This is a genomic window from Microlunatus aurantiacus, from assembly GCF_039536605.1.
Classification (GTDB): Bacteria; Actinomycetota; Actinomycetes; order Propionibacteriales; family Propionibacteriaceae; genus Microlunatus; species Microlunatus aurantiacus.
In genome coordinates this window covers 3399-60167 of record NZ_BAAAYX010000035.1, presented here as the reverse complement: position 1 = coordinate 60167, position 56769 = coordinate 3399, and the positions used below count along the sequence as shown (strand labels likewise).

General features: G+C 71.5%; 55 protein-coding genes, 2 tRNA genes and 1 other RNA gene (1 of these 58 cut by a window edge). 27 read left to right on the top strand and 31 right to left on the bottom strand.

Features of this window, described 5'->3' with window-relative positions; translation table 11 throughout:
- Together ABD714_RS22620 and ABD714_RS22615 are read left to right on the top strand one after the other, a co-directional pair.
- Window positions 1–140: the 3' portion of a phage holin family protein gene (locus tag ABD714_RS22620; RefSeq protein WP_344814725.1), read on the top strand. Its footprint begins 310 nt before the window's first position; 140 of the gene's 450 nt are visible here — the last part of the coding sequence; its start codon lies off the left edge, out of view; its stop codon occupies window positions 138–140.
- Window positions 141–173: 33 nt separating this feature from the next.
- Window positions 174–1097 carry an alpha/beta fold hydrolase gene (locus tag ABD714_RS22615; RefSeq protein ID WP_344814724.1) on the top strand — a complete coding sequence of 308 codons (924 nt, stop codon included), beginning with the start codon at window positions 174–176 and terminating at the stop codon, window positions 1095–1097.
- 43 nt (window positions 1098–1140) lie between these two features.
- Here the strand turns inward: ABD714_RS22615 and ABD714_RS22610 are convergent, their stop codons facing one another.
- Genes ABD714_RS22610 through nth form a run of 3 tightly spaced genes read right to left on the bottom strand, consistent with a single transcriptional unit; the run spans window position 1141 to window position 3453 of the window.
- The gene (locus ABD714_RS22610) at window positions 1141–1926 is read right to left on the bottom strand and encodes an HD domain-containing protein (protein ID WP_344814723.1); all 786 of its coding nucleotides are present in this window, start codon (window positions 1924–1926) and stop codon (window positions 1141–1143) included.
- The gene (locus ABD714_RS22605) at window positions 1916–2674 is read right to left on the bottom strand and encodes an NUDIX hydrolase (RefSeq protein ID WP_344814722.1); all 759 of its coding nucleotides are present in this window, start codon (window positions 2672–2674) and stop codon (window positions 1916–1918) included. The genes ABD714_RS22610 and ABD714_RS22605 overlap by 11 nt, the downstream gene beginning before the upstream one ends.
- Window positions 2671–3453 (bottom strand): endonuclease III, encoded by a 783-nt coding sequence (nth, locus tag ABD714_RS22600; protein ID WP_344814721.1) that lies wholly within the window; start codon window positions 3451–3453, stop codon window positions 2671–2673. Before nth ends, ABD714_RS22605 begins: the two co-directional genes overlap by 4 nt.
- A 170-nt stretch (window positions 3454–3623) precedes the next feature.
- On the opposite strand from nth, the gene ABD714_RS22595 reads away from it, so the two are divergent.
- Window positions 3624–4301 carry a Crp/Fnr family transcriptional regulator gene (locus tag ABD714_RS22595; RefSeq protein ID WP_344814720.1) on the top strand — a complete coding sequence of 226 codons (678 nt, stop codon included), beginning with the start codon at window positions 3624–3626 and terminating at the stop codon, window positions 4299–4301.
- Between the two features lie 100 nt (window positions 4302–4401).
- Here ABD714_RS22595 and ABD714_RS22590 read toward each other — a convergent pair whose 3' ends face one another.
- The 6 genes from ABD714_RS22590 to ABD714_RS22565 form a co-directional block, all read right to left on the bottom strand.
- Window positions 4402–5775: a S1C family serine protease gene (locus ABD714_RS22590; RefSeq protein WP_344814719.1), complete on the bottom strand. Its 1374-nt coding sequence runs from the start codon at window positions 5773–5775 to the stop codon at window positions 4402–4404.
- Between the two features lie 189 nt (window positions 5776–5964).
- A complete protein-coding gene (locus tag ABD714_RS22585; RefSeq protein WP_344814718.1) occupies window positions 5965–6747 on the bottom strand; it encodes an MBL fold metallo-hydrolase in 783 nt (260 codons plus the stop codon).
- Entirely contained in the window at window positions 6744–7421 is a 678-nt protein-coding gene (locus ABD714_RS22580; protein ID WP_344814717.1) for an NUDIX hydrolase, read from the bottom strand. The genes ABD714_RS22585 and ABD714_RS22580 overlap by 4 nt, the downstream gene beginning before the upstream one ends.
- A 2-nt stretch (window positions 7422–7423) precedes the next feature.
- A complete protein-coding gene (locus tag ABD714_RS22575; protein WP_344814716.1) occupies window positions 7424–7930 on the bottom strand; it encodes a RidA family protein in 507 nt (168 codons plus the stop codon).
- Window positions 7931–7932: 2 nt separating this feature from the next.
- Window positions 7933–8091: a Sp36 family protein gene (gene sp36, locus ABD714_RS22570; protein WP_344814715.1), complete on the bottom strand. Its 159-nt coding sequence runs from the start codon at window positions 8089–8091 to the stop codon at window positions 7933–7935.
- A 113-nt stretch (window positions 8092–8204) separates the two neighbouring features.
- On the bottom strand, window positions 8205–8615 hold the full coding sequence (locus ABD714_RS22565) for a VOC family protein (RefSeq protein ID WP_344814714.1): 411 nt from the start codon (window positions 8613–8615) through the stop codon (window positions 8205–8207).
- A 131-nt stretch (window positions 8616–8746) separates the two neighbouring features.
- Here ABD714_RS22565 and npdG point away from each other — a divergent pair, with 131 nt between their 5' ends.
- From npdG to ABD714_RS22550, 3 genes are read left to right on the top strand one after another with little or no spacing between them, the layout of a single operon-like run.
- A complete protein-coding gene (gene npdG / locus ABD714_RS22560; RefSeq protein ID WP_425562445.1) occupies window positions 8747–9391 on the top strand; it encodes an NADPH-dependent F420 reductase in 645 nt (214 codons plus the stop codon).
- Entirely contained in the window at window positions 9388–10398 is a 1011-nt protein-coding gene (locus ABD714_RS22555) for an ArsA-related P-loop ATPase (RefSeq protein ID WP_344814713.1), read from the top strand. The genes npdG and ABD714_RS22555 overlap by 4 nt, the downstream gene beginning before the upstream one ends.
- Window positions 10395–11585, top strand: a complete 1191-nt coding sequence (locus ABD714_RS22550) for an ArsA family ATPase (RefSeq protein ID WP_344814712.1) — start codon at window positions 10395–10397, stop codon at window positions 11583–11585. Before ABD714_RS22555 ends, ABD714_RS22550 begins: the two co-directional genes overlap by 4 nt.
- Here ABD714_RS22550 and ABD714_RS22545 read toward each other — a convergent pair.
- Window positions 11544–11849, bottom strand: a complete 306-nt coding sequence (locus ABD714_RS22545; protein WP_344814711.1) for a WhiB family transcriptional regulator — start codon at window positions 11847–11849, stop codon at window positions 11544–11546. The two genes, ABD714_RS22550 and ABD714_RS22545, sit on opposite strands and share 42 nt — an antisense overlap.
- 244 nt (window positions 11850–12093) lie before the next feature.
- On the opposite strand from ABD714_RS22545, the gene ABD714_RS22540 reads away from it, so the two are divergent.
- Complete coding sequence (locus tag ABD714_RS22540) at window positions 12094–14598, top strand: transglycosylase domain-containing protein (RefSeq protein WP_344814710.1); 2505 nt, start codon at window positions 12094–12096, stop codon at window positions 14596–14598.
- Between the two features lie 214 nt (window positions 14599–14812).
- On the opposite strand, the gene ABD714_RS22535 is transcribed toward ABD714_RS22540, so the two are convergent.
- Complete coding sequence (locus tag ABD714_RS22535; protein ID WP_344814709.1) at window positions 14813–15283, bottom strand: GatB/YqeY domain-containing protein; 471 nt, start codon at window positions 15281–15283, stop codon at window positions 14813–14815.
- A gap of 109 nt (window positions 15284–15392) precedes the next feature.
- On the opposite strand from ABD714_RS22535, the gene ABD714_RS22530 reads away from it, so the two are divergent.
- Entirely contained in the window at window positions 15393–16310 is a 918-nt protein-coding gene (locus tag ABD714_RS22530; RefSeq protein WP_344814708.1) for a metallophosphoesterase, read from the top strand.
- Window positions 16311–16317: 7 nt separating this feature from the next.
- On the opposite strand, the gene glpK is transcribed toward ABD714_RS22530, so the two are convergent.
- The gene (gene glpK / locus ABD714_RS22525) at window positions 16318–17838 is read right to left on the bottom strand and encodes a glycerol kinase GlpK (protein WP_344814707.1); all 1521 of its coding nucleotides are present in this window, start codon (window positions 17836–17838) and stop codon (window positions 16318–16320) included.
- Window positions 17839–17907: 69 nt separating this feature from the next.
- Window positions 17908–19656: a glycerol-3-phosphate dehydrogenase/oxidase gene (locus tag ABD714_RS22520; protein WP_344814706.1), complete on the bottom strand. Its 1749-nt coding sequence runs from the start codon at window positions 19654–19656 to the stop codon at window positions 17908–17910.
- A 112-nt stretch (window positions 19657–19768) separates the two neighbouring features.
- Here ABD714_RS22520 and ABD714_RS22515 point away from each other — a divergent pair, with 112 nt between their 5' ends.
- From ABD714_RS22515 to ABD714_RS22500, 4 genes are all read left to right on the top strand, one after another.
- Complete coding sequence (locus tag ABD714_RS22515; RefSeq protein WP_344814705.1) at window positions 19769–20755, top strand: sugar-binding transcriptional regulator; 987 nt, start codon at window positions 19769–19771, stop codon at window positions 20753–20755.
- 120 nt (window positions 20756–20875) lie between these two features.
- Window positions 20876–20952 (top strand) — tRNA-Pro (locus ABD714_RS22510).
- 178 nt (window positions 20953–21130) lie between these two features.
- Window positions 21131–22762 (top strand): CDP-alcohol phosphatidyltransferase family protein, encoded by a 1632-nt coding sequence (locus ABD714_RS22505; protein WP_344814704.1) that lies wholly within the window; start codon window positions 21131–21133, stop codon window positions 22760–22762.
- A gap of 56 nt (window positions 22763–22818) precedes the next feature.
- A complete protein-coding gene (locus tag ABD714_RS22500; RefSeq protein WP_344814703.1) occupies window positions 22819–23283 on the top strand; it encodes an OsmC family protein in 465 nt (154 codons plus the stop codon).
- Between the two features lie 35 nt (window positions 23284–23318).
- Here ABD714_RS22500 and ABD714_RS22495 read toward each other — a convergent pair whose 3' ends face one another.
- Window positions 23319–25304: a COG1470 family protein gene (locus tag ABD714_RS22495; protein ID WP_344814702.1), complete on the bottom strand. Its 1986-nt coding sequence runs from the start codon at window positions 25302–25304 to the stop codon at window positions 23319–23321.
- Between the two features lie 184 nt (window positions 25305–25488).
- Here ABD714_RS22495 and ppk2 point away from each other — a divergent pair, with 184 nt between their 5' ends.
- Window positions 25489–26325 (top strand): polyphosphate kinase 2, encoded by an 837-nt coding sequence (gene ppk2 / locus ABD714_RS22490; RefSeq protein ID WP_344814701.1) that lies wholly within the window; start codon window positions 25489–25491, stop codon window positions 26323–26325.
- 122 nt (window positions 26326–26447) lie between these two features.
- Here ppk2 and ABD714_RS22485 read toward each other — a convergent pair whose 3' ends face one another.
- Window positions 26448–27713, bottom strand: a complete 1266-nt coding sequence (locus tag ABD714_RS22485; protein WP_344814700.1) for an aspartate kinase — start codon at window positions 27711–27713, stop codon at window positions 26448–26450.
- 229 nt (window positions 27714–27942) lie between these two features.
- On the opposite strand from ABD714_RS22485, the gene ABD714_RS22480 reads away from it, so the two are divergent.
- The 6 genes from ABD714_RS22480 to ABD714_RS22455 all read left to right on the top strand — a co-directional run bounded on the left by ABD714_RS22480 (window position 27943) and on the right by ABD714_RS22455 (window position 35497).
- A complete protein-coding gene (locus ABD714_RS22480; RefSeq protein WP_344814699.1) occupies window positions 27943–28962 on the top strand; it encodes an ABC transporter substrate-binding protein in 1020 nt (339 codons plus the stop codon).
- 54 nt (window positions 28963–29016) lie between these two features.
- A complete protein-coding gene (locus tag ABD714_RS22475) occupies window positions 29017–30039 on the top strand; it encodes an ABC transporter substrate-binding protein (RefSeq protein WP_344814698.1) in 1023 nt (340 codons plus the stop codon).
- 56 nt (window positions 30040–30095) lie between these two features.
- A complete protein-coding gene (locus ABD714_RS22470) occupies window positions 30096–30611 on the top strand; it encodes a DUF1707 SHOCT-like domain-containing protein (protein ID WP_344814697.1) in 516 nt (171 codons plus the stop codon).
- 80 nt (window positions 30612–30691) lie between these two features.
- Window positions 30692–32449 (top strand): glycoside hydrolase family 3 protein, encoded by a 1758-nt coding sequence (locus ABD714_RS22465; RefSeq protein ID WP_344814696.1) that lies wholly within the window; start codon window positions 30692–30694, stop codon window positions 32447–32449.
- Window positions 32450–32459: 10 nt separating this feature from the next.
- Complete coding sequence (locus ABD714_RS22460) at window positions 32460–33743, top strand: exo-beta-N-acetylmuramidase NamZ family protein (protein ID WP_344814695.1); 1284 nt, start codon at window positions 32460–32462, stop codon at window positions 33741–33743.
- Complete coding sequence (locus tag ABD714_RS22455) at window positions 33743–35497, top strand: serine hydrolase domain-containing protein (RefSeq protein WP_344814694.1); 1755 nt, start codon at window positions 33743–33745, stop codon at window positions 35495–35497. Before ABD714_RS22460 ends, ABD714_RS22455 begins: the two co-directional genes overlap by 1 nt.
- A gap of 22 nt (window positions 35498–35519) precedes the next feature.
- Here the strand turns inward: ABD714_RS22455 and ABD714_RS22450 are convergent, their stop codons facing one another.
- From ABD714_RS22450 to ABD714_RS22440, 3 genes are all read right to left on the bottom strand, one after another.
- Window positions 35520–35915, bottom strand: coding sequence for a GntR family transcriptional regulator (locus ABD714_RS22450; protein WP_344814693.1), 396 nt, complete (start codon window positions 35913–35915; stop codon window positions 35520–35522).
- Entirely contained in the window at window positions 35912–36886 is a 975-nt protein-coding gene (locus ABD714_RS22445; protein ID WP_344814692.1) for a hypothetical protein, read from the bottom strand. Before ABD714_RS22445 ends, ABD714_RS22450 begins: the two co-directional genes overlap by 4 nt.
- A gap of 104 nt (window positions 36887–36990) precedes the next feature.
- Window positions 36991–38352, bottom strand: a complete 1362-nt coding sequence (locus ABD714_RS22440; RefSeq protein WP_344814691.1) for a M48 family metallopeptidase — start codon at window positions 38350–38352, stop codon at window positions 36991–36993.
- Window positions 38353–38519: 167 nt separating this feature from the next.
- Here ABD714_RS22440 and ABD714_RS22435 point away from each other — a divergent pair, with 167 nt between their 5' ends.
- Window positions 38520–39524 (top strand): Gfo/Idh/MocA family protein, encoded by a 1005-nt coding sequence (locus ABD714_RS22435; protein ID WP_344814690.1) that lies wholly within the window; start codon window positions 38520–38522, stop codon window positions 39522–39524.
- Window positions 39525–39642: 118 nt separating this feature from the next.
- Here the strand turns inward: ABD714_RS22435 and recR are convergent, their stop codons facing one another.
- From recR to ABD714_RS22405, 6 genes are all read right to left on the bottom strand, one after another.
- On the bottom strand, window positions 39643–40242 hold the full coding sequence (gene recR / locus ABD714_RS22430) for a recombination mediator RecR (protein WP_344814689.1): 600 nt from the start codon (window positions 40240–40242) through the stop codon (window positions 39643–39645).
- 26 nt (window positions 40243–40268) lie between these two features.
- On the bottom strand, window positions 40269–40595 hold the full coding sequence (locus ABD714_RS22425) for a YbaB/EbfC family nucleoid-associated protein (RefSeq protein ID WP_344814688.1): 327 nt from the start codon (window positions 40593–40595) through the stop codon (window positions 40269–40271).
- A gap of 134 nt (window positions 40596–40729) precedes the next feature.
- The gene (locus ABD714_RS22420; RefSeq protein WP_344814687.1) at window positions 40730–41083 is read right to left on the bottom strand and encodes a DoxX family protein; all 354 of its coding nucleotides are present in this window, start codon (window positions 41081–41083) and stop codon (window positions 40730–40732) included.
- A 95-nt stretch (window positions 41084–41178) separates the two neighbouring features.
- Window positions 41179–41736 (bottom strand): TetR/AcrR family transcriptional regulator, encoded by a 558-nt coding sequence (locus tag ABD714_RS22415; protein ID WP_344814686.1) that lies wholly within the window; start codon window positions 41734–41736, stop codon window positions 41179–41181.
- Window positions 41737–41797: 61 nt separating this feature from the next.
- Window positions 41798–44362 (bottom strand): DNA polymerase III subunit gamma and tau, encoded by a 2565-nt coding sequence (locus ABD714_RS22410; RefSeq protein ID WP_425562444.1) that lies wholly within the window; start codon window positions 44360–44362, stop codon window positions 41798–41800.
- A gap of 148 nt (window positions 44363–44510) precedes the next feature.
- Complete coding sequence (locus ABD714_RS22405; protein WP_344814685.1) at window positions 44511–45932, bottom strand: MFS transporter; 1422 nt, start codon at window positions 45930–45932, stop codon at window positions 44511–44513.
- Window positions 45933–46019: 87 nt separating this feature from the next.
- Here ABD714_RS22405 and ABD714_RS22400 point away from each other — a divergent pair, with 87 nt between their 5' ends.
- The 3 genes from ABD714_RS22400 to ABD714_RS22390 all read left to right on the top strand — a co-directional run bounded on the left by ABD714_RS22400 (window position 46020) and on the right by ABD714_RS22390 (window position 49207).
- On the top strand, window positions 46020–47201 hold the full coding sequence (locus tag ABD714_RS22400) for a PQQ-dependent sugar dehydrogenase (protein ID WP_344814684.1): 1182 nt from the start codon (window positions 46020–46022) through the stop codon (window positions 47199–47201).
- Between the two features lie 48 nt (window positions 47202–47249).
- The gene (locus ABD714_RS22395; RefSeq protein WP_344814683.1) at window positions 47250–48242 is read left to right on the top strand and encodes an NAD-dependent epimerase/dehydratase family protein; all 993 of its coding nucleotides are present in this window, start codon (window positions 47250–47252) and stop codon (window positions 48240–48242) included.
- Window positions 48243–48370: 128 nt separating this feature from the next.
- Window positions 48371–49207: a DUF72 domain-containing protein gene (locus ABD714_RS22390; protein WP_344814682.1), complete on the top strand. Its 837-nt coding sequence runs from the start codon at window positions 48371–48373 to the stop codon at window positions 49205–49207.
- Between the two features lie 17 nt (window positions 49208–49224).
- Here ABD714_RS22390 and ffs read toward each other — a convergent pair.
- The 4 genes from ffs to ABD714_RS22370 form a co-directional block, all read right to left on the bottom strand.
- Window positions 49225–49321, bottom strand: an RNA gene (gene ffs / locus ABD714_RS22385) — signal recognition particle sRNA small type.
- A 53-nt stretch (window positions 49322–49374) separates the two neighbouring features.
- Window positions 49375–49653 (bottom strand): isoamylase early set domain-containing protein, encoded by a 279-nt coding sequence (locus ABD714_RS22380; RefSeq protein ID WP_344814681.1) that lies wholly within the window; start codon window positions 49651–49653, stop codon window positions 49375–49377.
- Between the two features lie 136 nt (window positions 49654–49789).
- Window positions 49790–51052, bottom strand: coding sequence for an MFS transporter (locus tag ABD714_RS22375; RefSeq protein WP_344814680.1), 1263 nt, complete (start codon window positions 51050–51052; stop codon window positions 49790–49792).
- Window positions 51049–51657 carry a TetR/AcrR family transcriptional regulator gene (locus tag ABD714_RS22370; RefSeq protein WP_344814679.1) on the bottom strand — a complete coding sequence of 203 codons (609 nt, stop codon included), beginning with the start codon at window positions 51655–51657 and terminating at the stop codon, window positions 51049–51051. The genes ABD714_RS22375 and ABD714_RS22370 overlap by 4 nt, the downstream gene beginning before the upstream one ends.
- Before the next feature lie 105 nt (window positions 51658–51762).
- Here ABD714_RS22370 and ABD714_RS22365 point away from each other — a divergent pair.
- Window positions 51763–51847 (top strand) — tRNA-Ser (locus ABD714_RS22365).
- Window positions 51848–52194: 347 nt separating this feature from the next.
- Here ABD714_RS22365 and ABD714_RS22360 read toward each other — a convergent pair.
- The 3 genes from ABD714_RS22360 to ABD714_RS22350 form a co-directional block, all read right to left on the bottom strand.
- A complete protein-coding gene (locus tag ABD714_RS22360) occupies window positions 52195–52938 on the bottom strand; it encodes a phosphotransferase (RefSeq protein WP_344814678.1) in 744 nt (247 codons plus the stop codon).
- Window positions 52939–53128: 190 nt separating this feature from the next.
- Window positions 53129–53431 (bottom strand): mycothiol transferase, encoded by a 303-nt coding sequence (locus ABD714_RS22355; protein WP_344814677.1) that lies wholly within the window; start codon window positions 53429–53431, stop codon window positions 53129–53131.
- A 29-nt stretch (window positions 53432–53460) separates the two neighbouring features.
- On the bottom strand, window positions 53461–53640 hold the full coding sequence (locus ABD714_RS22350; RefSeq protein WP_344814676.1) for a mycothiol transferase: 180 nt from the start codon (window positions 53638–53640) through the stop codon (window positions 53461–53463).
- A gap of 204 nt (window positions 53641–53844) precedes the next feature.
- On the opposite strand from ABD714_RS22350, the gene ABD714_RS22345 reads away from it, so the two are divergent.
- The 3 genes from ABD714_RS22345 to ABD714_RS22335 form a co-directional block, all read left to right on the top strand.
- Complete coding sequence (locus tag ABD714_RS22345) at window positions 53845–54324, top strand: hypothetical protein (protein WP_344814675.1); 480 nt, start codon at window positions 53845–53847, stop codon at window positions 54322–54324.
- 228 nt (window positions 54325–54552) lie between these two features.
- Window positions 54553–55884, top strand: a complete 1332-nt coding sequence (locus ABD714_RS22340) for a tetratricopeptide repeat protein (RefSeq protein ID WP_344814674.1) — start codon at window positions 54553–54555, stop codon at window positions 55882–55884.
- A gap of 2 nt (window positions 55885–55886) precedes the next feature.
- Window positions 55887–56769, top strand: an 883-nt coding sequence (locus ABD714_RS22335) for a CHAT domain-containing protein (protein WP_344814673.1), incomplete at its 3' end; no start/stop codon positions are given.

Genomic DNA, 56769 nt, shown 5'->3' with positions numbered 1-56769 from the left:
TCAAGCCCCCGGAGAAGACGATCGCCAACGCCCAGGCGCTGGTGTCGGAGCTCAGCACGGCCGTCAACCGGGCCACCGCCGCCGCCAGCGCCCCGCAGATCGAGGGCACGGTCGTCAGCGACAAGAAGGCTCTTCGCTAGCTCGGCGGACGGACGCGACCCGATCGACCCCGGATGCGTCACCGCGGACGGTCGGCCGCCCCGGACGGCTCCGTCCGCGCGGTCCTGATCGACGGTCGGTGGCGGCACCGTGAGGTCACGGCGAACGGGATCAGGTTCCACCTGGCCACCGGCGAACGCTTCACCAGGGACCGGCCGCTGGTGGTGCTGCTGCACGGCTTCGGCGAGTTCTGGTGGGCCTGGCGACACCAGCTCCCGGCACTCGATGCCGCCGGGCTCAGTGTGGCCGCGCTGGATCTGCGCGGGTACGGCGCCACCGACAAGACCCCACGCGGCTACCGCCAGTCGGTGACAGGGCTCGACGTCTCGGCCGTCATCCGCAGCCTCGGGTTCGCCTCGGCGCACCTGGTGGGCCACGACTGGGGCGGTGTCGCGGCCTGGTCGACCCTGGCGTACGCACCGGAGCAGGTCGCCGGTCTCGCCACCGTCGCCGCACCCCACCCGCTGCGCTTCCCCTGGCGCACCATGGGGCCGGGGCTGGCCTGGTTCCAGCTGCCGATCCTGCCCGAGCGGGTGATCATGGCCCGCGACGGGGCGTACGTGGAGTGGCTGCTCAGACGCCGCACGGGTCCGGGATCGAGAACGCCGTCGGCGGTGGACGCGCGCCACTACCGGCAGGCGCTGCGGCTGTGGCCCAGCCCGCACTGCGCCCTGGAGTACCTGCGGATGTTCGGTCGCGACCAGCTCCGGTCCGACGGCCGGGACTACCGCCGGGCGCTGCAGGTTCCCGTACGCGTGCCCGTCCTGACCGTGCGGGGGACCGCCGATCGGCTGCTGCCGGCCGCGGCGATGCTGCCGCCGCCTCCGTACGCGCCGGACGACCACCGCCACCGGGAGATCGCCGGCGCGGGCCACCTGCCGCACGAGGAGGCGCCCGAGGCCGTGTCGGCTGCCCTGGTCGACTGGCTGACCGGCTGAGCCGGACCGCTCCGTCGGACCGGGTAGACCAGGACCGGGGCGATCACGACCGGGGCGCGGGCACCGTGCCGATCTCGTCGGCGGAGATCCCGGCGGCCCGCATCTCGGCCACCAGCTGGCGGCACTCCGCCACCAGGTTGAACCGGGCCCGGGCGTTCAGCGAGCGCCCCTTCGGGGTGGTGAACAGATCCCGTCCGGACAGGTCGCGGAGCACCCGGAACCGTGCGCGGACGAAGTCGAGCCGGGGCACCGCCGCGTACTCCTCGGTGACCTGGGCGACGTAGCGCGCGTACGCCTCGGGCGGGGACCCGAGCACGGCCAGGTCCGCGTCGCAGAGCAGCTCCCCGTTGGGGTCGCGGGAGCCGGGCACGTGGGTGGCGGTCAACCGGACGAGCCGGGACACCTCGTTCAGGTCCTCCACCTCCAGCCCGGTCCGGCTCAGCTCGCGCACGCTGAGGCGGGCCGACCCTTCCTCGTTGGTCAGCTCGCGGTACGGGATGTCGTAGATGGCGTCGTGGTAGAACGCGGCCAGCCGGACCAGGAACAGGTCGTGGGCGTCGGTCGCGAACTCGTCGATGCGGGCGAGCACCGAGGCCAGGTGCTCCGTGCCGTGGTAGCGGCGGTGCGGCTCGGCGTAGCGGGCGATCACCCGGGCGCCGGTCTCGGCCTGGTTCACCAGGGTGGCGTCCCAGATCGCCTGCAGATCGGCGGGGCTGGTCGGGCCCGAGCTGTCGCTCGTGGGCCCTGAGTTGTCGTTCGTGGGCCCTGCGTCGTCGCTGGTGGGCCCTGAGCTGTCGCTGGTGGGCCCTGAGTTGTCGCTAGTGGGCATCGTGTCCTCGTCCGGGTGCTCGATCGGTCAGGTAGCGGGGCGGGATGTCGAACCGGCGCTCAGCGTCCCACGGACGCTGCCAGCCGGCGAGCTCCAGCACCCCGTCCAGCAGGTGCGCCGTGAGACCCCAGATGAGGTGACCGGCGACGTCGAAGCCCGGTCCGGCGTACCCGGACGGATGGCGGACCAGTCCGCGGCGGGCGGGATCGGTCAGATCGGCCACCGGCACCACCAGCACCGACGCGACCTCGCGCGGGTCGGCGGCCCGGACCTCGCTGCGCCGGCTCCACCAGCCGACGACGGCGGTGACGTCGAAGCCGCTGACCGCTACGTGAGCGGCCGGCAACGCCCCGATCGGCCGGATGCCGGTGACGTCCACCCCGGTCTCCTCCCGGGCCTCGCGCAGCGCCGTGGCGATCAGGTCGGCGTCGTCGGGGTCGTTCGCCCCGCCGGGGAAGGCGATCTGACCCGCGTGGGTGCGCAGGGTCGACGCCCGCTCGACGAACAGGATCTCGGGTCCGGCGTGGCCCTCACCGATCAGCACCAGCACCGCCGCCGCTCGCCCACCGGCCCCGGGGCGCAGGGCGACCGCCTGCTGCAACCGCTCGTCGTCCAGCAGCGCGTCGTCGAGTGGTCGCAACCAGGCAGGAAGCTCCTGGGTGTGCTGCTCCCGGGTCTCCGGCTGCTCGGTGTCCGGCTCCGGGGTGGGCGGCTCCGCGGCGGGTGGGCTCGTCGGCTGCGAGGTCATCCCCGCGGCTCGCGGACGAGCTTGGCCGCCTTGACCGGGTCGGTCTCACCCTCGCCGAACGCGGGGCACCACCGAGCGACCGGGCAGGCCCCGCAGGCCGGGTTCCGGGCGTGGCAGCGGCGGCGGCCGTGCCAGATCACGTGGTGGCAGAGCAGGGTCCAGTCCTTGCGCGGGAACAGCGCCCCGACCTCGGCCTCGACCTGCTCCGGCTCCAGCGAGGTGGTCCACCCGAACCGGCGGGCCAGCCGGCCGAAGTGCGTGTCCACCGTGATGCCGGGCACCCCGAACGCGTTGCCCAGCACGACGTTCGCGGTCTTGCGGCCGACCCCGGGGAGGGTGACCAGCTGGGCCAGCCGGCCGGGCACCTCACCGCCGAAGTCCTCGACCAGGGCGGCACCGAGCTTGAGCAGCGTGTCGGACTTCGCCCGGAAGAAGCCGACCGGTGTGAGCAGCTCCTCCAGCTCCATCCGGTCGGCCGCTGCGTACGCCGCCGCCGTCGGGTAGCGGGCGAACAGGATCGGGGTGATCGTGTTGACCCGTTTGTCGGTGGTCTGCGCGGACAGGATGGTGGCCACCAGCAGCTCCAGCGGACTGGTGAAGTCGAGCTCGCAGTGGGCGTCGGGGTAGGTCTCGTGCAGCGTCCGGTTGATCGTCCGCGCCCGCCGGACCAGGCCGGTCCGCGACACGTCGACCGCGTTGGGCAGGATGTCCACCGCGGGAGTCGCCCCGACACCGAACGCCGGCTCCGCCTGGACGGGAGGACGTGCAGCGCGGACCATGGTCGCCAGCCTAGGGCTCGGCGCCGACGGTCGCAGCGCGGTCGACCTGGGGGCGGCCGAACGTGGACCTGCAGTGTGATCCGTGACACAGACGGTAGGTTCGGCGGTAGCGTACGCACCGTCACGAAGAAACGACGTCACACCGAACATCGCCGACAGCAGGAGGACGTGTGGATCCGGAGGTCTTGAAGAAGGCTCCGCTCTTTGCCGGACTCGAGGACGAAGCCGCCTCGGCGCTTGCTGCTGCCATGGGCACCATCAAGCTCAACCGTGGTGAGGTGCTGTTCCACGAGGGCGACAAGGAGGACCGCCTCTACGTGGTGGTGAGCGGCAAGATCAAGCTCGGCCGGAGCGGGTCCGCCGGCCGGGAGAACCTGCTGGCCATCCTGGGGCCCGGTCAGATGTTCGGGGAGCTCTCGCTGTTCGACCCGGGGCCCCGCTCCTCGACCGCCACGGCGGTCACGGCCTGCGAGATCAGGACGCTCGAGCACGACGAGCTGATGGGCTGGCTGTCGGGTCGACCGGAGGTGGCCCTGGGCCTGCTCGGTCAGCTCGCGGCCCGGCTTCGCCGAGCCAACGACGTGGTCGCCGACCTGGTCTTCTCCGATGTCCCGGGCCGGGTGGCCAAGCAGCTGCTCGAGCTGGCCCGCCGCTTCGGTGATCGTCGTGAGGACGGCATCCACGTCCACCACGACCTGACCCAGGAAGAGCTGGCCCAGCTGGTCGGCGCCTCCCGCGAGACGGTCAACAAGGCGCTGGCCGACTTCGCCGCCCGGGGCTGGATCCGGTTGGAACCGCGGTCGGTGACGATCCTGGACACCGAGCGGGTGGAGCGCCGGGCGCGCTGACCCCTGTTGCCGGACCTCCGCCCCGGACGCGACGACCGCGACGCCCCGGGGGAGGGGTGCGTCGCGGCCGTGGTTCGGTGCCGTCCGATCGGGCGGCTCCTCAGGCGCTGCCGAGGGTGACGGCCTGCGTCGCGGTCCGGCCATCCCGGCTGTAGGTGACCTGGACGCTGGTGCCGGGAGCGTAGAAGCGGGTGGCCGCGATCAGCCCGTCGGCGGTGGTGGTGGCGAAGTCGTTGATCCTGGTCACCTGGTCACCGGCCTTCAGACCGGCCTTCGCGGCGGCACCGTCGGAGGTCACGCTCTGCAGCGTCACCCCGTCGGTGGAGACCGACTGCGAGTCCTGCCCGCCGACGGTGACCCCGAGGGCGGCGTTCGCGTAGCTGCCCTTCTCGATCAGCTGCCCGGCCACCCGGACGGCCACGTCGGAGGGGATGGCGAAGCCGATGCCGATGTTGCCGGACTGACCGCCGGAGCTCTCCGACCCGGTCCCCGCGATCGAGGAGTTGATGCCGACGACGTCACCGTTGAGGTTGACCAGCGGTCCGCCGGAGTTGCCCGGGTTGATGGCCGCGTCGGTCTGGACCGCGAGGTACACCGCGTCGTTCGTGGTGCCGGACCGGACCGGGCGCGCGGTGTTGGAGACGATGCCGCTGGTCACGGTGTCGGACAGCCCGAGGGGTGCGCCGACGGCGACCACCGCCTGCCCGACCTGCAGGGACTCCGACTTCGCGAAGGTGGCCGGGACCAGCTTGTCGCTGGCCGCCACCTTGATCACGGCCAGGTCGTTGGTCGCCGAGGTGCCCACCACGGTGGCCGCCTCGGTCGTGCCGTCGTCGAACGTCACCCGGATGGTCGGCGTGCCGCCCTGGGACTGGTCCTGGCCCTGGTCGCCGGAGCCCTGCCCCTGGCTCGCGGCCTCGGAGACGACGTGGTCGTTGGTGAGGATGTGACCCTGCGTGTCGAGGACCTCCCCGGTCCCCAGCGACTCGCTCTGACCGGAGGTGACCGTGATGGTGACCACCGAGGGTTCGATCGCCGTGGCCGCGGCGGAGACGGTGCCGTCCAGCACCGGCGTGTTCGCGGCCGGCTGGGTCGTCACGCTGATCGGTGAGCCGGCACCGCCGACGGTGCCACCGCCCCCCAGGTAGGCGTACGAGCCGATACCGGCGCCGGCACCGATGATCGCCGACAGCGCTGCGGCCGCGATCACCACGCCCGTGCGCCGCGGGGTCCGGGTCGCCGGCGGGGTGAGGACGGCCGTCGCGCCGGGGTGACCTGCGCCGCCGCGCACCTGGTCGCCGTAGCCGCCCGGAGCCGGCGGGTGACCCACCGTCGGGCGGAGCGGCGGGACGCCCGCGGGCGCGGGGAAGTCCTCGGCCCGGTAGGAACCGACGGACTGGGGATGGAACTCGGGGCCGGTGGGCTGACCGAAGGGCGGGGTGGTGATGCCGGAGGGCTCGTGCGGAGTGGTCACGCTGTCGAAGATCCGCCGCGAACCTGTGCGCAGACTGTGCGATCGCGATGACTCGGCTACGCGTCGGAGCACTGTCTGAGAGGGGCCCGAACGGACCCTGAGCAGGCGGAGCCCGACCCAGTGCTCCGGAGCCCCAGCGACCTCAGCCGTCGCGATCGGCGCACCGGCTGAGACGCCGACGGCAACCGGTCAGTGGTCGCGCAGGTAGTCCAGCTGGGCCCGCACGGACTGCTCGGCGGCCGGCCAGACCGAGCGGTCGACGTCGGCGTAGACCCGGGCCACGACCTCGGTCGGGGTCCGGTCGCCCTGCCGCACCGCGGCGCGCACCTGGTCCAGCCGCTGCCGGCGGTGCTCGCGGTAGTGCCGCAGGACCCGCTGCGGAGCGTCGACGACCGGCCCGTGTCCGGGCAGGAGGGCGAGCACGGCGTGCTCCCCGACGACGTCCAGCAGGACGTCCAGCGAGTCCAGGTACGCGCCCAGGTCACCGTCCGGGTGGGTGATGACCGTCGTCCCCCGGCCCAGCACCGTGTCCCCGGTGAGCAGCCGGCACCCCTCGGGACCGGCGACCAGCAGGCAGACGGAGTCGCTGGTGTGACCGGGGGTGGCGATCACCCGGAGCGCCAGGTCACCGACCTGCAGCTGCGTGCCGTCCTCGAGTCCCTCGGGGTCGGACCCGTCGCCCGACGGGAGGGCGTACGCCGGGTCGGCCGCCCGGACCCCGCTGCCGGTCAGCGCCGCCAACCGGGCCGCCCCCTCGGTGTGGTCCAGGTGCCGGTGCGTCACGACGATGTCGACGACCTCCCCCGCCCGGGCCCGGACCCGCTGGAGGTGCTCCTCGTCGGCCGGGCCGGGGTCGACCACGATGCTGGGCCCACCCGGCCGCCCGAGGATCCAGGTGTTGGTGCCGTCGAGTGTCATCGGCCCCGGGTTCGGCGCCAGCAGCACCGCGATGCCGGGGGCGACCGCGGTCACCGCCGGGCCTCCGCCCGCGGGCCCGGGTAGCGGTAGACCCAGCCGGCGCCGGCCCGCACCACCTCGGGCAGCGCCGTCTCCACCACCCGGTCCCGCCCGACCTCCAGCGCCGCGGTCACGCTCGGCAGGTCGGCCAGCTCGGTCAGGATCGAGAGCGTCGGTGGCATCAGGGCGAGCTCCCCCGCCCCGTACGCGGTGAGGGCGTCGGCCGGTGAGGTCCACCCGGCGCCCTCGGTCTCGGTGGACAGGTCCTCGGCCGTCTGACCCGGCGGCAGGGCCGCCAGGAAGAAGTGGGTGTCGTAGCGCAGCGGCTGGACCACCGGGGTGATCCAGTGCGCCCACCGGACGACGTCGGCGGCGGCCAGCCGGACACCGGTCTCCTCGTGGGTCTCGCGCAGACCGGAGGCCAGGAGCGGGTCCGGAGCGGACGCGTCGACGGGCTCGAGCCCACCGCCCGGGAAGACCGCCACGGACGCCGCGAAGGCCATCCGCGCGTGCCGGTGCAGCAGGTACGTCTCGACTCCTCCGTCGCCGTCCCGGCAGAGCACCACGCTCGCTGCCGCCCGCGGGTGGCTCGGCGGCGCGGCTGGGTCCCAGCCCTCCGCCAGCTGGGCCAGCGTCGACGGCACCGCAGGGGCCAACGACGCCAGCACGCTCAGGGAGTGGCTGGGCACGGTCAGGCGGGGAGGACGACCGGCCGGCTGCGGACCTGGACGACCAGCTCCACCTCGACCGGGGCGTCCAGCGGCAGCACCGCCACCCCGACCGCACTGCGCACGTGCCTGCCGGCGTCGCCGAAGATCTCGCCGAGCACCTCGCTGGCTCCGTTGCCGACCGCCGGCTGGCCGGTGAAGTCCGGGGCACTGGCCACGAAGATCACCACCCGGACGATGCGCTCGATCTCGTCCACCCCGCCGATCTGGTCGCTCACCGCGGCCAGCGCGTTGAGCACCGCGGTGCGCGCACAGTCCGCCCCCGTCGCGGCCGACACCTCCGCACCCACCTTGCCGGTGGCCACGAGCGACCCGGCCACGCTGGGCAGCTGGCCCGAGGAGTAGACGAGGTCGTGCATCCGGACGGCCGGGACGTACGCCGCGAGGGGGGCGGCCACCGACGGCAGCTCGATCCCCAGCTCGGCGAGCCGGGCCGACGCGGACCCCGAGCCGGACTGAGCGGGGGTCACGGTCAGGCCTGGATCGGACGCTTCAGGTACGCGACCAGGTTCTCCGGGTTCAGTCCCGGCACCACCTGGACCAGCTCCCACCCGTCCTGGCCCCAGTTGTCGAGGATCTGCTTCGTCGCGTGGACGAGCAGCGGAACGGTGACGTACTCCCACTTGGTCATGGGCGGAGCCTCTCGTGAGTGCGGGAACGACGCGGGACGACCCGCTCTTCGTCATCCACCATCGTGACGAACGAGCGAGAACAGCGCTCATCCTAGGGACCCTGCGGCCGCGCTCAGACCGCGCAGAGGCAGAACGGGTGGCCGCTGGGGTCCAGCAGCACCACGAACGTCTCCGTCGACCGGGTGTTGTCGGCCATCGTGGCGCCGAGCGACTGCGCGTACGCCGTCGCCGCCGCCAGCTCGTCCGTCGGGACATCCAGATCGAGGTGGTACTGCTGAGGCACCTGGTTGTCCGGCCACGACGGCGGACGGTGGTCCAGTGCCAGCTGGAAGGACAGCCGCGGCAGCCGGTGGTCCTCCCGCTCGACGGTCCACCAGTCCTCTTCCCGCCGCTCGATCCGCCAGCCGAGGAGACGGCTGTAGAACTCCGCCAGCCGGGGCGGGTCGTCGGTGTCCAGCACCACGTCGCCGAAGGTGATGCTCGGTCGCGGCCCCTCGGCCGTCTGGGGCGCGTTCTCGCTCATGGTCGTCATGGTGGCCGCCCCCGGTGACAGTGGTGAGAGACGAGCCACACCCGGTCCGTTCCCGCGGTCCCCGGACCTAAGATCGAGCGCATGCCCGAGACCGACGCCGCCGCCCCGACCGCCGAGCACCCGTGCTGACGGTCGGCATCCTGGGCGGCACCGGCCCGCAGGGCCGAGGCCTGGCCCGTCGGCTCGCCCTCGCCGGTCACCCGGTGGTGCTGGGCAGCCGTTCCGCCGACCGTGCCACCGAGTCCGCGGCGTCCCTCGGGGTCGACGGCGTCACCGGCGCCGACAACGAGACCGCGGCCGCCGCCGACCTGGTCATCGTCACGGTGCCCTACGACGGTCACGCCACCCTGCTCGGGTCCCTGGCCGGATCACTGGCCGGCAAGATCGTGGTCGACTGCGTCAACCCGCTGGGCTTCGACAAGCAGGGGGCGTACGCCCTCGACGTCCCGGACGGGTCGGCCGCCCAGGAGGCGCAGCGGATCCTGGCGGACTCCACCGTGGTCGCCGCCTTCCACCACCTCAGCGCGGTCCGCCTCGAGGACCCCGAGGTGCACGAGTTCGACGAGGACGTGCTGGTCCTGGGGGAGGACCGGGACGCGGTCGGGGTGGTCATCGAGCTCGCCGCGGCGGCCCTGCCCGGCGGTCGCGGGGTGTACGCCGGCCGGCTCCGCAACGCGCACCAGGTGGAGGCGCTGACCGCCAACCTGATCGCTGTCAACCGTCGCTACAAGACCCACGCCGGGCTGCGTGTGACGGAGCTGGCGTGAGTCGCACCCGGTCGACCCGGACCGATCGCCGCCCCGTCAGCACCACCCGCCCGGCCCACACCCTGCACATCGTCAGCGGCAAGGGCGGCACCGGCAAGACCACCGTCGCCGTCGCCCTGGCCTGCGCCCTCGCCACCGCCGGTCGCCGGGTGCTGGTCTGCGAGGTGGAGGGTCGGCACGGCATCACGGACCTGTTCGGCCGACCGCCGCTGGTGGGCGCCGAGGAGCCCCGGCTGACCCGGACCCCGAGCGGCGGCGCGGTGCACGGCCTCGCGATCGACGCCGAGGACGCGCTGCTGGAGTACCTCGAGTCTTTCTACCACCTGGGCTTCGCGGCCAAGGCCCTGGACAAGTTCGGGGCCACCGACTTCGCCACCTCGATCGCACCGGGGCTGCGGGACGTGCTGCTGACCGGCAAGGTCTACGAGGCGGTGCGGCGGCAGACCAAGGGCCTCGACAACGCCTACGACGCGGTCGTGCTGGACGCCCCGCCGACCGGCCGGATCGCGCAGTTCCTCAACATCCACGAGGCCGTCTCCGGGCTGGCCAAGGTGGGACCGATCCGCAACCAGGCCGACTCGATCAACACGATGCTGCGCGCGTCGACCACCGTCGTGCACCTGGTCACCCTGCTGGAGGACATGCCGGTGACCGAGACCGAGGAGGCGATCGAGCAGCTGAAGCCGACCCAGATCGCCGTGGGAGCGGTGATCGCCAACATGGTGCGCTCGATGCCGCTCGACGACGGCGAGCTGCAGACGTACGCCGACGGTCGGGGCACCCTGTCCGTCCCCGGCTTCAGCACGACCGACAACGCCGCCCTGGCCGAGGAGTTCGCCATCGAGTCCACCCGGACCCTGGACCACCGCCGTCGCCGCGTCACCCTGGACGGCTTCGGCACCACCGTCGCCGAAGTCGCCTTCGACCCCGGCGGCATCGACGAGAACGCCGTCTTCGCCATCGCCGACCAGCTGCGCGACCAGATCACCTTGGAGCCGACGCGATGAGTCGTACGAAGCGGGCGGCCGCCACCCCGGCAGCCGCGGCACCGGCACCCGCGCCGACGCACTCTCCCCGGTTCCTCGACGTCGACGCCCTGATCGCCGACCAGCGGGTCCGGATCGCCGTGGTCTGCGGGGCGGGCGGCGTGGGCAAGACCACGAGTGCCGCCGCGCTGGCGCTGCGGGCGGCCGAGGCGGGGCGCAAGGTCGTCGTGCTGACCATCGACCCGGCCCGCCGGCTGGCCCAGTCACTCGGGGTCGACGAGCTCGACAACACCCCCCGACCGGTGCGCGGCCTCGATGTCGCCAACGGCGGCAGCCTGGACGCGATGATGCTCGACATGAAGCGGACCTTCGACGAGGTCGTGCTGGCGCACTCGACCCCGGAGACGGCCGGTTCGATCCTGGAGAACCCGTTCTACGTCGCCCTGTCCTCCCAGTTCGCCGGGACCCAGGAGTACATGGCGATGGAGAAGCTCGGGCAGCTGCACGCGGAGGCGGTGGAGACCGGCTCGTGGGACCTGATCGTGGTCGACACCCCGCCGGCCCGGTCAGCACTCGACTTCCTGGACGCGCCCGAGCACCTCAGCTCGCTGCTCGACGGTCGCTTCCTGAAGGTCCTGCTGGCCGGCGCCCGCGGACCGTTCCGCCTGGTCAGCGTCGGGTTCAACCTGGTGGCGGGCGCGCTGAACAAGATCCTCGGCGGCCGCCTGCTCACCGACCTGCAGACCTTCATCGCCGCGTTCGAGGCGATCTTCGGCGGGTTCCGCCAGCGCGCGAACCAGACGTTCCAGCTGCTGGCCTCGCCGCAGACGACGTTCCTGGTCGTGGCCACCCCGCAACGCGACGCGCTCCGGGAGGCGGCCTACTTCGTGGACCGGCTGAGTGAGGAGAGCATGCCGCTGGCCGGCGTGGTGGTGAACCGGGTCAACCGGGGCACCCTGGACGTGTCGGCCGAGCGGTCGCTGGCGCTGGCCGAAGATCTCGATCCGGACACCTTCTCCGTCGAGATCGCCGCCCTCCGCCAGCACGCCGATCTCGTCCGCGTGATCGAGAACGAGCAGCTGCTGCTCGAACGGTTCGCCGCCCGACGCACGTCGGTGGCCCTCACGTTGGTGACGGCGCTCCCCGGCGACGTCACCGACGTCGGCTCACTTCGACGCGTGGGCGCCCTGCTGGCCACCGAGGACTGAAGGCTGGCTGACCAGCACCGACCGCCAGCTGCGGACGTCCGGGCGCTGCCGCAGCAGCTGCCGGCGCTCACGCTCGGTCATGCCGCCCCAGACACCCCACTCGATCCGGTTGTCCAGCGCCTCGGCCAGGCAGTCGAACCGCACCGGGCAGCCCAGGCAGACGCTCCGAGCCCGCTTCTGGTCGACGGCTTCCGGGAACAGTGCGTCGCCCATGCCTCGGCACTTGGCGGCCGTAGCCCAGTCTTCTGATTGAACAGCAGTCATGCTGTGATTCCCCCTTGTGTCACAGGGCACTCCCCAGCACCCGTGTGTGTCGCCCCCGGGCACTCCCCAGTACCCCCCGCGGACGCGACGAGTCATATGGTACGAATGGACGCACCAGTTGGCCAGTCGGTGGCCGATGATTCGTTCATTCGTAATAGATTCGATACGCGCGTCCCCGCGGATTGGACCCGACACCCGAATCAGCGATTCGGCCGGGTCATCTTCCTCACGTACCCTGTTCGGCATGCCCTTTACCCCTAGACGTGTGGGCGGTGTCGCGTACTCGCTGGTGATGTTCGTCGTCGTCAGCGTGCTGTCGGGCGTGTTGATCGCCGGTCTGTTCGTCCCCCTCGCGGGACTCGCCGGAGTCAGCAGCAAGGCAGCCGCCGATGAGCTCGACAACCTGCCGGCCGAGCTCGCCACCCCGGTCCCGCCCACCCGGTCGAAGGTGTTGATGGGCGACGGCAAGATCCTCGCCTACTTCTACGACGAGAACCGCATCTACGTGAAGCTCGACAAGATCGCGCCGGTGATGCGTCAGGCCCAGCTGGCCATCGAGGACCACCGCTTCTACGAGCACGGCGCTCTCGACCTGCGCGGCACCATGCGGGCCCTGGTCCGGAACTCCTCCGGCTCGGAGACCCAGGGCGGGTCCTCGATCAGCCAGCAGTACGTCAAGATGGTCCAGGTCGAGGCCTGCCAGGGCGACAAGCAGTGCATCAACGACGCGACCCGGTCCTCCGGCGCGGAGGGCTACCAGCGCAAGATCCGCGAGCTGCGTTACGCGATCGCGCTGGAGAAGCGGTTCACCAAGGACCAGATCCTGGAGCGCTACCTCAACATCGCCTACTACGGCGAGGGTGCGTACGGCGTCGAGGCCGCCGCCCGGCACTACTACAGCAAGAGCGCGAAGGACCTGGACCTGAGCGAGGCGGCGATGCTCGCCGGTCTCGTGCAGAACCCCGACGCCAACAACCCGGTGGACAACCCCGGGGCCGCGGCCGACCGTCGCGACGTCGTCCTCAACCGGATGGCCTCCCCCGAGCTGAAGCTGATCACGGTCGCCCAGGCCACGGCGGCCAAGAAGGAGAAGTTCGACCCCGCCGAGGTCAAGCCGACCCGGAACGGTTGCGTGGGCACGAAGTACCCGTTCCTGTGCGACTACGTCTACCGGACCCTGCTGACGATGCCGAGTCTCGGCAAGACGGTCAAGGAGCGCGAGAACAACGTCAAGCGCGGCGGTCTGACCATCCAGACGGCGATCGACCCCAAGACCCAGGACACCGCCCAGAAGGCGGTCAGCAAGGTCGTCGGTGCCAAGGACCCGCTCATCTCCACCATGAACATGATCCAGCCCGGCACCGGACTGATCCTGGCCATGGCGCAGAGCCGTCCGGTGATGGGCAGCGACGCCAAGAAGGGCCAGACGTACTGGAACCTGGCGGTCGACCCGGCGATGGGTGGCATCCAGGGCTACCAGGCCGGCTCCACGTTCAAGGCGTTCACCGCGGCGGCGGCGCTGGAGAAGGGCATCCCGCTGTCGAAGAAGTACAACGCCAAGGCGAGCATGAACTTCGGCGGCAAGTCCTTCGAGTCGTGTGACGGGCGCGAGCAGGTGTACGGCAAGTGGCAGGTCAAGAACTCCACCGGCGCCAACGGCAACATGAACATGTACCGGGGCGCCGCGATGTCGGTGAACACCTACTTCGTGCAGCTGGAGATGAACACCGGCATGTGCCGGGTGACCAAGATGGCCAAGAAGCTCGGGGTCAAGCTCGGCACGCCCAACCGCGACATCGTCGACTACTACCAGCACACGCCGTCGTTCACCCTCGGCTCGGTCGAGGTCAGCCCGCTGTCCATGGCCGAGGCGTACGCGACCTTCGCCGCCCGGGGCATCCACTGCAGCCCGATCATCATCGAGTCGGTCACCACCCGGACCAAGAAGAAGCTCGAGGTGCCGAACGGCAACTGCCAGCGGGTGATGAGCAAGGACGTCGCCGACGGCATGAACAAGCTGCTGGCCGGGGTGATGAAGAACGGCACCGGCACCCGGGCCCGGACCTCCGACGGTCGTCCGCAGGCGGGCAAGACCGGCACCATCGACTCCAACGAGGCCGTCTGGTTCGCCGGGTACACCCCCGACGTGGCCGGCGTCGCGATGATCTCCATCGACAACACCAAGAAGCCGTTCATCAAGAGCAGGGCGGCCCGGAACGCCGGCGAGTTCCGCCGGCAGGGTGTGAAGGGCTACCGGATCCCGTCCACGAACACGTACCTGGAGGGTTCGGGTAGCGGCGACTCGGGGATGAAGATCTGGAAGCCGACCATGGAGAAGTACCTGGCCGACGTTCCGCGCACCAACTTCAAGAGCCCGCCCAGCCGGATCGAGAAGGGCAAGATGGTCGACGTCCCGAGCCGCTTCGGGCTCGGCATCAAGGCGTACACCAAGAAGCTGGAGAAGGCGGGCTTCACCGTCGACACCAACTACGTCTACAGCGACGGCGTCCCGCGGGGCGGCTTCGTCGGCTGGTCGGTGTCCAGCGGGTCGAAGGCCCCGCAGTACAGCACCGTCTACAAGCTCTACTCCCAGGGCCGCGACCCGGAGAAGGTCGCCGCCGAGAAGGCAGCGAAGAAGGCAGCGGCCGACAAGAAGAAGAAGGCGGCGGCCAAGAAGAAGAAGGCCGCCTCCGAAGCGGCCAAGGAGGCCCGCGAGAAGGCCCGCAAGGAGGCCGAGGGCGGGGGCTAGTCACCCGCCGTACGAGCAGCAGAACCGGGTCGGTCCTCAGGGACCGGCCCGGTTCTCGTCTGGGGCCGCCGCAGCGGTGGACGGCAGCGGCCGCGTCCCGGTGTGTTGTCGGGCGTTCCGAGCGCCGCGGAGCCTGCGGAGCAGAGCGAGGTGGGCGGGACGTGGCCGCCGCCGTCCACCCCGGTGCCGCCCCACCGCGGTGCGGCCCCCGGTCTCAGCCGGCGAGCTGCCTGCGCACCTCGGCGGCCACGGCCCCGCCGTCGGCCTTGCCCTTGGTCTGCGGGGTCACGACGCCCATCACCTTGCCCATCCCCTTCGGACCCAGCTCGGCGGCGCCGGTGCTCGCGATCGCCTCGGCGACCAGCGCGGTGATCTGCTCGGCGGTCAGCGGCTGCGGCAGGTAGTCGGCCAGCACCGCGGCCTCGGCCCGCTCCTTCTCCGCGAGCTCGGGACGGTCCGCCTGGGCGAACGCCTCCTCCGCCTCGCGCCGCTTCTTGGCTTCCTTGATCACCACGTCGAGGACCTGCTGGTCGGACAGCTCGTGCGACGCCGTGCCCGACACCTCGGCCTCGCTGATCGCGGTGAGGACCATCCGCAGCGTGCCGGAGCGCACCTTGTCGCGGGCCTTCATCGCGGTGGTGAGGTCGGTGCGCAGCTGCTGCTTGAGTCCAGTCGAGTCGGTCATGGGCCCAGTCTCCCAGTCCCGACCGGACGCCCTCACCCGAGTTTTGTGCCGTCAGCCGAAACTGACACGGTTTTCGGCACAGAAGTCGGGGGTGGGTAGCCTGCTCCGCATGTCTGCTGCCGGGGTGCTCGCCAGGACCGTGCTCGGGGTCGGGGCTGTCGGGGCGGGGACGCTGGCGTACGCGAGCCTGTACGAGGTCGACGCCTACGTGCTGCGCCGGGTCGAGGTGCCGATCCTTCCCGCGGGAGCACGGCCCATCCGGGTGCTGCAGATCGCCGACCTGCACCTCACCCCCGGCAACCACCAGCGGGTCGCCTGGGTGTCGCGACTGGCCGGACTCGAGCCGGACCTGGTCATCGACACCGGCGACAACCTGTCCCACCCCGACGCCGTGCCGGTGGTCACCCGCGCCCTGGGACGGCTGCTCGACAGGCCGGGCGTCTTCGTCTGGGGCTCCAACGACTACTACGCGCCCACCTTCAAGAACCCGCTCACCTACCTGACCCGGCCCAGCCGGATGGGCCGTGAGCACCCGAGCGAGCTGCCCTGGCGCGACCTCGGAGCCGCCTTCGAGCGCTCGGGCTGGGTCGATCTGACCCACCGCCGGCTGACCCTGGAGATCAACGGCACCCGGCTCGGCTTCCGCGGGGTGGACGACGCCCACCTGGGCCGGGACGAGTACGCCCGGGTGGCCGGCGCCGTCGACCACGCGACCGAGGGCGACGTGGTGCTCGGGGTGACGCACGCCCCCTACCGGACCGTCATCGACGCGATGACCTACGACGGGTGCGACCTGGTGATCGCCGGCCACACCCACGGCGGTCAGGTCTGCGTGCCCTTCTACGGCGCGCTGGTCACCAACTGCGACCTGGATGCGCGCCGGGTGAAGGGGCTGTCGACCAACAGGGCCGGCGACCGCACGTCGTTCCTGCACGTCTCGGCCGGACTGGGCACGTCACCGTACGCGCCCTTCCGCCTGGCCTGCCGTCCCGAGGCCACCCTGCTGACCCTGGTGCCCCGGGCCTGACCGTTGGCTACCGGGTGTCCTCGTCCACCCAGTCGAGGGTCCGCTCGACGGCCTTCTTCCAGCTCCGGTACTGCCGACCGACCTCGTCCCGCTCGTCGGTGGGGCTCCAGCGCTTGTCCTCGGCCCAGTTGTCGATCACGTCCTGCTCACCGTTCCAGAAGCCGACGGCGATGCCCGCGGCGTACGCGGCCCCCAGCGCGGTGGTCTCGGTGACCTTGGGTCGGACCACGTCGACGCCGAGCTGATCGGCCTGGAACTGCATCAGCAGCTCGTTGCCCACCATGCCGCCGTCCACCTTGAGCTCGGTCATCTCGGTCTCCGCGTCGGCGTTCATGGCCTCGACCACGTCCCGGGTCTGGTAGGCCACCGACTCCAGGACCGCCCGGCACAGGTGCGCCTTGCGGACGTAGCGGGTCAGACCGACGATCGCGCCCCGGGCGTCGGAGCGCCAGTAGGGCGCGAAGAGACCGGAGAAGGCCGGCACCACGTACGCGCCGCCGTTGTCCTCCACCTCCGCGGCCAGCGTCTCGATCTCGCTCGCCTCGGAGATCAGCTCGAGGTTGTCCCGGACCCACTGGACCAGCGAGCCGGTGACCGCGATCGAGCCCTCCAGGGCGTAGACCGGGGCCTGGTCGCCGATCTTGTAGCAGACGGTGGTCAGCAGACCGTTCTGGCTGCGGATCGGGGTGGTGCCGGTGTTCAGCAGCAGGAAGCTACCCGTGCCGTACGTGTTCTTGGCCATGCCCTTCTCGAAGCAGGCCTGACCGAAGGTCGCCGCCTGCTGGTCACCGAGGATGCCGGCGATCGGGATGTCGTGCAGGAAACCCTGTCGGCGGCCCGTGCCGTACACCTCCGAGGAGGAACGGATCTCCGGCAGCATGGACAGCGGGATGCCCATCGCCGCGCAGATGTCGGGGTTCCAGTCCAGGGTGTCGATGTTCATCAGCATGGTCCGCGACGCGTTGGTGACGTCCGTGGCGTGCACACCGCCGTTCGGTCCCCCGGTCATGTTCCACAGCACCCAGCTGTCGGTGGTGCCCAGCAGCAGGTCACCGGCCTCGGCCCGTTCGCGCGCGCCCTCGACGTTGTCCAGGATCCACGTCACCTTCGGTCCGGTGAAGTAGGTGGCCAGCGGCAGACCGACAGCGTCCTTGAACCGGTCCGCACCCTCGTCGCCGCCCAGCTCCTCGATGATCGGCTTGGTGCGGGTGTCCTGCCAGACGATCGCGTTGTAGACGGGCTTGCCGGTGTGCCGGTCCCACACCACAGCCGTCTCCCGCTGGTTGGTGATGCCGACCGCGGCGATGTCGAGGGCGGACACGTCGCCGTGGGACAGGGCCAACCCGACGACGTCGCGCACGTTGGTCCAGATCTCCACCGGGTCGTGCTCGACCCATCCGGCGCGCGGGAAGATCTGCTCGTGCTCCAGCTGTCCGCTGGAGACGATCTGGCCGTCGTGGTCGAACACGATCGCCCGACTGCTGGTGGTGCCCTGGTCGATGGCCATGACGAACTTCGGGTCACTCATCGTCGAGTCCTCTCGCTGCGGGGTGGTGGTGACGATTGTGGTGGGCGCCGCGATCGGCAGACACCAGGGTCAGGCCAGGCCGGTGGCGCTGGCGAGGTCGAGTGCCTCCAGGACGTCGCCGTCCCGACCGCGGGCCCGCTGGGCGGTGTCGTCGTCGGGCGCCGCAGCAGCCCGGTCCTCGGCCTCGCACCGCCGGCGGTAGGCCGCTATCTCTATCTCGCGCCGCGAGTCGTCCCAGCCGAGCTCCGCCGCCATCAGCGCCGCGATCTCCTCGGCGGCGCCCAGTCCGTGGTCGGCGACCTCGTAGGTCAGCCGGGTCCGGGTGATCATCACGTCCTCCAGGTGCAGCGCCCCCTCGTGGGTGACGCCGTAGACGATCTCGGCCCGCAGGTAGGCCTCCGCCTGCCCGACCGGTCGGGCCAGCTCGGGACGCTCGTCGATCATGGTCAGCAGCTCGGGCAGGGCCGAGCCGTAGCGGTGCAGCAGGTGGGCCACCATCGCCGACGACCAGCCGTAGCGCTCCGCGATCTCGGGGGCCCGGCGGGCGTACGCGTGGTAGCCGGCGGCACCGACCAGCGGGGTGGTGGCGGTCTCCGAGGGCAGCTCCGCCGCCCGCTCGGTGCCGAGGGCGAAGTCGACCGCGTCCTCGGCCATCACCCGGTACGTGGTCAGCTTCCCCCCGGCGATCGAGACCAGACCGGGAGCGACCTGGGTGACGGTGTGCTCGCGCGAGACCTTGCTGGTGCCCTTGCCCCGGGATCCCGTCTTGACCTGCGGCTGCAGCAGCGGCCGCAGCCCGGCCCACGTCCCGATCACGTCCGCCCGGGTCAGCGGCTCGGCCAGGACCGTGTTGGCGTGGTCCAGCACGTAGTCGATGTCGGCCGCCGTCGCGACCGGGTTGGTGAGGTCGCCGCGGTAGTCGGTGTCGGTCGTCCCGATCACCCAGTAGCGGGACCAGGGGATGATGAACAGCACCGACTTCTCGGTCTGCAGGATCACCCCCGACTCCCCCGCGAGGCGTTCGCGGGGGACGACGACGTGGATGCCCTTCGACGCCAGCACCTGCAACCCGTTGTCCTGCCCGGACAGTCGCTGGACCTCCTCGGTCCAGACGCCCGTCGCACTGATCACGGTGCCCGCCCGCACGACGTGCTCGGTGGAGGTCTCCAGGTCCCGCAGCCGCGCTCCGCCGACCCGGCCGGTGTCGTCGGTGGTCAGCTCGACCAGCTCGGTCCGGGAGGCGGCGTGGGCACCGAGCTGCACAGCGGTCCGGACCAGGTCGATGACCAGGCGCGCGTCGTCGACCTGACCGTCGAAGTAGCGGATGGCGCCCCGACAGGCGTCCGCCCTCATCGCCGGGAACGTCTGCAGCACCCCCTGGCGGCTGACGTGACGGTGGACCGGCACGGCGCGGTTCCGGGTGCCGACGGTGGCCAGGGCGTCGTAGAGGGCGATCCCCGCCCCGACGTACGGCCGCTCGTACCAGTGGTTCAGGGGGTAGAGGAACGGCACCGCCCGCACCAGGTGCGGGGCCAGCCGGTCGATCAGCAGACCGCGCTCGGACAGGGCCTCCGAGACCAGCTTGAAGTCGAGCATCTGCAGGTAGCGCAGACCCCCGTGCACCAGCTTGCTGGACCGGCTCGAGGTGCCCGCGCCCCAGTCCTGGGCGTCGACCACACCGACCCGGAGACCCCGGGTGGCCGCGTCCAGCGCGATGCCTGCGCCGGTCACCCCGCCGCCCACCACCAGGACATCGAGCTCGGTGGCGCTCATCGCGGTCAGGGAGGTACGGCGCTGCGGCTCGGTCAGCTTGGTCATGGGGACTCCTCGTCATCGGCGTGCACCACCACTCTGATCCCCCGAGCACGTTGTTGCAATCTGCTGCACGAACGTTCAGGCTCGGGCGAGGACACCGCACAGATGGGACCCCATGCGCCGAGACACCGCCGACGACTCCTGGTCCGAGCACGAGCTCCGCCGCGTGGCCACGCTCTACTACCTGGGCGACGAGACGATGGAGTCGATCGCCCAACGGCAGCAGGTGTCGCGCAGCACCGTGTCGCGTCAGCTCAAGCTCGCGCGGGAGCGGGGCATCGTGCGGATCAGCGTCGACACCGGCGCTCCCGACGGCGGCCTCGGCGGACAGCTCGCGCAGCGTTACGGCGTGACCGCGCACGTCGTCCCGGTCCGGGACTCCGCCGGCGACAGCCGCCTGCTGCACCAGGTGTGCCGGTACGCCGGCCGGCTGCTGAGTGACTGGTTCGCGGACAACATGGTCCTCGGCGTCGCCTGGGGCGCCACCATGTCGACCCTGATGGATCACCTGGTGCCGAAGCCGACCCGGGGCGCGACCATCGTCCAGCTCAACGGAGCCGTGCACGCCTCGAGCACCGAGATCCGGTCGATGAGCGACCTGCTGGGCCGGGCCTGCGACGCGTTCGACGCCCGCCCGCAGTTCTTCCCGGTGCCGGCCTTCTTCGACGATCCCGCCACCCGGGACGCGCTGTGGCGGGAGCGGTCCATCGCGGCGGTGGTGGAGCTGCAGCAACGCTGCGACATCGCGGTCTTCGGGGTCGGGTCGTGGACCGGCGAGGTGTCCCAGGTGTACGCCGGCGGCTACCTCGACCCGGCCGATCTCGAGGCTCTGCGCCGGGCCGGGGCGGTGGGCGACATCTGCACGACCTTCCTGCGGCTGGACGGCAGCTGGGCCGACCTGACCATCAACGCGCGGGGCAGCGGTCCCGACCTGACCACACTGGCCGGCCTCCCCCGTCGGGTCTGCGTGGTGGCCGGTCAGGGCCGCGTCCCCGGCACCATCGGCGCCCTGAACGCCGGGGTGGTCACGGACCTGGTCATCGACGAGCAGACGGCGGCGACGCTGCTCGGGTTCGACCCGCGGCAGGTCTCGCGCCGGTGACCGTCTGTTTCCGCCCCCGACCCGAGCTGGGGACAGCGCCGTCGGCGGGAACGATGTGAGGTCTTGGGCGCTTTCGGCTAGAGTGTGCGAGGCCTCGGCGGCATCATCCGCACAGGCCAGCGGGGTGTGGCGCAGCTTGGTAGCGCGCGTCGTTCGGGACGACGAGGTCGCAGGTTCAAATCCTGTCACCCCGACCACGGGATGTCGGTCGACATCGCAACGGGCTGGATCCACCGAGGGTGGGTTCAGCCCTTCGTCGTCTCAGGGTCCTCCTGGCCCCTGTCCTCCACCGGTTCCCCGCGCGAGGCGGTCCGTCGACGGGGCCCGAGGCGTCCTCGACCGCTCGGACCGGGCGAGCCGCCGTACGCTCGTGAGATGGCGGCGGGGCGAGGGACACGGAGGGTGCTCGGCGACCTGCTCGCCGCCGTTCTCCTGGTCGCGCTGCTGCTGCTGCCCGACCGACTGACCCGCACCGACCTCGGATCGTTCGCCGCCGTGCCGATCGAGCCGGTGCTGGGCGGGGTGCTGCTGGTGGTGCTCCCCGCCGGCGTACGCCAACCGGTGGCCGCCGCGTTCGGCGGGCTGGTCGGACTGTTGACCGCCCTCAAGCTCGTCGACGTCGGCTTCTACGCCGCGCTCGCCCGACCGTTCGACCTGGTCCTGGACTGGACGCTGCTGCCCGGCGTCTGGGTCCTGCTGCAGGGATCGCTCGGCGGCGTCACCGCGGTGCTCGTCCTGGCCGGGCTCGCCGTGGTGGTTGCCACCCTCCTGGCCGCGGCCGTCTGGGCGACCCTCCGGCTGAGCCGGCTGCTCACCGCGCACCACGAGCCGGCCGTCCGCGTGCTCGCCGCGATCGGTGCCTGCTGGCTGGCCTGCGCCGCCGTCGGGGTGCGCGCCGTGCCGCCCTACCCGGTGGCCTCGGCGTCGAGCACGACCAAGATCATCGGCGAGGTGCGGGCCGTCCGGGAGGGGCTGGCCGACCGGGAGCGGTTCGCCGCCGAGCTGGCCGCCGACCGGTTCTCCAGCGTGCCGGCGGACGACCTGGTCACCGGGCTGCGGGGCACTCAGGTGCTGGTGATCTTCGTCGAGAGCTACGGCCGGGTGGCACTGGCCGATCCCGCGATCGCCGCCGCCGTGACCCCGGTGCTGGACGAGGGCACCCGGCGGCTCGCCCGGACCGGCTGGCAGGCCCGCAGCGGCTACCTCACCTCCCCCACCGCCGGCGGGGGGAGCTGGCTGGCCCACGCCACGCTCCTGTCGGGGCTCTGGATCGACGATCAGCAGCGGTACCGCCAGCTCGTGGCCAGTGACCGCCGCACCCTCACCGGTGTCTTCGCCGAGGCCGGGTGGCGGACCGTGGGGATCATGCCGGGCAACACGTCCGCCTGGCCGGACGGCGCCGTCTACCGCTACGACGAGATCCGCGACTCGCGCTCACTGGGCTACGCCGGTCCTCCGTACGGGTGGGCTCGGGTCCCCGACCAGTACACCCTGGCCGAGGCGGGGCGGGTGCTCGAGACCGGCTCGCCCGCGGCTCCGACGATGGTGGTGACGCCCCTGATCACCAGCCACGCGCCCTGGACCCCGGTGCCGACCCTCGTCGACCCCGCCGCGGTGGGCGACGGCTCGGGACTGACCCCGGCCACCGGCACCGCCGAGCCACCGGAGGCGATCCTCACCCGTGACCCGTCGCGGGTGCGTGCCGACTACGGGCGGTCCCTCGCCTACACCCTGAGCGGCGTGGTCGCCCAGCTCGCCCGGACACCGGCCGACGACCTCGTGGTGATCATGGTCGGGGACCACCAGCCGGCGCCGGTGGTCACCGGACCCGACGCGGGCCGCGACGTCCCGATCACCCTCCTGGCCGGCGATCCCGCGGTCCTCGAGCGCGTTCGGACCTGGGGCTGGACCACCGGTCTCCGCCCCAAAGGCGACGCGCCGGTCTGGCGGATGGACGCGGTCCGCGACCGGTTCCTGACCGACGTCGCCGGGGCGACGCCTCGCTGAGCGCGGACTACCGACGGGTCGCCGGCGGGCCCCGCATCCGCGGCTAGGGTGCCCGGATGACCCGCACGCACGCGTACGCGATCACCACCACCTGGACCGGGAACCGCGGTGAGGGCACGTCCGGCTATCGCGCGTACGGGCGCGACCACGACCTGGACGCCGCGGGTCGACCCACCCTGGCGGCGTCGTCGGACCCCGCCTTCCGCGGCGACCCGGATCGGTGGAACCCCGAGCTGCTGCTGGTGGCGGCGCTCTCGGACTGCCACCTGCTGGCCTACCTGCACCTGTGCGCGGTGAACGGCGTGGTCGTGACCGCCTACACCGACGAGGCGAGCGGCACCATGGAGACCGACGGCGACGGCGGTCGGTTCACCGAGGTCGTGCTGCGGCCGGTGGTGACGGTGGCCGAGGAGTCCATGATCACCACGGCGAACGCGCTGCACCACGACGCGCACCGGAACTGCTTCATCGCCGCCTCGGTGAGCTTCCCGGTGCGGACGGAGCCGACCGCCACCAGCTGAGGCCCCACCCGATCACCGACGGCGTGGGACGAGCCTCAACGGCGGGTGAGCAAACCGCCGATGTAGCCGAGCACGCAACCCGCGAGGATGGCCAGCACGCCACCACCGCCGTTGACGTCCACCCCGTCGATCATCGACGGGACGACGATCAGGGCCACTGCCACCAGGGCGCCCAGCACCGCGGTGAAGCGGCTCAACCGACCCGATCGACCGGTCAGTCCGAACACCATCAGACCGGCGAACACGACCAGCGCCAGGCCGAGCGGCAGATCGCCGAGACCGTCACCGGCCACGTCGATGGTCAGCCCCAGGGCGCCCATGATCATCAGCAGGCCGCCGGCGACGGTCAGCAGGACCCGGAGCCACGGCCGACGGTCGCCGGCGGACTGGATGATCGTGCCGGCGTCGCCGACCGTCGACCGGCCGTCGGTGGCCGCCACGGTGAACGAGCGGGTGATCTCCCGCCCACCCGGAGCCCGCGGGCCACGGAACGTCAGCCGGCTGGTGACGGCCTGCCCGGCCGGGACGTCCAGGTGGGCGGGCGCGAAGGCGAAGGCGAGGACGTTCTCGGGATCGTCCCCGTGCAGCCACACCCGGATCGGTGCGCGCCCCTGCCGGTTGTCCACGATCACCGCCGCGTCGCCCCGCCGCCGGTTGGCCAACCGCACGATGCTGGGATCCAGCCGCACGGCCAGGGTCGTCATCGGGGAGACGCTCGCGGACTGGCGCAGCGTCACCGGTGTCCGCGCCGTCCGGGCTCCGTCCGAGGCGACCAGGGTCACCTCCCGCGTCACCTCGGTCCCCGGCTCGAGGGCGGGACAGGTCAGCCGGACGTCGACCTCGGCCGAGCCGCCCGGCGCGACCCGCACCTCGGTGGCGCTCCAACCGGCGTGCACCAGCCGCTCGGGGTCGACAGCGTCCAGCCGCACCGTCGCCCACCGCCGGCCGGCGCGGTTGTCGACGGTCAGCCGGACCACCGTGCTGTCGTCGTCCTGCAGTCGCACCCGGGACGGGGTGGCCGTCAGCTCCACCACCGGGTCCTCCACCACCGCCGACGTGGACTGCACCAGCACGGCCACGGCGTCGACCCGTCGGCGCCCCTCCGTCGCGCTCACGGTCAGCGACCGGGTGATCTCGCGACCGGCTTCCGGGCGGGGGGCCGTGGTCACCAGACGCACCCGGGCCGAGTCACCGGGCCCGACGATGATCTCGGCCGGGTCGAAGAAGAAGCCGACGGCCAGCTCGGCGTCGCTGCCGGTCAGCCGCACCGTCGCCGGTCGGTTGCCGGCCGCGTTGTCCACGACGACCGTGAGCCGCGCGGTGTCCACGTCCGTGGTTCGTGCGACGCTCGGCTCGACCCGCAGCGCCACCGGCGCGTCGACGACCGGCACCGCCACCGTGACCTCGACCACCTCGTGAGCCGGGGGGCGGGTCAGCGACCGGACGCGGAGACGCAGCCGGCTCTCCCCGGCGGGCGCCAGGATGTCGCCGGCGATCCGGAAGCGGACCCGGACCCGGTCCTCGGTGTCGGGCAGCAGCCGGAGCTGATCGGACGCGACCACCAGCCACGGCGGGGCGCCGCCGACGTCCACGGCGTAGCCGTCGACGATGTCGGACAGGTTGCGGACGGTCAGAGCCAGCTCCGTGACGGACCCGTCCACCGGGACGACCACCGGGTGGGTCGGCGGCTCGAGCCGCAGCACCGGCTGCACCGCAGCGACAGGCTCCACCGCCGTCATCGGGGGCACCGCCGACGGCTGGCGCGACTGGGCCCCCGGTCGCCACTCCGTCGCAGCCACGGGAGCGGTTGGAGGGAGCGGTCCGGTGGTGGGTGGCGGTCCGGTCGGGTCGAGGCGCGGCCTCACCCGGGTCTCGATCAGCTCCTCGGCGGGCGGGGGTGCCGGAGCCGGGCGGGGCGCCTCGGTGCGGTCCTCCCAGGCGAGGAAGCTGTTGCAGCGCAGACAGAACTGGGTCCCGGTCGGGTTCTGCTCCCCGCAGCTCTCGCAGGCTGACGTGGACATCGTCGTCGGACCTCCTCTCGCGTGGGTCGTCACCGGGCTCTCCTTCGTGCGATCGGCCATACGGGCTGTCGGCGGCGCGGCGGAAACGCCGCCGGCGCCATCACCTGGGAGGACGGTGGTGCCCGCCGTGATACGCGGTGGCTCGCCGGACCTGTCCACGACGACCGTGGGCTACCGTGCGCAGATGACCAAGCACGGCTCGCGGCCGGGGAAGATCGCCAACGACGTCTACGAGGCCGAGCTGTTCCGGCTGCAGTCGGAGCTGGTCAAGCTGCAGGAGTGGGTGCGCCACACCGGGGCCCGGGTGGTGGTGATCTTCGAGGGCCGGGACGCGGCCGGCAAGGGCGGCACCATCAAGCGGGTCACGGAGTACCTGAGTCCGCGCGTCGCCCGGATCGCCGCGCTCCCCACGCCGACCGAGCGGGACAAGAGCCAGTGGTACTTCCAGCGCTACATCGCGCACCTGCCCGCCGCCGGCGAGATCGTCCTCTTCGACCGCTCCTGGTACAACCGGGCCGGCGTCGAGAAGGTGATGGGGTTCTGCACGCCGCAGCAGTACGCCCTGTTCATGCGCCAGGCGCCGCTCTTCGAGCAGATGCTGATCGACGACGGGATCCTGCTGCGCAAGTACTGGTTCTCGGTGTCGGACTCCGAGCAGCTGAAGCGGTTCCGGTCGCGGATGAACGACCCGGTCCGGAAGTGGAAGCTCTCACCGATGGACCTGGAGTCGATCAACCGGTGGGAGGACTACTCCCGGGCCAAGGACGAGATGATGGTGCACACCGACGTGCCCGGCAGCCCGTGGTTCGTGGTGGAGTCCGACATCAAGAAGCACGCCCGGTTGAACATGATCTCCCACCTGCTGTCGACCATCCCGTACGCCGACGTCCCGGCCGTGAAGGTGAAGCTGCCCAAGCGTCTGCCGGCCGGCGAGAACTACCACCGCCCGCCGCGGGAGCTGTCGACCTACGTGCCCGATCACGTCCGTCAGCTGATGGGCGACCCCGAGGCGACCGCCTGACTCCGGGACGGACACGGGGCTCAACCGCCCGTGCCCGGCGTGTCGCCCCCGGCCACGCCACTGAGCCGCGCGTTCGTCCCGGACGCCACGGGTGAGCCGGGGCCCTCAGCCCCGGCGGTGGTTCAGCGCCCCGTGCCGGCGTAGACCACTGCCTGCTCGCTGGAGTCCAGCCCGAAGGCCGTGTGCGCGGCGACCACGGCACGGTCCACGTCGTCCTGGTTGACGACCACCGAGATGCGGATCTCCGAGGTGGAGATCATCTCGATGTTGACCTCGGCGGCAGCGAGCGCGGAGAAGAACTTCGCGGTGACCCCGGGGTGCGAGCGCATCCCGACCCCGACGACGGAGACCTTGCCGATCTGGTCGTCGTAGAGGATGTCGGTGAATCCGACGCCGGCCTGCAGCGCCTGCAGGGTGGCGATCGCGGCCGTGCCGTCGGCCTTCGGCAGGGTGAAGGAGATGTCGGTGCGTCCGGTCTCCACCGCCGACACGTTCTGCACGATCATGTCGATGTTGATCTCGGTGGCCGCCACGGCCTCGAAGATGCGGGCCGCCTCACCCACCCGGTCGGGCACCCCGACGATGGTGATCTTGGCCTCGCCGCGATCGTGCGCGACTCCCGAGATGATCGCCTGCTCCATCTGGCTTCCTTCCTCCAGCTCCTCGACCCAGGTGCCGTCCTTGTCCGAGAACGACGACCGCACGTGCACCTTGACGTTCTCGCGCCGCGCGTACTCCACGCACCGCAGGTGCAGGATCTTCGCCCCGCACGCCGCCATCTCCAGCATCTCCTCGTAGGAGATGCGCGGGATCCGCCGGGCACTCGGCACGATCCGCGGGTCGGCGGTGAACACGCCGTCGACGTCGGTGTAGATCTCGCAGTGGTCCGCGCCCAGCGAGGCGGCCAGGGCGACGGCCGTGGTGTCGGAGGCCCCCCGACCCAGGGTGGTCACGTCCTTCGTGTCCTGGGCCACGCCCTGGAAGCCGGCCACGATGACGACGTCGCCGAGGTCCAGCGCGGAGGTGATCCGGCCCGGTGTGATGTCGATGATCCGCGCGTTGCCGTGGGTGCCGGTGGTGATGATGCCGGCCTGCGACCCGGTCAGCGACCGGGCGTGCAGGCCCTGGTCCGCGATGGCCATGGCCAGCAGCGCCGCACTCATCCGCTCGCCGGCGGTCAGCAGCATGTCCAGCTCGCGCGGCGGCGGCACCGGGGAGACCTCCAGCGCCAGGTCCATCAGGTTGTCGGTGGTGTCGCCCATGGCGGAGATCACGACGACCACGTCGTTGCCCTGCTGCTTGGTCGCCACGATCCGCTTCGCGACCCGCTTGATGCTCTCCGCATCCGCGACCGAAGAACCGCCGTACTTCTGGACTACGCGTCCCACGCCACCCTCCTCGTTCGCTCCGGCACCTCGTGGCCGGGAAAGCCTCGGCAACTCTATGCCCTGCCCGCGGCGACCCTCAGGTCCTGCGGCCGGCCGAGACGCCTCGCCCAGGGATTGCCGCGCCGGACCCGGTACGGGCGAGGATCTGGCGTCCGCACCGCCACCGAGGGCCGACCGACAGCGGCCGCGACGACACGGAGTCGCCGCCTTCCTGGCTACCCTCGATGTCGTGACCAGCCCCTTCTCCGCCCCGGTCAGCCGTCGCCTCTTCCTCGCCGGCTCGCTGTCGGCGGCGCTGCTCGCAGCCGCCGCGTGCAGCAGCGACGAGTCCGCCCCGCAGCCCAGCCCCACCCCGGTCTTCCCGGTCACTGTCGATCACATGTACGGGTCGACGACGATCCCGGCGGAGCCGAAGCGGATCGTGGTCATCGGCACCACCGAGCAGGACGCCCTGCTGGCGCTCGGGGTGGTTCCGATCGCGGTCACCCAGTGGGTCGGCGACGAGCCGTACGCCGTCTTCCCCTGGGCTATCGACAAGCTGGGTGACGCCAAGCCCACCGTGCTGGAGTCGGCGGAGGACCTGTCGGCCGCCACGATCACCGGCCTGAAGCCGGATCTGATCATCGGGACCAACGCCGGGATGGACAAGGCCACGTACACCGCCCTCAGCACGATCGCCCCCACGATCGCCAACAGCGGCGTCTACGCCAACACGTCCTACGAACCCTGGCCCACCCAGACGGTGCTGGTGGGCAAGGCCGTCGGGCGGGAGGCTCAGGCGCAGAAGCTGGTCGACGACCTCACCCAGCGGTTCGCCGAGGTCGCGGCCGCCCATCCCAAGTGGGCCGGCGTCTCCGCGGGTTTCGTCCAGGCCCCCTACGACGACGGCAGTGTGATCGCCTGGCCGAACGGGCTCGGCACCAACTTCCTGACCGACCTCGGCTTCACCATCCCGAAGTCCTTCGACCGGTTCGTGAACGACAAGGTGGCGCAGGCCCAGATCCCGGCCAAGGACACCGGGGTCCTCAACGAGGCCGAGGTGCTGGTCTGGGGCACCGACGTGGCGGGCGACGGGGCGGACATCCGCGCCGACAAGGTGCTCGGTGGGATCGACGCGGTGAAGGGCGGGCGCTCGGTCTACACCGGCGACCTGCTCGCCTCGGCCATCTACTTCAACACCATCCTCAGCCTTCCGTACGTGATCGACCAGCTCGTGCCGGAGCTGGAGAAGGTGCTGCCCGGCGGCTGACCGCGGGCTGGGCACCCGGCCCGCTCGACGTCCTAGTGAGGTTAGGCTCACCTCATGTCCTCCGTCACTCTGACCCGCCGGATGCTCCTGGCCGGCTCGCTCTCGGCCGCCGCGCTCGCCGGGCTCACCGCCTGCAACTCCTCCGCCGCCCCCGGAACGGGCACCGAGGCCGCCGGCCCGGCGGCCTCGGTCTTCCCGGTCACGGTCACCCACAAGTACGGGGACACGGTCATCCCGGCCGAACCCCAGCGGGTCGTCGTGGTCGGCTTCACCGAGCAGGACATCCTGCTCGCGCTGGGCGTCACCCCGGTGGCCACCACCGAGTGGTACGGCGACCAGCCGTACGCCGTCTGGCCCTGGGCCACGGGGAAGCTCGGGGACGCGAAGCCGGTCGTGATCAAGGCGCCGGACAAGCTCCCGCTGGAGCAGATCGCGGCCCTCACCCCCGATCTGATCATCGGCACCAACGCCGGACTCGACCGGGCCGTCTACGACTCGTTGACCAAGATCGCCCCGACCATCGCCAACAGCGGGAAGCACGACAGCGACTGGTTCGAGCCGTGGCCGGACCAGACCCTGCTGGTGGGCAAGGCACTGGGCAAGGAAGCGGCGGCGCAGCAGCTGGTCGACGACCTGAGCAGGCGCTTCGCCGACGAGGCCGCGGCCCATCCGCAGTTCGCCCGGGTGCCCGCGATCTTCCTGCAGGCGCCCTACTACGAGGGCTGCGCCATCGCCTACCGGGACGGGCTGAGCACCGAGTTCCTCACCGATCTGGGTTTCGTGATCCCCGCGGAGCTGACTCCGTTCGCCCGGGACGAGGCGCAGGCCTACATCCCGGTGGAGAAGATGGACGTCCTGAACGCCGGTCAGGTGCTGATCTGGGCGACCGAGGACGACAAGGCCAAGGCCGAGCTGGAGAAGAACAAGCTGTTCGGGCAGCTGGAGGCGGTCAAGGCCGGCCGCTCGCTCTACACCGGCGGCGAGCTCGCCGGGGCGATCTACTTCTCCACCGTGCTCAGCCTGCCGTACGTGCTGGACCGGCTGGTGCCGCAGCTGGCCGAGGCCCTCCCCGCCTGACCGGGGACCTCCCCGCCTGACCCGGGCGCAGCCCCACCGGGTGGGATACTGGCGCGGTGACTGACCTCCCACCGCAGCGGATCGGGGACGTGGAGCGCGACCGCGCCGCCGACTACCTGCGTGAGCACATGAGCGTGGGGCGCCTCACCCAGGACGAGTTCGACGAGCGGGTGGGCGCGGCCCTGTCGGCCCGCACGGCCGCCGACCTGGAACCGCTGTTCAGTGACCTGCCCGCCCCGAAGCCGGGCCAGGACCTGGCCGTGCCCGGGAGCACGCCGTGGCCGGCCTACCAGCCGCCGGGAACTCCGACGGCGGCCCCGGCGGCCCTGGCGCCGATGCCGGACAACAAGCTGGCCAACGCCCTGGCCGCCGCCTCCGCGGTCGCCTGGGTCCTCTTCATCCTGAACTGGGCGGTCGGACCGGGACTCTGGTGGCTCGTCTTCCTCCCCATCCTCCTGTCCAGCCTCGCCGGGAAGCAGCGCCAGGAGCTGAACCGGCGCGAGGTCCTGTGGCGCAGGCAGCAGCACCCGACGTTGCCGCCCGGGTCACGTCCCGACGAGTCCCCGTCCTGATCGTCGGGTAAGGACTTTCCTCAGTTCTCCGTTTCAGGTGAACTCTTGACACGCCCGGGAACCGTTCGTAGGTTCGAGCAATGCCCTTCTCCCCCCGGCGGGCTCTGTCCGTCTCCGTCCTGTGCGCCGCGCTCTGCGCCTCAGCGCTTCCCGCGGCGACGGCCGCGCCCCGCCCGGCGCCCGACGCGATCGGCGACACCCTCGCGGCGATGACCCTGGAGCAGAAGGTCGGGCAGCTCTTCGTGCCGTACGTCACCGGTGGCACGGCCGACACCGTCTCGGCCGAGAACCGCGCCCGATTCGGGGTCGACACCCCTGCCCAGGCGGTGGCCAGGTTCCACCTCGGCGGGGTCATCTACTTCGCCTGGTCCGGCAACACCGACAACCCGGCCCAGATCGCCCGCCTCAGCAACGGCCTGCAGCGCGCGAACACCGCGGCAGGCAACCCCGTACCGCTCAGCGTGGCCACGGACCAGGAGACCGGCCTGGTCGCGCGGGTCGGCCCGCCGGCCACCGTCTTCCCCGGCGCGATGGCTCTGGGCGCGGCACGCGATCCCAAGCTGACCTACGACACGTACGAGATCACCGGCCGCGAGCTGCGGGCGATCGGCATCAACACCGACTACGCCCCGGACGCCGACGTGAACGTCAACCCGGCCAACCCCGTGATCGGTGTCCGGTCGTTCTCCTCGGATCCGAAGCTGGTGGCCAGGAACGTCTCCGCCGCGGTCAGCGGCCTGCAGGACCAGCAGGTCACCGCCACCGCGAAGCACTTCCCCGGGCACGGCGACACCGGCACCGACTCGCACTACGCGCTGCCCCTGATCGACCACACCCGGGCGGAGTGGGAGAAGATCGACGCCCCGCCCTTCCGTGCCGCGATCAAGGCCGGGGTGGACGCGATCATGACCGCCCACATCGTCTTCCCGGCGTTCGACGACTCCGGCGACCCCTCGACGCTCAGCCACAAGGTCCTCACCGGGGTGCTGCGCGACGAGCTGAAGTTCACCGGGGTGATCGCCACCGACTCGCTGCGGATGGAGGGCGTCCGGCAGAAGTACGACGACGCCGAGATCGCCATCCGCGCCGTCGAGGCCGGGGCCGACGTGCTGCTCGACCCGCAGCAGCCGGCGCTGCAGATCCAGGCGGTGATCGACGCCGTCCGCTCCGGGCGCCTGTCCGAGGACCGGATCGACACCAGCATCCGCCGGATCCTGATCATGAAGAGCAACCGCGGCGTGCTGGCGGACCCGCTGGTCGACGAGACCCGCGTCAGCTCGGTGGTCGGCAACCCACAGCACAGGTCGTGGGCGCAGGCGATCACCGACCGGACGACCACCCTGGTCACCGACGACGCGGACCTAGTGCCGCTGCCGGCCGAGAAGACGTTCGTCACCGGCTGGGGCACGACCCAGGTGCCGCAGCTGGCGGCCGGGCTGAAGCAACGCGGCTGGACGACGGACTCCCTGGTCACCGGCGCCACCCCGACGGCCACCACGATCGCATCCGCCGTGGCCAGAGCCGAGGCCTCCGACCAGGTCGTGGTCACCACCTCGGCCGCCTGGAACAGCACCGCCCAGCAACAGCTCGTGGCCGCCCTGCGGGCGACCGGCAAGCCGGTGCTGGTGGTCGCGCTGCGGGACGCGTACGACATCGGTCACCTGGACGGCGTGCAGAGCTACCTGGTCACGTACTCCTCGACCACGGTGGCCGTCGAGTCCGCGCTGCGGGTGATCACCGGGGAGAACAGGGCGCGCGGCAGGCTGCCGGTCGACATCCCCGATCCCGATCGGCCCGGCACCGTCCTGTTCCCGTTCGGCACCGGTCTGAAGAAGTGAGGCGATGATCATGAGCGGAACGATCGGACGCCGCGGTCTGCTGATCGGCGGCGGCGCTCTGGCCGCCACCCCGGTGATCGGTCACGCAGCAGCGGCGCAAGGGCGCCGACGACGGGTGCGCACCGGTGCCGACGTGGTGGCGGCGAAGGGATGGCGAGAGCTCCGCGGCCAACGGGTCGGCGTGATCACCAACCCCACCGGGGTCCTCAGCGATTCCTTGAACAGCATCGTCGACGCCATGGTCGCCGCCGGGGTCACGGTCGGTGGCGTGTTCGGACCCGAGCACGGGTTCCGCGGGGCGGCCCAGGCGGGCTCCTCGGAGGACACCTACGTCGACGAGCGGACCGGCGTCACGGTCTACGACGCGTACGGGGCCGACGCGACGACGTTCGCCCGCTTCTTCGCCGAGGCGAAGGTGCAGACCGTGGTCTTCGACATCCAGGACGTCGGCGCGCGGTTCTACACCTACATCTGGACCATGTACGACGCGCTGATCGCCGCCGGCCAGCTCGGGCTCCGGTTCGTGATCTTGGACCGGCCCAACCCGGTCGGCGGCCGGGCCCGGGGTCCGCTGCTGATCGACGGCTTCACCTCCGGCGTGGGCAAGGACAGGATCGTCCAGCAGCACGGGCTGACAGCTGGTGAGTTCGCCCGGTACGCCAACGGCGTGCTGCTGCCGGCGGCCGGGAAGAAGGCGGTGGCCGACCTCGATGTGATCAGGGTGGAGGGGTGGAAGACCGACGAGCTCTACGCCGACACCGGTCTGCCCTGGATCCTGCCCAGCCCCAACATGCCGACCCCGACGACGGCTCTCCTCTACCCCGGCACCTGCCTGTTCGAGGCGACCAACCTGTCGGAGGGCCGCGGCACCACCAAGCCGTTCGAGCTGGTCGGAGCACCGTACGTCGATCACCGCTGGGCCACGGACCTGGCCAAGGCGAAGCTGAAGGGAGTGGAGTTCCGCGAGGCCTACTTCACCCCGACCTTCTCCAAGCACGTCGGCGTGGTCTGCGGCGGCGTCCAGGTGCACGTCACCGACCCGTCCGCGGTCGACGCGATCGCCGTGGCCACGCAGATGATGGTCGCGCTGCGGGACCGTTACGACGACTTCGCCTGGCGCAGCGGGGACAACACGCCCGGACGGTGGATCGACCTGCTCACCGGCTCGAGCCGGTTCCGCACCCAGCTCGACGGTGGTGCCTCCGCGGCCAGCATCACCGCGGCCTGGAGAGCCGAGCTGGCCGCCTTCGACCGCCGTCGGCAGCCCTACCTGCTGTACCGGCGGGGTCGCTGATGCCGGGCAGCCGGCTCCTCGTCGTCGGACTGGCGGCGGCGATGGTGCTGGGGGCACCGACGACGGCGATGGCCGACAGTGGTTCCGGGGGAGCCACGGAAGGGCGGTTCGACCGTCCGCAGCCCGGGTTCGCCTCTCCGCGCACCGAGCTGCGGACGTCGACGCCGTCGCGGGTGGGCCTGGACCCAGCCCCGCTGGAGGCCGCCTGGCGGGCCATCGAGGGCTACACCGAGCCGCAGGCCACCGGACGCCCCCTCTACCCCGGCGCCGTGCTCAGCTACGGCCACCACGGCCGGGTGGTGCTGACCCGGGCCACCGGCTATTCCCGGCTGTACGCCGACGGTTCGGGCTCGGCGCTGCCCGAGGCCGACCGGATCCGGACCCGGACCGACGCGATCTACGACCTGGCGTCGGTGTCGAAGCTCTTCACGTCCATCGTGGTGATGCAGCAGGTCGAGGCCGGTCGGGTCGATTTGGACGCCCCGGTGACCCGCTACCTGCCCGAGTTCCGCGAGCACGGTGCGACGTCGCCGTACGACAAGAGCGGCGTGACCGTCCGCCAGCTGCTCACCCACACCTCTGGGCTCCCGGCCTTCCTGCCGCTGTGGCGCGACCATCCGGATCCGGCCTCCCGGCTGCGGGCGGCGGTGACCGCGGACCTGACCGCCGAGGCCGGAACTCGCTACCTGTACAGCGATCTGAACCTGATCACGCTCGGCGCGCTGGTCACCGCGGTGACCGGAAAGCCGCTCGACCGGCTGGTCGCCGACGGCATCACCCGGCCGCTGAGGATGCGGGACACCGGCTACAACCCGACGACGCGGGCCCCCCGGGAACGCATCGCCGCCACCGAGTTCCAAGCCGTCCCCGACCGGGGGATGGTGTGGGGCAAGGTGCACGACGAGAACGCCTGGTCGTTCGGCGGCGTGGCCGGTCACGCCGGGGTGTTCTCCACCGCCCGTGACCTCGGGGTGCTGGCCCAGACCATGCTCAACGGCGGCGCGTACGACGGGCACCGGATCCTGCGCTCCACGAGCGTGCAGCAGATGATCACCAACGAGAACACCGAGTTCGGCACCAACGCCCACGGTCTGGGCTTCGAGCTGGACCAGCGCTGGTACATGGGTGGTCTCAGCTCCCTGCGCACCGCGGGACACACCGGCTACACCGGCACGTCGCTGGTGATCGACTTCGCGTCACGGTCCTTCGTGATCCTGCTGACCAACCGGGTGCACCCCTCGCGGTCGTGGGGATCAGTCAACCCCGGCCGGGTGGCGGCGGCCCAGGGTCTGGCCGAGGCGTTGGCGGTGCGGCCGCGGGCCGGCCGGACCGCCTGGTTCTCCGGCACCGCGAACGCCCGGACGGCCACCGTGACCGTCCCGCTGCCCTCCTCCGCTCGGGCCCAGCGGCTGAGCTGGCAGCAGCTCACCGACACCGAGGCCAGCGATCCGCTCACCCTGCAGGTGTCAGCCGACGGCGGGACGACGTGGACCACCCTCCCGTACCGGCTGGGCGGCCAGGTCGTCGACGGACCGTACGCGGTCTCCGGCGTCCGCCGCTGGGAGCGCGCGGTCGCGGACGTCCCGGCGGGCAGCGCGGCCGTGCGCTGGACCTACGTCCAGGATGCCGCCCTGTCCGGCCGCGGGATCTACCTGGACGGCATCACCGTGCGGGACGGGCGTCGGGTCGTGGTCGACACGGAGCGGCACCCGACCCTGGTGCGGACCGACGGGTGGACACCCGCCACCCGCTGACCGGGGCATCACCGGTACCGGCTCAGGACTGCCGGTTCCACTCGGTGCGGACGAGACCGAGGACGTCGGCCAGCTCGGTCGAGGTCAGACGGGCGGCGGCCACGAACAGCTCCACCGCGCGCCGGACCTCCGGATCCGCCTGCTGCCCGGGCCGGACCCGTGTCCCGCGGGTGCGGCTGGAATCGAGGAGCCCCCCGGCCTCGAGCTCGGCGTAGGCGCGGGCGACGGTTCCCGGCGCCACCCCCAGGTCCCCGGCCAGCTGCCGGATGGAGGGCAGCCGGGTCCCGGGCGCGAGCGTCCCGGCTCGGATCTGGTCACGGACCTGGGCCTTGATCTGGTCGTAGGGCGGGACGGCGCTCTCGGGGTCGATCCGGATCGTCGCGTCCGGCGACTCGTCGCCGGGATGGTGTGCCGTCATCGGCGTGGCGGGGTCACCACGACCCCCGGCGCGCCGAGCACCGCCCGGGTCCGTAGCGACAGCAGGGCGGCGACCGCCGAGCCGGCGACGACGGCGGCCGCCAGCAGCCCGACCGCCCCGACCAGCGTCGTGGTCCAGCCGACACCGACCCACGGGGTCGGGGCCATGCCGTTGTCGGGCCCGGAGGTGCGCAAGATCGCGGAGCCGCCGATGACCAGGGTGGCGGCCGCGTAGCCGAGCAGCGAGGCGGTCGCGGTCCGGACGATCACGCTCGTGCTGATCCCGCGCCACCGTCGGTCGACCTCGCGCGAGGCCGGTGTCACCGAGCCCTGCACGATCGCCGGCGAGCTGGCCATCCGCCAGAGAGCGGCGTAGGTGGCAACGGCCAGCAGCACCGTGACACCGGCGAGCGGCAGGCCGTAGAAGCTGCCGGGGAACGGTGAGGACCGACTGGTCAGGTCGCCCTGGGTCAGACCGAACGCGCGCAGCCGGCCGGCGTCGTCCGGCTGCGCCAGCACCGCCCCGGCGAGGAGCACCAACAGGTAGGCCACGGCGACGACCAGCGGCAGCAGCAGGGTGCCTCGCCGGGCGAAGCTCCACGGCTCGCGACGCCGCAGTGAGGCGGACGCAGGTCCGGGCCGGGCGTCGCGCGGCTGCGTGACCGGCCAGGTCGCGTACGCCAGCAGGGCGACCGAGGTCGCCAGCCCGGGTGCCACCGCCACCGGCACGCCCAGGAGAGACGGCCAGAGACCGTTGGCCCAGAAGCCGGCGACCAGGGCGGCGCCCGTGCCGGCGAGGCAGGCGGCGAGGCGCCACCGGTTCAGCCGAAGGCTGCGGGCCACCGCATCCCGATCGACGTCGGCGTGGTCGACGGGCGTCGCCGGGTGGCTGAAGGCATCGAGCAGCAAGATCAGCGGGACCGCGCAGATGCCGAGCAGCACCAGCACAGCGACGACGGGAACTCCGAACACGTCCACCTCCAGGATCGCTTGTATCGAGTCATTGATACAGCCAGGTGCGGTTGTGTGTCAATCAGTCGATACAGGTGGTGGGAGCCGCCGGTCGCGACGAAGCGCTACCGGCTCGGTGGTGGGGGCGGCGGAGGCCCGGGCGGGGGTTCCTGCCGGCCGTCGGGGGCCTGCCCCTCGGCCGGCTGGTTCGGCGGAGCTGTCTGACCCTGCGGGGCGGGCTGACCCTGCGGGGTCGGCTGACTCGGTGGAACCGGCTGACTCGGTGCTACCGGCGGAGCCGCCGGCAGCCAGACACGAGACAGCAGGGGTGCCGACAGCTGCATCTCGCGCAGGGTCGGGCGGGAGCCGTAGTCGACGCCGGGGAAGCGACCGAACTGCTGGTCGAAGCCCGGCGGACGCTCTGCCGCAGCCCGGTCCAGCAGGATGAGGGCGTCCGCCGGAGTCGGGTACTGCAGCGAGTCGTCGCTGCCGGGGGGCAACGGACCGATGTAGCTCGCGCCCGGCGTGCCTCGCAGACCCGGCCGGAACCACAGGTGACCGGGCCGGCGGCGATCCCGCAGGGCGTGCGACCGCCAGGTCGTCACGGGGTGGCTCGACTGCCAGTTCGCGATGTGGACCCACAGTCCCTTCTCGTGGGCAGCGCGGTCGGCGAGCTCGTTGACGTTGACGTTCGCGTTGAGGTACTTGCCGGCGGCCAGCGTCGCCATCACACCGGGCGCCCCCGCGGGTGCGTGCAGGTAGCCGAAGTTGTCGGCGGTGTACTCCTGGCTCCGGGAGTACGCCGTGCCGAGCAGCGGCACCTGGGCCAGCAGGTTGGTGAACACCAGGCGGAGGTACGAGACGTGACCGGCGGCGATGTGGCCGACCTCGTGGCCGATCACGAAACGCAGCGCGTCGGGGTCGCGGACCGCGCCGCCCACCTCGAAGAGGTCGGAGTTGATGGCGACGAACCGGCGGAACCCGTGACCGGCGGCGAAGGCGTTGATCACCCCGTTGCCCAGCACCACGTACGCGTCCGGCACCCGGCGCAGCCCGAACTGGTGGGCGGACTCGGCGACCATCCGGTAGCCCTCGGGGAACTGGGTCGGGCTCATCCGCACGGACTGGACCCGGAGCTGGGCGTACATCAGGGCGCGGGCGATCCAGATCAGGAACGGCAGCGCCATCAGCAACGCAACCAGCTGGGCCACGACGGAGGCCTCCCCGATCGCGTTCTCGATCGAGGCGCCGCGGCCCGTGGTCACCAGCACGATCGCGTAGACCAGCAGCCCCGCCCAGGTCAGGTAGGCCAGGGTGGTGAACGACGCCCCGACGATCAGCAGCGGCAGCTCCCACGGGTGCCGCATCCGCATGTCGCCGCCGAAGCCGTGCACGGTGGCGCCGTTGGTCAGGGTGGGAGGGGCCGGCCGGTGCGGGTCGCCAGGGGTCGGCAGCCCTCCCGTGGGCAACGGGGTGGGGAGAGTCATGGTGGTGCGGGGACCTCGTGTCGTCGGCTCGCCGCCCGGGCTCCCCGGTGCGGTTCGACGAGCGTACGTCCCCGCCGGCGGGTCGCTGGTCGGTCCGCGCCGGCCGGACGTCAGGACGGCGCGGACAGCCTCCCGGTCGACGCGGGCGTCGTCCTAGGGTGAGCGACATGAACTCCGACGCGGACGTCAGATGGGGCATCGTCGGACCGGGGAGGATCGCCGCCAAGGTCGTCCAGGACTTCCCGTACGCGCCCGGAGCCGTGGCCGTGGCCGCCGCCTCCCGGTCGCCCGAGCGGGCGCAGGCGTTCTGCGACGACCACGACCTGGCGACCGCCTACGGGTCGTACCGCGAGATCATCGACGCCCCGGACGTCGACGCCCTCTACATCGCCACCCCGCACCCGCAGCACCACCGGATCGCCCTGGCCGCCCTGCGCGCCGGCAAGGCCGTCCTGGTGGAGAAGACCTTCACCGCCACGGTCGCCGGGGCCGAGGAGGTGGTGGCCACCGCCCAAGCCACCGGTGTCTTCGCCATGGAGGCGATGTGGACCCGTTTCCAGCCCGCGATCGTCGCCGCCCGCGCCCTGATCGAGAGCGGGGCGATCGGGGAGGTCCGTCAGCTCCAGGCCGACCTCGGGGTCGACCGCCCGTACGACGAGTCCGACCGCGCCTTCGACCCGGCGCAGGGTGGCGGCGCCCTGCTCGATCTCGGGGTCTACGTGGTCTCGCTCGCGCAGTACGTCCTGGGCACCCCGGACCACCTGGAGGTGACCGGCTCACTGGCGCCCTCCGGGGTGGACCGGGAGGTCGGGCTGCTGCTCGGCTACGACGACGGCCGCGCCGCGACGCTGCTCTGCACCCTGCGCCAGGCCACCCCGGGCGCGGCCCGGATCTTCGGCACCGAGGGCTTCATCGACATCCCGCCGCGCTTCCACCACCCCGACCGGATCGTCCTGCACCGCAACGGGGCGGAGCCCGAGGAGCTGGTCCGGCCGCCCCAGGGCGCCGGCTACTCCCACGAGCTCGTCGAGGTCAGCGCCTGCCTGCGGGAGGGCCGGACGGAGTCGAGCGTGATGCCGCTCGCCGACACCCTGGCCGTCCAGCGGATCCTCAACGAGGCCTCCGAGCGACTCGGGGTGTTCCACCGCGAGGACGCCGGGGTCGAGGTCTGACCACGACTGACGCCCCCTTTCGCACGCCGACGCCCCCTCTGCAGTGGGGGCGTCAGACAGCGAAAGGGGGCGTCAGCACAGGTAGGGCGGCGCCGGCGGGCGGGGTGGGGCGGGAGCGTCAGGTGGTGACGTAGCGGCGGCCCTCGAAGGCCCGCCCGAGGGTCACCTCGTCGGCGTACTCCAGGTCGCCGCCGACCGGCAGACCGCTGGCCAGCCGGCTGACCTTGACCCCCAACGGGATCAGCAGTCGGCTGAGGTAGGTGGCCGTGGCCTCGCCCTCGAGGTTGGGGTCGGTGGCCAGGATGACCTCGGTGACCACGCCGTCGGCCAACCGCTGGCAGAGCTCGCGGATGTTGAGGTCACCGGGTCCGATGCCGTCGATCGGGCTGATGGCGCCGCCGAGCACGTGGTAGCGGCCGCGGAACTCCCGGGTGCGTTCGACCGCGACGACGTCCTTGGACTCCTCGACCACGCAGATGATGGCGGGGTCGCGGCGGGGGTCCCGACAGACCCGGCACTGCGTCTCCTCGGAGACGTTGAAGCAGATCTCGCAGAACCTGACCGTGTCCTTGACCAGCTTCAAGGTGGCGGCCAGCCGGAGGACGTCCTCGGCGTCCGCCGCGAGGATGTGGAACGCCAGCCGCTGCGCGCTCTTGGGACCGATCCCGGGCAGCCGCCCGAGCTCGTCGATCAGGTCCTGGACCGGGCCCTCGTACACCTAGCTGTGCTCCTCGACCGGATTCGTCAGAACGGCAGTCCGCCGCCGCCGAGCCCACCGGCCAGCGGCCCGAGCTTGGCGGCCGTGACGGCCTGCACCTTGTTGTTGGCATCGCGGACCGCGGCGAGGACCAGATCGGCCAACGTCTCGGTGTCCTCGGGATCGACGGCCTCGGGCTTGATCAGCAGGCCGACCAGCTCGCCGGTCCCCAGCACCCGGGCCTCGACCAGATCGCCGCCGGCGGTTCCGGTGACCTCGGTCTCCGCGAGCTCCTGCTGAGCCTGCAGCAGCTGCTGCTGCATCGCCTGAGCCTGGGCCAGGAAACCGGACATGTCGCCATCGGACGGAAGCATCGCGCTCTCTTCGGGTGTAGGGCCGCTCGCGGAAAGGGGGTGGTGCCTGCCCAGCCTATGCGGCAGCGACGACGATGGCGGCGTCCGCGCGGGCAGGTGTCCCGGGGAAAGCGGTCAGCCGATCGGGGCGGGGCTCAGCGGAGGAACGAGAAGACCAGCACGGCGAGGCAGATCAGCAGCATCCCGGTGGCGTTCACGAACAGGTCGCGACCGAGGTCGCGGGCCCGCACGTGCATCGACACCGCGACCACGAAGTAGGCCACCAGCGCGATCGTGGTCGTCAGACCCAGGTACGGGATCCAGAGACCGGCGAGCAGCCCGAGGGCCGCCGCGAGCTTGAGCGGGCTCAGCCACCGCCAGAACCGGGGCGCGAAGTGCACGTTCCTGAGGCACTGGGCGATGAAGCCGACCGGCTCGAGGCACAGCCCGGCGTCGACCAGCTGGATGACGGCCAGCACGACGACCGGCCAGATCGGTTCGGGCAGCACAGCGACCTCCTCGCAAACGTCGATCGGATTCGTACCATACCGTATCGTATGTTCCGGGCTCTCGGGTGCCCGGAGACGCCCAGTCCCCCCACCGCTCAGTCGGTCGGAACGAGGGGCAGCAGCATCTCGTAGAGCCGGCGCAGGTCGTCGGCCGCCACCGGGGGCACCACGACGGCCGCACCGACCGCGAGCAGGTAGGGCAGCAGGGCCGACAGCCGCGCATCCGCGGCGGACGGCACCGCCCGCCCCCAGACCCGTTGCAGGGCGTCGATCCGCGCTGTGTCGATCCGTTGCTGGACCTCGCGGACCTCGGGTTCGGACGTCGACCAGGCACGGACGGCCACATCCAGCTCGGGGCGGTACAGGCCGGGGCCGTCGGAACGGATCAGCCCGGTCAGCGTCTCCAGCACGGCCGGCACCGTGGCGTCGTCGCCGACGCGGGCGATGGCGGAGTCCAGCGCGTCGACGCAGGAGGACTCGTAGTGCGCGAGCAGCTCCCGCTTGTAGCCGTCCGCGCCGGCGAAGTGATGATGGAACGACCCCTTGGACAGGCCGAGCCGGGCCGCGATCCGATCGATCCGTACGCCCGCGGCGCCCTCGCTCGCCAGCACCCGGAGGCCCTCGTCCAACCAACGGTCCCGGGTCGTGCTCACGGCGCGACCGTACCAGTCCGTATGGTCGAGACCGTTCCGGTCGAGCGGTCGACGGCGACGCTCAGAAGCCGTGCTTCTCCTCGCCGATGATCTCCGCGCCCAGCTGCCGGGCGAGCAGCTCGGTGTGGGACTCCTCCAGGTCCTCCACGTCGGAGTCGGTGATCGAGGCCGCCTCGTCGCGCAGGTCCTCGGCGCCGCCGCCCTGCGCTCCCCCGCCCTTCCGGGTCGGCCGGATGTGCTGCCGTGCCTGCTCGCGCCAGCGGGGATCCACCGCCGGCTTGGCCGCCTGAGGAGTCGCGTCCGGTGGCGTCCCGTCGCCCGGTCCGGGAGCGCCTGGACCCTCGGCGGACCCCACCGACCCGCCGGCCATCGAGGAGCCGGGCGACCCGGCGACTGCCGGCACCTCGGTCCACGCCGCCGACCGATCGAGCGGCGCGTTCTCGTACGGGTCGTCCGGCGGCTCGGAAGCCGAGGGCGGTGCACCCGGGCCGCTCCCCCGGTCCGCGGCGGCCGGACCGCTGCCGCCGCGCCCTCCCCCGGCGCGTCCGCCGGAGGTCACGCTCGGGTCGACGATGGCCTCGATCCGGAAGTCAACGCCCAGGGCCTCGGTCAGCGCCTCCCGGAGGATGTCCTCGCTGCCACCCTTGGCGAAGCTGTCGCGCGGTCCCACGCCGGCCATGGCCAGCACGAGCACGCCGTCGCGGACATCGGCGACCTGCGCGTTCTGGCTGAGCAGGATCCAGGTGAAACGGCGCCGGCCCTTCACCTCCTCCAGCACCTCCGGCCAGAGGCGACGGACGTCGGTCACAGTCAGACTCTGACGCCCGGCGGTCGGCGCTGTCGGTGGTTGGCGGTGCGGGCCGAGAGCCGTGTCGTCGGACTGGCCGCCGGCCGGCCCGTCCTGGGCGGCCCTGTTCGGAGTGACCTCGTCCGCGGCTGCCCTGTCCTGCGTGGCCCCGCTGCGCCCGGGCTCGGGCGTCGACGGCCGACTGTCCGGGTCGCCAGCGGTCTCGGGGTCGGGCGTCGGCTCACGCTGTGAGCTCGCCTCCACCTGGTCCGGCGCTGCCCCCTCCCGCGTCCCGCCGGTAGAGGTCCCGGCGGTCGCCGTACCGGCGGTCGGGATCACCGCGTCCGGGGTCGGGCGGGCCGCAGCCGTCTCGGCCGGGGCGGCGTTCTCTCCCCCGCGCGACGGCGGCGCCGCCGGCGCCGCCGGTCGCGAGGCCGGCCGGGCGGTCGGCAGCGACTCCGGAGCCGCCGTGGCGCCGACCGCTCCGGTCATGTCCAGGCGGCGCTCGATCCGGTCCAGGCGCGCGTGGATCCCGCGGTCGTCGACGTCGGCGCCGGGCAGCAGCACCCGGGCGCACATCAGCTCCAGGTGCAGCCGGGGAGCGGTGGTGCCGCGCATGTCGGTCAGTCCCTGGGCGATCACCTCGGCCGCCCGGGTCAGCTCCCCCGCCCCCAGGGCGGCGGCCTGGGAGGACAGCCGCTCGGCCTGGTCGGCGGCCACGTCCACCAGACCGGAGGTCAGGGCATCCGGCACGGCGGCCACGATGACGAGATCCCGCAGCCGGCGCAGCAGGTCCTCGGCGAACCGCTTGGGGTCCTGCCCGACCTCGATCACCTTGTCGACGCAGGCGAAGACGCCGCCCGCGTCACCGGCGGCGAAGGCATCGGCGAACTCGTCCAGGAGCGAGTCCGGTGTGTAGCCGAGCAGCGCCGCCGCCTGCCGGTAGCCGACCCCGTGCTCGTCGGCCCCGCCCAACAGCTGATCGAGCACCGAGAGGGAGTCGCGCACCGATCCCGCTCCGGCCCGGACGACCAGCGGCAGCACCGCCGGCTCGACGCTGATGCCCTCGGCGTCGCACAGGTGGGCGAGGTAGTCACCGAGCACCTTGGGCGGCACCAACCGGAACGGGTAGTGGTGGGTCCGCGACCGGATGGTGCCGATCACCTTGTCCGGCTCCGTGGTGGCGAAGACGAACTTCACGTGCGGCGGCGGCTCCTCGACCAGCTTGAGCAGGGCGTTGAAGCCCTGCGTGGTCACCATGTGCGCCTCGTCGACGATGTAGATCTTGTAGCGGCTCGACACCGGTGCGAAGAAGGCCCGCTCCCGCAGGTCGCGGGCGTCCTCGACGCCGCCGTGGCTGGCGGCGTCGATCTCGATCACGTCGATGCTGCCGGGACCGCCGCGAGCCAGCTCGACGCAGGACAGGCACTCCCCGCACGGCTCCGGTCGCGGACCGCGCTCGCAGTTGAGCGCCCGGGCCAGGATCCGGGCCGAGGTCGTCTTGCCGCAGCCGCGCGGACCGGAGAAGAGGTAGGCGTGGTTCACCCGGTTGTTGGCCAGCGCCCGCTGCAGGGGCTCGGTGACGTGCTCCTGGCCGATCACGGCGGCGAAGGTGTCCGGTCGGTAGCGACGGTAGAGGGCCAGCGGGGCGGCGGGTCCGCTCGGCGGCGGTGTGCCGGCCCGCGAGGCGGGAGCGGGCGGTCCGGACGCGTCGTCGGGCTCACCGAACAGGGCCTCGTCCTGGCTGAACTCGGGCAGGTCCGGTGGCGCGTCGCCGTCGTCGGGCACGTCCCAGCCGCCGGTCTCGGCCGTCTGCGACCCCGTCATGCCCTCACCCACGCCACGCACCCTATGCCCCACCGCCGACAGGCGGTTCCGGATCGGCCGGGGGCTCCCTGACCGCCGTACGACCGGTGGCGACGACCGCGGCCCGGTCCGACGCTCAGGCCGGCACCGCCGACCGGCGCCCGGTCCGGTGACCCCCGAGTCAGCTGCCGCGGGTCAGGTCCCAGATCGCCGCGGCCAGGGCGACGAGCAGGATGCCCAGCGACGTCAGCAGGGTGACCTCCAGACCGATCACCGGGTCGCCGTCCCCACGACCGAGCTGGTACGCCGTCACCAGCACCGCGGCCCCCAGCGCGCTGCCGATCCGCTGGCCGGTCTGGATCACCGCCCCGGCCGCCCCGCCCATCTGCGGTGGCACGGCGCTGAGCGAGAGGGTCTGGTTGGGCGAGATGACCGCGCCCCCGCCCAGGCCGGCGAGCAGCAGCGGGAAGGCCAGCATCCACCAGCGGAACTGGTCGGCGGCGTCGGGCAGCACCAGCCACAAGATGGCGAGACCGGACATCATCACGGCGATGGCGATCACGGTGATCCGCCGGTTCAGGCGGGCCACCAGCCGCCCCGCGATCGGCGACATGACCGCCGTGCCCACGGCGAAGGGCGTCACCAGCAGGCCGGCCTGGAGCGGGGAGTAGCCCAGACCCTCCTGCAGGAAGACCGACACCACCAGCAGCACCCCGGTGAAGCCGGTGAAGTAGAGCGTCCCGATCAGCACCCCGTTGGCGAACCCGCGGGTCCGGCGCAGCAGACCCAGATCCAGCAGCGGCGCCAGACCGGCCACCTGCTCCCGGCGCTCCCACCAGAAGAACAGCCCGAGGAACACCGGCACGGCCAGCAGCAGGTACAGCCACGGCCCCGCCCCGTCCTCCGACTCCACCACCGGCAGCAGGAGGCTGAACACCGCCGCTCCGAGCAGCACCGCCCCGACCACGTCGATGTGACGCTCGCCGGCCGTGCGCCCCCTGTCCGCCGGCCGGCCCGGGACCCAGCGCCAGATGAAGATCATCGCGACCAGACCGATCGGCACGTTGATGCCGAAGATGTAGCGCCAGCCGTTCTCCTGGCCGAACACCGCGATCAGCGCCCCGCCGAGGATCGGCCCGATGGCGCTCGCCACCCCCACGGTGGTGCCGAAGTAGCCGAAGGCGACCCCGCGCTCCTTGCCGCTGAACAGCTGCTGGATCAACCCGGAGCTCTGCGGGGTCAGCAGCCCGGCCGACATCCCCTGCAGCACCCGGGCGGCGATCACCAGGTTGGCGTCGGCGGCGAGCCCGGAGGCGGCGCTGCCGAGGATGAAGCCGGTCAGGCCGATCATCATCAGCGCCCGCCGCCCGTACACGTCACCCAAGCGGCCGCCCGCGACAAGCGTCAGGCCGAACGCGAGGGCGTAGCCGGACACCACCCACTGGATCGTCGAGGTCGTGGTCCCCAGTCCCGACTGCATCGAGGGGATGGCGACGTTGACGATGGTCACGTCCAGCAACGCCATGAACCCGACGGCCAGCGTCACTCCCAGGATGCGCCAGCGGACCGGGCTGGGCTGCGTGGAGGTCTCGTCGGTGGGCACGGCGCGATTCTGCCCCGCGGGTCGCTCCAGATGCTCCCCGTCCCAGCCGACAGGGAGGACACAGCATCGGTGGCGACAATGGGGTGGGTGGTGACGAGACGACAGTTCCTGTACGGCTCCTCCGGTCTCGCCCTGGCCACGGTGGCCGGCTGCGCCGCCGACCAGACGGACCCGACCACGGCTCCGCGTCCGTCGCCGACCGGCGCGTCCGGCGGCACCGCATCCCCCAGCACCGGCAGCGCGTCCCCCAGCCCGAGCGCCCGCCGTACGCCGACCCCCTCCCCGAGCCCGACGGGCGCCCCGACACCCGAGCTGGCCGGCACCGTGGCCACCGACCTCGACGTGCCGTGGGGGCTGGTCTTCCTGGCCGGCGGCGACGCCCTGGTCTCCGAGCGCAACTCCGCGAAGATCATCCGAGTCACCGGGAGGGGGAAGAAGACCACCCTGGGCGAGGTGTCCGGGGTGGTCCCGCCGACCGGCATCGGCGAGGGCGGACTGCTCGGCCTCGCCACCGCCCCCGGCGACGAGGAGACGCTCTTCGTCTACTACACGACCGGGTCCGACAACCGGGTCGGGCGGGTCAGCCTGGCCGGCGGCAAGGTCGGCAGGCCGAAGACGGTGCTGACCGACATCCCGACCAGCACCCACCACCACGGTGGTCGGCTGCTGTTCGACGACGACGGGATGCTGCTGGTGTCCACCGGCGACGCCGAGCAGTCCTCGCTGGCCCAGGACAGGCGGTCGCTGGCCGGGAAGATCCTGCGGATCCGTCCCGACGGTCGCGCCGCGCCGGGCAACCCGTACGACAACCGCACCTGGTCGTACGGGCACCGCAACGTGGAGGGTCTCGCGTTCGACGCCGCCGGCCGGCTGTGGGCGACCGAGTTCGGCGACAAGGAGGCCGACGAGCTGAACCTGATCCGCAGGGGCAGGAACTACGGCTGGCCCGAGGTCGAGGGGACGTCGGACCGCGATGGTCTGACCGACCCGAAGGCGACCTGGTCGCCGACCAGCAGCTGCTCGCCCGCCGGCCTGGCCATCGCCCGGTCGACGGCCTTCGTCGGCGCTCTGCAGGGTCGGTGCCTGTTCGCGGTGCCTCTGGACGGCACCGGGGCCGGCAAGCCGAAGGCGTACTTCGCCGGTGACCACGGCCGGATCCGCAACGCGGTCGCCGCACCCGACGGCTCGCTGTGGATCACCACGTCGAACACCGACGGCCGGATCGACCCGGGTGCCGACGACGACAAGATCCTCCGCGTGACCGTCTGACCAGCCGGCGGTTCCTTTCGCCGCGTCCGCCGGTGACAGGATGACGGCATGACCTCTCAGCGGATCCTGTTCATCGGCGGCAGCGGCGTCATCAGCGCCTCCAGCGTGCAGCTGGCGGTGGCGCAGGGACACCACGTGACCGTGATGAACCGGGGCCAGAGCAGCTCCCGCGACCTGCCCGAGGAGGTCGAGACCCTGGTCGCCGACGCCACCGACGCCGCCGCGGTGGCAGCCGCGATCGGTGACCGGGAGTTCGACACCGTGGCCCAGTTCCGCGCGTTCCTGCCCGACCACGTCGCCTCCGACATCGAGCTGTTCTCCGGCCGGGTCGGTCAGTACGTGTTCATCAGCTCCGCGTCGGCGTACCAGAAGCCGCCGACCCGGGTGCCGGTGACGGAGTCGACGCCGCTGCGCAACCCGTTCTGGCAGTACTCCCGGGACAAGATCGCCGGTGAGGACCTGCTGGTCGCGGCCTACCGGGACTCCGGCTTCCCGGCCACGATCGTGCGGCCCTCGCACACGTACGACAAGACGCTGCTGCCCACCATGGGGCACTGGACCGACGTGGCGCGGATGCGGGCCGGCAAGCCGGTGGTGGTGCACGGCGACGGCACGACCCAGTGGACCCTGACCCACGCCGACGACTTCGCGGTGGCGTTCGTCGGGCTGTTCGGCCACCCCGCCGCGATCGGTGAGGACTTCACCATCACCGGCACCCACGCCCCGACCTGGAACCAGATCTACACCTGGCTCGGGAAGGCGGCTGGGGTCGAGCCGGAGCTCGTGCACGTGGCCAGCGAGACCATCGCCCGGGTCGCCCCGGACCTGGGTCCCGGCCTGGTCGGCGACAAGGCGCACTCGATGGTGTTCGACTGCAGCAAGGTGTCCGCCCTGGTCCCGGCGTTCCGGACCACGATCGAGTACCACGACGCCGCGCACGAGCAGATCGCCTGGTTCGACGCCAATCCCTCAGCCCAGCAGATCGACGAGGAGCAGGACGCGCTCTTCGACCGGCTGGTGAAGGGCGCGCGGGCGTTCTGAGGCGCCGGGTGCGATGACCGCCTCGACGAAGGTGACGGAAAGGTGCCTCTCACGGGCGACACGCCGAGCCACGAGCCGCTCGTCGGCCCGTGAGTGGCAGGTTTCCGTCAATCTCCCCGGTAGCCCCGGTGGCTGAGATCCGGATCGGCATCTCGGGTTGGACCTATCCGCCGTGGCGCGGCACGTTCTACCCACCGAAGCTGCCGCAGAAGCGCGAGCTGGCGTACGCGGCCTCCCGCCTCGGCTCGATCGAGGTCAACGGGACCTTCTACGGCCTGCTCAAGCCGGACGCGTTCCGGACCTGGGTCGCCGAGACCCCTGACGACTTCGTCTTCGCCGTCAAGGGCAGCCGGTTCATCACGCACATGAAGAAGCTGGCCGACGCGGACACCACGCTGGCCAACTTCTTCGCCTCGGGTGTGCTGGCGCTCGGGAATCGGCTCGGGCCCTTCCTGTGGCAGCTGCCACCGACCATGGCCTTCGACGCCGACCGGCTGACGGACTTCTTCCGCCACCTGCCGCGCACGCACGGCGAGGTCGCCGAGCTGGCGGCCCGGCACGACCACCGGATCACGGCCGACCGGGCCCTGCTGACCACCGACCACCCGGACCACCCGGTTCGGCACGCCCTCGAGGTGCGACACGACAGCTTCCGTACGCCCGCGTTGACCGACCTCCTCCGGACACACGACATCGCCCTGGTCTGGGCCGACAACCCCGGCACCTGGCCGGTGCTGGACGCGAGCACGACCGACTTCCGCTACGTGCGGCTGCACGGCGACACCGAGCTGTACGCCAGCGGCTACAGCGGCGAGGCGCTCGATCAGTGGGCGACGAGGATCAGCGGCTGGGCCGCCACCGGCCAGGACGTGAACGTCTACTGCGACAACGACGCGAAGGTGCGGGCGCCGTACGACGCCATGGGTCTGATGGACCGGCTCGGCCTGGCCAAACCGGCTCCCTGAACAGGCCGCCACCGGAACGTAAGAGTCCCCCGCGCACCCGACAGAGCTCACTTACCCTTGCTGTCTTCCGACCCTGGGGGAGTTGGGTGAGGTATCGCCACGCGGGGGACCGGCGACCAGTGTACAGATCGGCCGAGGTGCTCCCGGCCGCCCGCAGCGGGCGAGACTCAGGCGATGACCCTGGACCCTTGGTCGGTGATCGCGTGCGCGTCCTCGTCGTCGAACCAGACGCCACCGTCGGCCAGGTAGCGGAAGGCGATCTCCTCGCCCGCCGGCACGGCGACGGTGACGCTGCGGGTGCCGTTGCTGCGCTTGACCAGCTTGTGCTTGCCGGGCGTCCAGTCGTTGAAGGTGCCGACCGCGGAGACGGGGCCGGTGTGCGCGTCGTCCGGCAGGACGAACTGGATCTTGGTGGTGCTGCCCTTGGTGGTGATCTTCAAAGCCATGTCGGTAACTCCGTGTGTGCGATCTCGGTCGATCTGTCGGGGCGCTCCCGCAGGAACGCACCGCAGAGGCTAGGGAGCCGTTGCTACGGGCGTGTGACGAAACGCGGCTTCGTGGCGGATCTCACGCCGCTCCTGGTCAGGCCCGATCGGTCTCGTACGAGGGCTCGGCCGGCTCCGCGGCCGGAGCCTCGACCACATCCGTCGGACGGGAGACGATCGGGGCCACGATCACCGCCACGACGCAGAAGATCAGCGGGAGGGCGAAGGCCAGGTTCAGACCGACCCAGCCGGCCACCACCCCGACCAGGGCCGGTCCGGCCAGCTGGCCGACGTAGCCGGCCCCCACCACCCGGGACAAGATGATGCTCTGGTGGGTCGCGCTGATGTTGCCGGCGGCGGTGAACAGCTGCGGCACCACACCCGCCAGGCCAAGGCCGAAGACGGCCCAGCCGACCAGGGTCAGACCGAAGGCCGGCGAGACCATCACGACCCCGATGCCGACCGCGGCGGCCAGCGACCCGTACCGCACCACGAACGCGGGCCCGAACCGACCGGCGATCCGGTCGACGGTGAGCCGACCCACGGTCATGGCCACGGCGAACGTCGCGTACGCCAACGCGGCGGCCGACGTGGGCTGGTCGAGGTGCTCGACGGCGTGCAGCGCGCTCCAGTCGTTGGCCACCCCCTCGGCCAGCATCAGCAGGAAGGCGAGGACCCCGAAGCCGATCACCCGGCGTCGGACGCTGCCGTCGCGAGCCGGCCCGGCGGACTCGGCCGACCGGCCGGAGGCGACCTCCAGCGGCGCCGGCTCCGGCGCCAGCAGCAGCCGTACGCAGACCACCCCACCGATCGCGGCAGCGATCGAGGCGATCAGCACGGCCGCACTCACGGGGTAGCCGAGTCCGAGGGCGGCGGCACCGATCAGGGCACCGGTGGCCCCGCCGACCGACCAGAAGGCGTGGAAGGCGGACATGATCGGCCGGCCGTAGCCGCGCTCCACGATCACCGCCTGGTCGTTCATGGACACGTCGACCGCGCCGTTGGCCAGGCCGAAGATCAACAGCGCCAGACCGAGGGTGACGGTGCCGGTCGTGTGCACGGGCAAGTTGACCGCGAGCACGTAGAGCGCCAGGGCGGCGCCGGTGACGACCTTGCTGCCCCACCGGGTGATCGCGTACCCGGCGATCTGCATGCCGATCACCCCACCGGCGCCGAGCACCAGGAGCAGTAGACCGAGGGTGGCGTGCGAGACACCGGTGCGCTGCTGGACGGCGGGGATGCTGACCAGCCAGGCGGCCATCCCGAGGCCGACGACGAAGAAGATCCCGAAGACGCCGAACCGCGCCCGGCGCAGTCGTGCCGAGACCGGGGCGGCGGTGGCGGGTGCTGACGGGCTCACGGGGTCTCTCCTGCGGTGTCGGTGTCGGTGTCGGTGTCGCTGTCGGTGGTGACGAGGCGGGCGATGGCTGTGGTGACCACGTGACCGCCCTGCGACTCCGTGTCCAGGGCGCGATGCAGCGTGAGGCCCTCGATCAGGGCGTCGAGCATCCGAGCCGTGGCCGGGTCGAAGTGCCGTTCGAGCGCCGCGCGGCTGCGACCCATCCAGGCGTTGGTGATGTCGCGGTAGGAGGCGTCTCGGGCGGCCAGGGTGTAGAGCTCCTGGGTGAGCACCAGCTCGCGCTGGTCACTGAGGATGTCGCCCTCGACCGCCTCGGTGATCGCGGCGACGGCCGCGTCGCGATCGGCCGCCGCCGCCATCCGCACCGCGAACCGGTCACTGAAGGCGTTCGCGAACCGGTTGAAGGCCTCGTGCAGCAGCTCGCTCATGCCGCTGAAGTGGTAGGTCATCGAGCCGAGCGGCACGTCGGCGGCCTCGGCCACCCTCCGGTGCGACACCCCGGCCACCCCCACATCGGCGATGACGTCGAGGCAGGCGTCGATGATCCGGTCGCGCCGGTGGGGGTCGTACCGCCGAGCCGGGTGCTCGACTGCCTCTGTCGTCATGCGTACGATCGTACGCTCAGTGTACGACTGTACGCAACGTGGCCCAGGTCATACGGGCCACCGACGGTTTCGCGCCTCCGTGCCGATCCGGGTAAGGTTCCGCGCGGAGGATTCGCCTAGAGGCCTATGGCGCTCGCTTGGAAAGCGGGTTGGGTTTACGCCCTCACGAGTTCGAATCTCGTATCCTCCGCGGTTGTAGGCAAGGAAGAACGCCGCGCGCCCGATTCGGGCTGCGCGGCGTTTCTCGGCTCTGGGTCTCAATCTGGGTCTCAACTCGGCTGATTCTGCGCCCGGATCAGTCCGTCGACGAGCTGGGGGACGGAGCGTCAGGACGGTCGCGGCGGTTCATGCTGAGTTATGGACGGACCAGCTTTGGAGCAAGTTCATGGTTCGCGGCATTCAGGGGCACCTCACGGTCGAGCGAGGGTCTGCAGGGTCGCACGTTGAGCGACCGGCTAGCGGTCAGGCAGAAGCGCACGCCAGCCGTCTCACACCCTGCGCTCAACCACCGGTCGCTGCGACGTGCGCCCCAGATACTCAGACGGGGTGTTCGAGGTTCCACAAGGCCCGGTAGTAGGTGGTTCGTTTCGGGTCGGGTGCGATGCCGTAGGCGTTGAGGAACGGTAGTTCCCAGCCCGGTCCGTAGTTCCATTCCGTGCTCCAGGTCGCGACCGCGAGATCTGCCCATCGGTCGGCCAGTCCCAGGTTGCCCAAATCGACGTGGCCCACGAAGTCGCCGTTGGCTTCGATCAGGGTGTTGGGTACGCAGGCGTCACCTTGACACACGACGAGCCGGTCGACGGGCGGCACGGACGGCAGCTGGTCGCCGTCGCGGCCAGGAATTGCCGCCAAGCGGGTAGCCGCGGACCAGTCGAAGGGACAGGTGCGAACGGGTAAGGAGTCGTGGAGGGATCGCAGGCCGGAGCCGGCCGCCCGCACCGCCTGAGCTGGCCGTGACTTCCATCGGTCGGTGATCGCGGTTTCGCCGCGGAGTTCGGCTGTGAGCAGGTAGGTGCCGTCGGTGGTCTCGGCGTAGTCAAGAACGTGGGGAACAGCAGCGAAGTCGGCGGCCCATCGCAGCCGTTCCCTTTCAGCAGTCAGGCTGTTGGGCGATCCGGTGGGAGCCCACTTCGCGAACTGTCTCAGTCCGGGAACCTCGATGCGAAAGGTCACCCCGCCATCGCCGTTGACCCATATGGGCACGACTGGGTGTCCGGCGCTGATCTGCCGTATGACTGCCGGGACTGGCACGTCATCACCTGCGAAGCTGCTGATCGTCACGACTCAATCCTCCTTCGAGAGCCGCAGAGCCGGAGTCGCCGATGGCGGACCGGCATCCGTACACCATGGGTTAGCCGACCGTCGTCTCATAAGCAGCGCTCAACCACCCTCAATCGGGCGCATCGAGTGTTGCGATCAGAGCGCCAGCTGCAAGGCGGTTCTCCTGTGGCGCCGTGCCCTTGCGCCAGAATCACTGCGCTGAGCGGGCGGCTTCCTCCACGCGCTGGTGATGTGTCTGCCAAAAGGCGGGATCGCTCGCAGGCAGGCTCGCGTCGTCCTTCTCCATGCCGACGGCGCCGTCGATCAGCTCGCGGACGATGTCGGCGTGACCGGCGTGGCGCTGGGTATCGGAAACCACGCGGACGAGCGCGTGGTGCAGGCTCACAGCGTTGTCATCGGCTGGCCACCATGGCACGGCGCCGACACTGTCGAGCGGGAGCTCGTCCAACGTGGCGTCAGCGAGAGTCCAGGCCTGGCGGTAGCCGTCGATCACACTGGCCCGCGACTGGCGTGACCCACAGATCACTGCTGGGCTCGACGCCGCCAAGCCAGGGGAGTTTGAGGCCTGACGGGCGCCCGAAGGAGTCGGCGAGGTAGCCGGACTCGACGTACGTGGCGTGCTCCAGCCAGCAGGTTGGTCCCGGTCGGTGTCATGGGCCGACGGGCGTCGTACTCGGAGAGTCCATCGAGCTTCCACAGCATGGCGTCGCGCGCTGACTGGAGTACCAGCGCAACTCGGTCTTGTGATCGGTCATGGCGCAGAGTCTTCTCGCTCGCATTCTCGCCACCTCCGAATTTCAAGCTGGTGAGACGTCGGACTCTCGATTGAGGTATTTGCCTATGTAGGTCCCGTAGGCCGACCGTTCTACGGAGACGTTGAGGCGGGCGGCTCGATAGGGTCACCGGGTGGACGACCGATCAGCTGGCTGGCGCGCGGACCGCATCGGGTCAGCCTTGCGCGGGACGAACCCGACGGTGATGGCAAAGCTGCCGGGTGCCTTCGCAGTCATAGGCGACGTGCAGTGGCTACCGGGTTACTGGGTGCTGTTGGTCGATCGGCCAGGCGTCGGCGGCCTCACCGACCTCGACCCTGACGAGCGTCAGCAGTACCTGGTCAGCATGGACATCCTCGGTGAAGCTGTCGAGTCCGCTTGTCGCGGCGTAGACGACAGGTTCCGACGCCTCAACCTCGACATCTTGGGCAACACAGACGAGTTGCGGGAGGCGGCGCTCCACTCGGCGGCCGCCGCCGATGCCGTCACTGGGTCGTCGGGCCAGCCGGCGTGCTCTCTAAGCCGGCTCAGTCCAAGGTCGCGGGCAAGCCGTCCGCCGCCGTACCAGACCGGCCGCTCACCCCTGACTGTCGGTCGTTCGGCGACGAAGTAGCCGGTGATGACGTCGTGGGTGCCTTCGGCGTACCGGGGCCGGACGAGCAAGCCCGACTTCACACGCTTCTGATACGCAAAGTGTGGATTTTGTCGCGCCCCGGACACGAATGATGTAGATGTGCGTCATGCACAACGCTGAGGTCGAGCGCCGCGATGCTACCGACGGTCCAGTGAGCCGCACCGACTTCACCAGCTTCTTGCTTGGAAACATGGTGGAGCGGTGCTGATGGCGAGTGAGGCTGAGCTCGAAGAAGTATTTCGGCTAGCTGAAGCCGCCAGCATCAGCGGGATCGTCGCCGACGTCGGCGACCGCCTAGCCAGCAGCTGGCTGGCGGTGTCCAGGTTCCGGGAAGTCCAGGCCCTGACAGACCGCTCCTTACAGGTTCAGACAAGCCCCTCGACGCTGCTCTACGCCGGCCGAGCGTTCAGTGCCACCGGTAACCCGACCGCCGCCCTCACCTACCACCAGCAGGCCCTCACCCTCTCCCAGAAGGTTGGCGACCGCGCCAGCGAAGCCGCCGCCTTTAACAACATCGGCGGCATCCACGGCAACCGCGGCGAGCTGCCGGCCGCCCTCACCCACCACCAGCAGGCCCTCACCCTCTGCCGCGAGGTCGGCGACCGCGCCGGCGAAGCTGCCACCTTGAACAACATCGGCGGCATCCACTACTACCGCGGGGAGCTGCCGGCCGCCCTCACCCACTACCAGCGAACCCTCACCATCCGCCAAGAGGTCGGCGACCGCGCCGGCGAAGCCACCACCTTGAACAACATCGGCGGCGTCCACCACAGCCGCGGCGACCTCCCGGCCGCCCTCACCCATTACCAGCAGGCCCTCACGATCCGCCAAGAGGTCGGTGACCGCGCCGGCGAAGCCACCACCTTGAGCAACATCGGCAGCGTCCACCACGACCGCGGCGACCTCCCGGCCGCCCTCACCCACTATCAACAGGCCCTCCCCTTCTTCCGCGAGACCGGCGACCGCGCCGGCGAAGCCACCACCTTGAACAACATCGGCGGCATCCACCAGGGCCGCGGCGACCTCCCGGCCGCCCTCACCCACTACCGGCAGGCCCTCACCCTTCACCGCGAGGTCGGCGACCGCGCCGGCGAAGCCACCACCTTGAACAACATCGGCAGCATCCACCACGACCGCGGCGACCTCCCGGCCGCCCTCACCCACCTTCAGCAGGCCCTCACCCTTCACCGCGAGGTCGGCGACCGCGCCGGCGAAGCCACCACCTTGAACAACATCGGCAGCATCCACCGCCGGCGCGGCGAGTTGCCCGCCGCCCTTACCCACTACCGGCAGGCCCTCACTCTCCACCAGAGGACCGGCAACCGCGCCGGCGAGGCCACCACCCGCTACAACATCGCCATGGTCAACCGGGCAGACGGGAACCTCACCGCAGCCGTCACCGAGCTCGAACACGTCGTCACCATCGACCAAGCCATCCAGCACCCCGACCTCGCCAACGACACCGCCACACTGAACCAAGTCCAAGCCGAGCTACGGGCTCAACTACCGTCCGCCACCAGCAACGAGACCGAGGACTGACTATGGACATCTGCCGCTGCGAGGTCTTCGACGCCAACGGCACGAACCCTCGGCTGCGCTGGTGGTCGGCGACCGACGCGCCAGTGCAGGAACGTCGCCTGGACCGAGCCGAGATGGAAGCATGGGCCGCGAGAGTCGAGAGCGACTACCAGACACTCGCACCAGACCTAACGGGTCTCGGCGACAGTCTCTACCAATGGCTCGATGGCCCCACGCAGCGGTGGCTGGAAGCAGCCCGGAGCAGGCAGCAGCCCATTGCGCTCTACATCGACGTGCAGGAACGCCTGCGCGGACTGCCATGGGAGTTGATCTTCGCCGATGCGTTCCTTTCAGTGCACCCGGCACGGCCGGTCATTCCAGTCAGAGCGGCGTCGCCGCGTGATGGCTCCGGCAAACGGGCACCCCAGAACCGTCCACTACGAGTGCTGTTCATGGCCTCCTCCCCCGACGGAGTCAAACCTGTTCTCGACTTCGAACGGGAGGAGTCTGAGATCCTTGCCGCCGCCCCGGGCCGGGTCGAGGTAGTCGTCGAGGAAAGCGGGTCCGTAGCCGGCCTCGCCGAGCGGCTCGACTGGTTCGGCCCCGACTACTTCGACGTCCTACACCTCAGCGGCCACAGCACCGTCGGTCCAGCAGGCCCACAGTTCGTCATGGAAGACGACGCCGGACTCCGGTCCGACGCCGCAGCCAGTGACATCGCAGCAGCCGTCGGCGGAAACTGGCCACGGCTGGTGTTCGTGTCCGGATGCTCCACCGGACAGTCCCCCGAGTCAGGACTAGTTGCATCCATGGCCGAGTCCCTCGTCGACGCCGGCGCCCCCGCCGTCCTGGGCTGGGCCCTCCCAGTAGGCGACCAGTCCGCCAGCCAGCTGGCCTCATCTCTCT

Bases quoted from the DNA above. Each gene is read 5' to 3' on its own strand.
- ABD714_RS22615 (WP_344814724.1), top strand. From the start codon at position 174: ATGCGTCACCGCGGACGGTCGGCCGCCCCGGACGGCTCCGTCCGCGCG.
- ABD714_RS22550 (WP_344814712.1), top strand. From the start codon at position 10,395: ATGAGTCGTACGAAGCGGGCGGCCGCCACCCCGGCAGCCGCGGCACCG.
- ABD714_RS22460 (WP_344814695.1), top strand. From the start codon at position 32,460: ATGAGCGGAACGATCGGACGCCGCGGTCTGCTGATCGGCGGCGGCGCT.
- ABD714_RS22450 (WP_344814693.1), bottom strand. From the start codon at position 35,915: ATGACGGCACACCATCCCGGCGACGAGTCGCCGGACGCGACGATCCGG.
- ABD714_RS22530 (WP_344814708.1), top strand. From the start codon at position 15,393: ATGTCTGCTGCCGGGGTGCTCGCCAGGACCGTGCTCGGGGTCGGGGCT.
- ABD714_RS22395 (WP_344814683.1), top strand. From the start codon at position 47,250: ATGACCTCTCAGCGGATCCTGTTCATCGGCGGCAGCGGCGTCATCAGC.
- ABD714_RS22465 (WP_344814696.1), top strand. From the start codon at position 30,692: ATGCCCTTCTCCCCCCGGCGGGCTCTGTCCGTCTCCGTCCTGTGCGCC.
- ABD714_RS22380 (WP_344814681.1), bottom strand. From the start codon at position 49,653: ATGGCTTTGAAGATCACCACCAAGGGCAGCACCACCAAGATCCAGTTC.
- ABD714_RS22440 (WP_344814691.1), bottom strand. From the start codon at position 38,352: ATGACTCTCCCCACCCCGTTGCCCACGGGAGGGCTGCCGACCCCTGGC.
- ABD714_RS22425 (WP_344814688.1), bottom strand. From the start codon at position 40,595: ATGCTTCCGTCCGATGGCGACATGTCCGGTTTCCTGGCCCAGGCTCAG.
- ABD714_RS22370 (WP_344814679.1), bottom strand. From the start codon at position 51,657: ATGACGACAGAGGCAGTCGAGCACCCGGCTCGGCGGTACGACCCCCAC.
- ppk2 (WP_344814701.1), top strand. From the start codon at position 25,489: ATGACCAAGCACGGCTCGCGGCCGGGGAAGATCGCCAACGACGTCTAC.
- ABD714_RS22545 (WP_344814711.1), bottom strand. From the start codon at position 11,849: ATGACTGCTGTTCAATCAGAAGACTGGGCTACGGCCGCCAAGTGCCGA.
- ABD714_RS22435 (WP_344814690.1), top strand. From the start codon at position 38,520: ATGAACTCCGACGCGGACGTCAGATGGGGCATCGTCGGACCGGGGAGG.
- ABD714_RS22505 (WP_344814704.1), top strand. From the start codon at position 21,131: ATGGCGGCGGGGCGAGGGACACGGAGGGTGCTCGGCGACCTGCTCGCC.
- nth (WP_344814721.1), bottom strand. From the start codon at position 3,453: ATGGTCCGCGCTGCACGTCCTCCCGTCCAGGCGGAGCCGGCGTTCGGT.
- ABD714_RS22350 (WP_344814676.1), bottom strand. From the start codon at position 53,640: ATGCTGTGGAAGCTCGATGGACTCTCCGAGTACGACGCCCGTCGGCCC.
- ABD714_RS22475 (WP_344814698.1), top strand. From the start codon at position 29,017: ATGTCCTCCGTCACTCTGACCCGCCGGATGCTCCTGGCCGGCTCGCTC.
- ABD714_RS22610 (WP_344814723.1), bottom strand. From the start codon at position 1,926: ATGCCCACTAGCGACAACTCAGGGCCCACCAGCGACAGCTCAGGGCCC.
- ABD714_RS22605 (WP_344814722.1), bottom strand. From the start codon at position 2,674: ATGACCTCGCAGCCGACGAGCCCACCCGCCGCGGAGCCGCCCACCCCG.
- glpK (WP_344814707.1), bottom strand. From the start codon at position 17,838: ATGAGTGACCCGAAGTTCGTCATGGCCATCGACCAGGGCACCACCAGC.
- ABD714_RS22340 (WP_344814674.1), top strand. From the start codon at position 54,553: ATGGCGAGTGAGGCTGAGCTCGAAGAAGTATTTCGGCTAGCTGAAGCC.
- ABD714_RS22500 (WP_344814703.1), top strand. From the start codon at position 22,819: ATGACCCGCACGCACGCGTACGCGATCACCACCACCTGGACCGGGAAC.
- ABD714_RS22565 (WP_344814714.1), bottom strand. From the start codon at position 8,615: ATGAGCGAGAACGCGCCCCAGACGGCCGAGGGGCCGCGACCGAGCATC.
- ABD714_RS22520 (WP_344814706.1), bottom strand. From the start codon at position 19,656: ATGACCAAGCTGACCGAGCCGCAGCGCCGTACCTCCCTGACCGCGATG.
- ABD714_RS22495 (WP_344814702.1), bottom strand. From the start codon at position 25,304: ATGTCCACGTCAGCCTGCGAGAGCTGCGGGGAGCAGAACCCGACCGGG.
- ABD714_RS22455 (WP_344814694.1), top strand. From the start codon at position 33,743: ATGCCGGGCAGCCGGCTCCTCGTCGTCGGACTGGCGGCGGCGATGGTG.
- ABD714_RS22540 (WP_344814710.1), top strand. From the start codon at position 12,094: ATGCCCTTTACCCCTAGACGTGTGGGCGGTGTCGCGTACTCGCTGGTG.
- ABD714_RS22535 (WP_344814709.1), bottom strand. From the start codon at position 15,283: ATGACCGACTCGACTGGACTCAAGCAGCAGCTGCGCACCGACCTCACC.
- ABD714_RS22515 (WP_344814705.1), top strand. From the start codon at position 19,769: ATGCGCCGAGACACCGCCGACGACTCCTGGTCCGAGCACGAGCTCCGC.
- sp36 (WP_344814715.1), bottom strand. From the start codon at position 8,091: ATGACCAAGTGGGAGTACGTCACCGTTCCGCTGCTCGTCCACGCGACG.